Below are 57671 nucleotides of genomic sequence, written 5' to 3'. Positions count from 1 at the left end.
CAGTGATAACTGGGTAGGAAAACATCCGGGGAACGGCTTCCTTGGCGTAGTAGATGCAGATCAGCAAGTATTAAAATGGAGTGACGGTTCCATTGCCGCCACAGGGTTCCAAGTACATGATGCAGCATTCTCTTTGAATCCAAGTACGAAGCTGAATATAGATTATACAGCAACAACGGGCTTAACTTTGCAAGATCGCTACATTCGCCCGGCTCGTACATTTAGTGATAAAAAGAACTATGTGAATCCAAACAACCCAGATGCAGGACGCGATGTACCGACATATGGGTTATCCTTTAAAGTCGTTGGACAAAGTAAGGATCGTTCTGTTGGAAAGGTGTTAATTTCGAAAAGTAACTAAATAGAAAGCCGGATTCTACCATTGAATCCGGCTTTTTGATATGTGAGAAAAGGGTTGTGAGGGCACGATTGTTTTTTAAATCGAATGTCTGTTCTTTTTTATTTTGATATCCGAATGAAACCATTATATAATAGACACTGGAAGGTTTTTCTTTCAACCATGATTCTTTTTAGCTGTTAAAACAAAGGAAAGGATGAGCGTTACCAATGAGTTGTGTCACTGCCAAGCAATTAAAGGTGATTCGAGGGACGATGCAGACTTTTTGCAGCCATTTGGAGTATGCTGGCCACGGTAAGCTTCATATCAATACCATCATGGCTTTTATTAAAAAGGAATTCGGCGTGAGAAAAATGAAAGACATTCCACAAAGTCGCTTTACAGAAGCGCTAGAATTGATACAAGACTTTGATTTATACACGGACAAAATAGAGATTCGTGAACGTCTACCAGAAAGGAATTAACTAAATTGAATATTTTAGCAATGATTTTAGTAGGAGTTGTCGCTTTAGAACACATTGTCATCATGTTATTAGAAATGTTTTTTATGGAATCAAAGATGGCGAAGCGGTCTTTTAAGCTGCCAGAACACTTGCAAAAAGATCCAAATGTCAAAGTGATGTTTGCCAATCAGGGGCTTTATAACGGGTTTTTAGCTGCAGGACTCATTTGGGGGCTCATTCTTGGATCGAATACCGTTGGATATATGATTCAGCTGTTTTTCATTCTTTGTGTGCTCATCGCAGCAGTATTTGGCGGTGTAACATCCAATAAATCAATTATCATCAAACAAGGAGTACCAGCACTGCTTGCACTCATTGCACTGATGCTGGCGATCTAATCTTAAATAAAGCCGCCCCTAGTGAGGGCGGCTTTTATCTTTTTCGAAGACCCATCAAACGAATAATGGATGTTAGACAAAGGGCTACGGCAACGGCCAAAATGATTTTTCCGTACATGACCCCCGTTAGGTTCATCAAAAAGACGGCCAATATAATACAGAGCGTGATGATGATCATCACAATCGAATAGGTTTTCATCTCTTTTCCACTCCTTTAAAAATCCCTCATGTGACGAGAGAACTGTCAATCTTTCCTCATATTATATCACTCAATGACAATTTTACATGAAATTCCCTACCAATAGAATGTGACATATTGATTAGATTTGGAGTCATACCATATTTTTTAGAAAATCGGGTATAACATAATAATCTGGCCTAAAGTCATATTGCTTGATATTTAATTGTGCGAAATATAAAATAGCCACAGGATAAATCGAAAGGATGATCAAGATGAGTAAGAAAGTGTTATTAGTATCGACAAGCAGCCCGGAAATGAATGGACATCCAACAGGTTTATGGCTAGAAGAGTTAGCAGAGCCATTTCATATTTTTAAAGAAAATGAACTAGAAGTACAAATTGTTTCTATTCAAGGTGGCACTGTACCAATTGACAAAAATTCAATTCCTGAAGGTGTCCCAGCGCAATATCAAGATGTATATGAATTACTTCAAGACACAAAGGCGCTTACAGATGTGAATCCCGCTGATTATGACGGAATTTTCTTTGCTGGAGGGCACGGGCCTATGATCGACTTTGCGTCTAATCAACTGGTAGCGGATGCGATCTTAGCGGTATCAGATAAAAATGGTGCGATCGGAGCCGTTTGTCATGGTGTTTCAGCATTCGTTGATGTGAAGGACCAAAATGGCAAATCATTTATCGAAGGCAAAAAAATCACAGGTTTCACAAACGAAGAAGAGGAAGCCGTGCAGCTGACATCAAAAGTTCCATTTTTATTGGAAACAAAACTTCGTGAGCAGGGGGCAGCGTTTGAAAAAGGAGATGCCTTTGCGCCATTTGCTGTCGTCGACGGACAAATCATCACTGGACAAAACCCCGGATCAAGTGCAGAAACAGCACGCTTGTTTGTCAAAACCATTGCATAAAACGATCAAAAACCAGTCGTGACTCATACGGCTGGTTTTTTTGTTATAAAAATGTCCCAAAAAAAGACCAAAACAATAAATAGAATAATGGTAAAATAATCACAGGGTAAAAAACCCAAATGAGGAAAAAGGGGATGTTCCTGTGAGAGCATTTTATGTCAAAATCACCGCAGCTTTACTGTCTGTTTTACTCGTCGCAACAGGTTTGTTTTCACCAGCATTAAAAGCCGAAGAAGCACCGAAATCAGAAGGGAAAATATCACCACTGACGGAAAAAGCGATTCAGCAAGTGCAAGAATCGTTTTTGAAGCAGGATGAAGGAACCGCTATTCAACAGAAGCAAGTGAAAAAATCATTTAAAGTGAATAAGAAGAAAGGAATCAGTATCAAACGAAAAGCTGCTAAAGAAGGCAAAATGCGCACGTCTGCCGTTCGCTCCATTGATGGACTAGCTATTAATCAATCGGCTGTCTTAACAGAGGACGACCCAGTTGATTTATGGTTTTTAAGCACATCTTCACCTCAGGCACTCATCAGCCGGATTACCTCTTCAAACCCTGATTATTTTGTTCAATTATTTGTTGTTGATTATGAAACAGGACAAGCCTACCCGACAGATTTAATTCAACCGGCAGGCAGCCTGCTTGGATTGACCAATTTACCAGCAGGTGATTATGCATTCGGTATTACAAGCGGCGGAGAATTTGGAGACTCCTACACGATACAAGTGAATGCAAAAAACCCGCCCAATTTCACGGGGGCTGTATCCCTTTCGTCCACCTTGCAATATTTTGTAGCTGAGTATGCAAACGGTGATGTTTTCGCAAATGGTACAAAAGTATACAATAAGCAAACAAAGACCGCCGATTATAAATGGGAGCGTGTGTTTTACTTCTCATATGATGGAAAATATGAACAGAGAACTCATTCTGTTGACAGTGTGAAAGTGAAAAGTATTTCGGCACCAGTGTCGTACTCCGCTCCATATGCAAGTTCCTCTGAGGCCATTCTCGTCTACTTAGATGTGGAGACTTTATTTATGTATCATGAATCATCGTTTGCTAGCGGGCAGTACTACCATAGTAGCTTTGTTGATACACTCGGGAAGACAACACCAAGACGCTTAGATATTGATGATATGACAAATTACGGTGATCATATTTTAGCTGTAGATTTAAAAACAGGAAAGCCGATTGATTTCTTCAGTGTGCTGAATTTCTACTATGCTGCAGGGATCGAGAAGCTGCCAACAATCAGAACGTTGAATTAAGAAAGGCGGTTGACATCAAATCGCCACATGTGTAGAGTAAAGATAATTAAATGACAAAAGTCCACTAGGGGAGTCATGTATGACTGAGACAAGAGAAAATCTTGGACCCTTTGAACCTGATCTAGTTCGTACTAGCGGAGGGAAGTGGAGCTGGACCTTGTCTTATTCATGATTGAATCGATAAGAAGGCCGCTCCATTTGGGGTGGCTTTTTCATTTATTCAACTGAAGAAGAGGAGGCTTTTTTTATGACATTTTCTACGCAATTAAGGAAAGAAGCAGAACCGTTATTTGAAGCCATTTATCAGCATCCGTTCGTCAGAGGCCTGGCAGCAGGAAAGCTGGAAAAGGAACAGATCATTCATTACGTCAAACAAGATGCAGAATACTTACAAGCATTCATTAAAATTTATGCAGCAGCGCTCAGCAGATGTACAGACAGAGAGGATATTGCGTTTTTCCATCAGCAGATTGCGTTTGTACTAGATAGTGAGACGCACCCTCATCAAAATCTTTGCCGAGTGGCAGGAGTCGCATATGATGAGCTCCAAGGTGCTTCTTTGGCTCCGAGTGCTCACCACTATATTCATCACATGCTGCAAGTTGCGCAAGAAGGTACGCTTGGTGAAATCATCGCTGTCCTGCTTCCATGTCCTTGGACATATTGGGAAATAGGGAAACGAATGCTCACAGATGTGCAGCCAGACCCGTCACATCCATTTTATGAGTGGATCACGTTTTATGGAGGATTAACCGATTCTGTTACAGGTGAGCTTTGCAAGCGGCTCGATCAGTTGGCGGAAGCAGCAAGTGAGAAGGAAAAGGAAAAAATGAAACAGCACTTTATCTTAAGCTGCCAGCTCGAGTACAAGTTTTGGGAAATGGCCTTCACTGTTGAAGAGTGGCCAGTTCAACTGGAGGTGCATTCATCATGACATGGAAGATGAAAGAAGTCGTCCTTGCGGTGATTTTATCCGTTGCGTGCGGTGTGATCTATTTAGGATGGTCCACGCTATACTTACCGATTACAGCACTTGTTGGCCCAGCAGGAGGCAACATCATGTTTGGAATATGGGTCATTGCAAGTCCAATCGTTGCATATATCATTCAAAAGCCGGGGGCTGCTCTGATTGCGGAAACAGCCGCCGCGGCTGTGGAATTATTGACAGGCAGCCACTTCGGACTTTCAGCTCTGCTAATTGGTGTATGCCAAGGGCTTGGGGCAGAAATCGCCTTCGCTCTTTTTGGTTATAAACGATATCGCATGTGGACACTGATGCTCTCTGGTGCCTTTGCCGCTATCGGAGCGATGGCGTACAGTCTCGTGGCAAATGGCTTTGGTTATTACACGCCTCAAGTTTTACTTATGACCCTTGTGACTCAAATTATCAGTGGAATGATACTTGGCGGCTGCCTTGCGAAAGTGGTGGTAGACGCACTATCCAAAACAGGTGTACTGAATCAATATGCCATCATGAAAGAAAAACGAAACAAAGGTGAACAGCATGAATTCATTTCTCGCGTGCAATGAACTCTCTGTCCGTTTTTATGAACAGCCTAAACCCGTTTTGCATCAAATCTCCCTTACGATTCAAAAAGGGGAAAAGGTGCTTATTTTAGGACCGAGCGGAAGCGGGAAATCCACGCTCATTTCGGTTCTGGCTGGAATCATTCCAGAGCATGTGGAAGCAGACATGCAGGGGGAAGTGGTGCTGCAAAGACATACAGGCGTCATGTTTCAAGATCCAGACTCTCAGTTTTGTATGCACCGCGTCAATGAAGAAATTGCCTTTAGCTTAGAGAACCGTTCCGTCCCTCGTGAAGAGATGGATGACATCATTCAGCAGCTCATGCAAAAAGTCCAACTGGATGTCGATCCGCATACAGAGATTCACACTTTATCTGGCGGCATGAAGCAGCGATTGGCACTTGCTTGTTTACTCGCATTACAGCCGGATGTTCTATTCTTTGATGAACCAACCGCACAGCTTGATCCGGCAGGTAGAATGGACATATTTCAACTGCTGCAGCAGCTTGCAGCCGATCAGCAGCAGACCATGATTTTTGTAGAGCATGTGCTTGACGGTGTCATCGAATGGATGGACCGGGTGATTTTATTAGATGATCAAGGCAGCATTTTAGCAGATGGAGCTCCAAAAGATGTGCTCACGGCATATGAGGAAGAAATGAAAGAGGCTGGAATTTGGCGGCCCAAATTATTTCCCGAGAAATGGTCCACGATCATTCAAGATCCATTTCATCCACTGAGTCAAACCTTTATGCAAACCTTTAAAGCGCGAAAAGAGCAGCATGAAAAGGTGCCATCAATCGAACGAAAGACAATGATTCGTACAGAAAATCTTCAATTAAGCTACGGGAAAAAAAGGATTATGAGTGATCTCCAGCTTGATATCAAATCAGGGGATTGGGTGGCGATCATTGGGGAAAATGGAAGTGGAAAAAGCACACTTCTCAAACATTTGGTTCGTTTAGAGCCAACGAAAAAAGGCCACATTTTCTTAAAAGATACACTCCTAAAAAAGTGGTCAGACCGAGAACTATATGAAAAAGCAGGCTTTGTGTTTCAAAATCCGGAGCTTCAATTTATACAAGGCACAGTATTCGATGAAATTGCCTTTGGCGGCAGACAGCGAAACTGGCCAGAATCAGTCGTACAAGAAAAAACGGTTCAGCTGCTGAAAGAGTTCGGTTTAGAGAAGCATGCAAAAGCACATCCCTTCACCTTAAGTTTAGGGCAAAAAAGAAGGTTAAGTGTTGCCACGATGCTCCTTTTTGATCAAGATGTATTGCTGTTAGATGAGCCGACTTTCGGGCAGGATGAAAAAACGGCGAAGGAATTGATGAGGCGTTTAAAAGAGCGTCAGCGCCAAGGCACTACCATTGTGATGGTCACACATGATATGGAGCTTGTCGATGAGTGTGCCGATCAAGTGCTTCTGTTTCATCAAGGGAAGCATGTGTATGATGGCACCCCTTATGATTTATTTTCAAATCAAGAACTTGTCGATGCTTATCAGCTAAGAGCTCCTTTACATTATCGCTATGTGGCAGAAAGAAAGGACGTGCTGACGATTGCAAAGTAATCACTCCTTTCTTTCTACTGTGAATCCAGTCATGAAATTACTCGCTCATCTGCTTGCGATGGGCTGTCTCATGGCGATTTCTGACCCTAAAACTACCTTTATCATTTGGCTGTTTGCTCTCAGCATTGGAGTTGTTTTAGGTGGATGGAATATGAAGTATCTCGTTACAAGGCTTGTCCCTTATCTGCTCTTTTTTATTCTCGTGTTCTGGATGATGGCGGCCTTCGGCAAGGGGGATCATTCCGTTTGGAAGTGGGCGTGGTTTCATATCACAGAGGAGAGTTTAAGAAATGGGCTCACCATCGCTTTTAGAATGCTGGGATTTGTGACATTTGGTCTCCTTTTTACGTCCACAACAGATTTGACGGCATTTATGATGAGTCTGATTCATCAATGCCGAATGTCCCCAAAATGGGCGTATGGCATGCTTGCCGGCTTCCGGTTTATTCCGTTATTTCAAAGTGAATTAAAACAAATGAAAGCTGCACATAAAATCAGAGGCTACAAGCAAAAAAACAGCTGGAAAGCCTTTATGCGTTATGCATTGCCCCTTTTTACGCAGGGCGTACGAAAATCAGAACGCTTAGCGATTGCAATGGAAGCCAGGGGCTTCACAGGGGCGAGAGAGCGAACGTATTATCATATCATCAGCACCACATGGATTGACTACATGTATCTTTTTCTCATCGGTATCAGTGTCTTCATGTGCATTTACTTTGTTTAAAAAACACCCACATTCTCTTGATAGAATGTGGGCTTTTTATATGTCTTAGGTCATTTGATTGATATTAGTACACATTACAGGCTGTAATAGATCATATAACGAACCGATAAAGAAGGTGTACTGAGAAAAAGAGAGGATGAACGTAAGCGAATGTCAGAGAGAATTGATAACATAATAGACGCTTTACCAATCATTGGACTTGCTATGAGAGAGCAGCTAACCTTTTCTGTCTTAGGGAAAGAGAAGGTTCTTTATTATCAGCAGCATGGGAATATTGATTTAGGATTTAAAGCTGGTGATACAGTAGATGCTGGATTCCAAAACTTTGCCATGCTGAAAAATGGAAGAGAACCATCGTTTATCCAAATTCCGAAAGAAGTATACGGGATTCCAATGGATATCGTAGCCGTTCCAATTAAAGATGAATCAGGTCAAGTGGTTGCTGCCTTCTGTGTGGCATATGACCAAACGAATCAACAACGATTAGATCACATCATGACGGAGAGCAACGAAGCTTCCGAAAAACTAGTCGCAATGGTACAGCAGGTTGCCGCACATTCAGAGGAACTACAAGCGACAAGTGAACAAATTCTACAAAATACGAAAACCACTGTCGAAAATTCCTCTAAAATCAATCAAGTGTCCAATCTCATCAAAGGTATTTCTGATCAAACGAACTTACTTGGACTCAACGCTTCAATAGAAGCTGCAAGAGTAGGGGAAGCAGGAGCAGGCTTTGGAGTGGTCGCAACAGAAGTGAGAAAGCTGTCAACTCACGCGAAACAGGCGACGACTGATATTGAAACAGCCCTAAAAGATGTGCAGGGATCGATCAAAGGAATGGAAGAAGAAATTGCGCAAATTGTCGCTTCCTCTGAGCATCAAGCAGAGCTAGTAGGCACTTTTACAAAAATTATTGAAGGTCTTCACGAAACAAACGAAACGATGAAAGCATTAGCAAACGACTTAGTAAACTATCAAGTGAAATAAAAGAACGACAAAACCTCCAGCTGAATCGGAGGTTTTTTTATCATTTCAAGGTGAGAAACTTGTTAGGATTATGACCGTTTTATCGCTGACAGGCAGGATACACTTCTGTATGATAGAAAAAGAGAGACTAGTTTTGTCATTAGACCTATTCATAAGGAGGAAGATCATCGTGACACAATCAGCGAAGCTGAAAGAAATACTTGCACCCTACCGTCCGTTGTTAGATGAAACGGAAAAACCAATGATTCAATTGCAGATGAAACAAGGAAAAACAGGACCATACGACAGCAAAATAGCTGGTGATCCTTATTTTCCAAAAAACGACGAATATCCAGTTGACGGCGAAGGACAACCTATGAAACTTTTGGCACAAATTAATTTCGGCCAGCTGCCCAAGGTGAAGGATTATCCAGAAACAGGACTTTTGCAAGTTTTTATTTCTGTGCATGATGATCTTTATGGGATGAATATTGACCATAAAACAGAGCAAAAAGATTTTCGCATCAAATTTATTGAGGAACCTTTCTTGGCAGAAGAAGAGTTAATGACTGATTTTTCTTTTGTGAAAATTCCAGACGATTTTTATTTTCCTGTGACGAAGGAAGGCGCAATTACAGGTGAATTATCAAGCGAAACGATCAGTGTAGGAGATTTCCGCTTTGAAAAAGTCACAGGAAAGAACAGCTGGGATCTATTCGAAGATGCAGATGGTGTTAATGGCGATGAAGCAGATGCCCTGCTGGATGAATTTTATGAAACAGCGAGTGGCTTTGGTCACAAATTGGGCGGGTATCCGGGGTTTACACAAGAAGATCCGCGTACCTATGTAGATCAAGAACATACCGTTCTGTTATTACAAATTGACTCAGATGATGAAGTAGATTTGATGTGGGGAGATTGCGGTATTGCCAACTTCTTTATCAAACCAGAAGACCTTAAACGAAAAAATTTCGAGAATGTCGTCTATAATTGGGATTGCTCCTGATTTTGTAAAAAACACACTTTAAACACTCTTTATAGAGTGTTTTTGTGTATGTTTTTAGACTTTTTTGCCCCTATTTCGTCATTTTTGAGAGGTAATATGTCATTCTTTCTAGTTGACCGGATCAAAAAAAAATGTAAAATCATCTTAAAGTCCTCTTTTTTGAAAATAATAATAACATGACATATGAATCAACGATAAAATGCTCGAAAAAGCGGAATGTACTGGGGGGTATCAATTGATCATTTCTAAAGTAATCAATAATAATGTTGTCAGTGCGTATGATGACGAGCAGCATGAGCTGGTCATTATGGGCAGAGGGATCGCGTTTCAAAAGAAAAGCGGAGACCCGATTGACGAAGAACGAATCGAAAAAGTATTTTCTATTCAAAATAAAGATATATCAGAAAAATTCAAAACCCTGCTTTATGATATTCCAATCGAGTATATGCAAGTGTGTGAGGCGATTATTGAGCATGCGAGAACAACCCTTAACAAAAATTTAAATGACAGCATCTATGTGACGCTGACGGATCATATCACCTTTGCCATTGAACGTCATCAAAAAGGAATGGACATCAAAAATGCCTTGCTCTGGGAAATCAAACGGCTGTATAAAGATGAGTTCAGATGCGGTTTAGAAGCTATTCGGATCATTGAGGACAAGCTGAGCATCCATCTTCCTGAGGATGAAGCAGGCTTTATTGCCATGCATATTGTCAATGCAGAGCTCAATGAAGAAATGCCAAACGTGATTCAAATCACCAAACTCATTCAAGACATTTTAAACATCGTTAAGTATCACTTTCAAATTGATTTGGACGAAGAATCATTAAATTATTTCCGTTTTGTGACGCATTTGAAGTTTTTTGGTCAGCGTCTGTTTAACGAAACACAAATGGAAAATCAAAATGAGTTTCTGTATGAAGTGGTAAAAGAGAAAAACACCGCAGCTTTTCAATGCGCAGAAAAAATTAACGAGTATGTTCAAAAAGAATACAACCGAAGTCTCATAGAAGATGAAATGCTATATTTAACTTTGCATATAGACAGAGTAATAAAAAGAAAATAAATTCAAAAAGAAAGCGTTGACATCACAAAATTAACATGATAATTTATAACTATAAACTAAATAACCCACAATCTTTTAGGATTGTTACTGGTCAAGCAGGCAAAACCTAAATCATTGTCCCTATCTTTGATAAGGCGTGATTTAGGTTTTTTTATATCTAAAGACTTATAAAAATTAAATAACGATCAATCGCTATGAAGGATTGTTACTGGTTAAGCAGGCAAAACCTAAATATCGATTAATGTCTGAATCTCTATTTCTCGGACATTAATGGATGTTTAGGTTTTTTCTATATCAAGATGAAATCAACGATTGGAGGGTAACACAATGAACCACAAACAAACAGCAAAAGAAGTGCTAGAACTTGTCGGCGGTGAAAAGAATGTTAAACACGTCACGCATTGTATGACAAGACTTCGCTTCAACTTATACGATGAAAGCAAGGCAGATAAAGAGAAGCTGCAATCAACAGACGGCGTCATGGGCGTGAATCAAAGCGGAGGCCAATATCATGTCATTATCGGCAATGATGTCTCAAATGTCTATCAAGCGATGGTCGCTGATTCAGGTCTATCATCTGATGTAAAGTCAGGCGGTACAGAAGAAGCGTCAAAACAAAATGTGATATCAAAGCTTTTCGATTTTATCTCTGGTGTCTTCACACCGATTCTTCCAGCCATCGCTGGGGCCGGTATGATCAAAGGGATTTTGGCACTGATGCTCACATTCCAGTGGATATCAGATAAAAGCAGTACGTATGCGATTTTAACAGCCATCGGAGATGGAGCCTTTTACTTCTTACCGATTTTGCTTGCTGTAAGCGTAGCCAAAAAAATTGGCACAAATCAGTATATCGCGGCTGCCATTGCAGCAGCAGCACTGCACCCGCAGTTAACCGCTTTACTGGGCGCGGGAAATACAGAATTTCTAGGCTTGCCAGTGGTTGCCGTTGTGTACTCTTCATCGGTGATTCCAATTCTACTCACCATCTGGCTTGGTTCATATGTTGAAAGATTCGCAGAAAAATATAGTCCGAAATCATTAAAGATCATCCTTGTTCCAACAGTCACACTTCTAGTCGTTGTACCAGTTATGCTCATCGCGGTTGGACCGCTTGGCGGGATTATCGGAAGTGGCCTTTCAGGTGGAATTGATTTATTGTTCAAACATGCAGGTCTTTTGGCAGGACTCTTGATCGGCGGATTCATGTCACCATTGATCATTACGGGCATGCACTATGCACTGCTTCCAATCATGATCAACAACATTACGTTAAACGGTTTTGACTACATTCTTCCAATGATGTTTGTAGCGAATATGGCACAAGCAGGCGCAGCATTCGGTGTCTTCTTAAGATCAAAAAACAAAACATTCAAATCATTGGCGATGTCTACAAGTATCACAGCCTTAATGGGTATTACTGAACCTGCTATGTATGGTGTGAACATGCGATTGAAAAAACCGTTCCTTGCAGCCCTTATTGGTGCAGCAGCAGGCGGCGTGTTCATGTCAATCTTTAAAGTAAAATCATATGTGATATCTGGATCAGCAGGCCTTCCAGGTCTCCCAACATTCATTGGACCAACATTTGTCTACTCAATCATCGGTTTAGTCATCGGATTTGTTGTAGCAACGATCATGACACTTGTTCTAGGATTCAAAGATGTACCAGTGAAAGATGATACAAAAGCAGACAAACCAGAAGAAAAGAAAGATACAGCAGCACTTCAAAATGAAGTGGTACAAAGCCCGCTTGAAGGTCAACTAAAGCCACTCAATCAAGTAAATGATGCAACATTTTCTAATGAAATTATGGGTAAAGGTGCAGCCATTGTACCAACAGCTGGGCGTGTTGTAGCACCGTTCAACGGCAAGGTTGAAACCATTTTCCACACAAAACACGCCATTGGCTTGAAGAGTGAACAAGGTACAGAACTTCTCATTCATGTCGGGATTGACACGGTAAAACTTGGCGGAAAGTATTTCACAAGTCATGTGCAGTCAGGTGATCTGATTCAAGCAGGAGATGTACTCATTGATTTTGATATCGAGGGCATTCAGCAAGAAGGCTATGATGTCACCACACCTGTTATTGTCACCAACACAAACGATTTTGCACAAGTTGATGCGAAAACAGATGGAACGATTACAGTGAAAGAGACACTGCTTACAGTCAGTGTAGAAGAAAAAGAGGAGGGTATTCAACATGAACAAGTTAGAAAAAACATTTCCTAAAGGTTTCTTATGGGGCGGCGCTGTTGCAGCCAACCAAGTTGAAGGCGCATATAATCAAGATGGAAAAGGCTTATCGACAGCTGATGTATCACCAAATGGTATTATGCACCCATTCGATGAATCAATGAAAGACTTGAACTTATATCATGATGCAATCGATTTCTACCATCGCTATAAAGAAGATATTGCACTCTTTGCAGAAATGGGATTCAAGTGCTTCAGACTATCCATTTCTTGGCCGCGTATCTTCCCAAATGGCGACGATGCGGAACCGAATGAAGCAGGCCTTGCTTTTTATGAAAAAGTATTTGATGAACTGCATAAGCACGGAATTGAGCCAGTTGTCACCATCTCTCACTATGAAATGCCGCTCGCACTTGTGAAAAACTACGGCGGATGGAGAAACCGTAAGCTTGTCGATCTTTATGAAACATACGCGAAAACATTGTTCACTCGCTTTAAAGACAAAGTGAAATATTGGATGACATTCAATGAAATCAACGTTGTATTACATGCGCCTTTCACTGGCGGCGGACTTGTATTTGAAGAGGGTGATGACGAGAAAAGCATTCAATATCAAGCAGCGCATCACCAATTTGTTGCAAGTGCTTTGGCTGTCAAAGCAGGACACGAAATCATTCCTGATGCGAAAATCGGCTGTATGATTGCAGCGATGACAACTTATCCGTACAGCTCAAGACCAGAAGATATGTTTGCTGCAATTGAGCAAGACCGTAAAACATTGTTCTTCTCAGATGTACAGGCAAGAGGTTATTACCCAGGTTACATGAAACGTTATTTCCTTGAAAATGACATCAACATCGAGTTCCAAGATGGCGATGAAGACATCTTAAGAAACCATACAGTGGACTATATTGGCTTCAGCTATTATATGAGCTTTGTGACAAGTACAGATCCAAAGATCCTTGAACAAGTGACTGGCGGTAACTTATTTGAAGGTGTGAAAAACCCTTATCTAGAAGCAAGTGATTGGGGCTGGCAAATTGATCCGAAAGGACTTCGTACAACACTGAATCAGCTGTATGACCGCTACCAAAAGCCATTGTTTATCGTAGAAAATGGATTGGGTGCTGTCGATCAAGTAGAAGAAGACGGATCCATTCAAGACGATTACCGAATTGATTACCTCAGAAGCCATTTGCTAGAGGCGAGAGAAGCGATCGCAGACGGAGTTGACCTGATCGGTTATACAAGCTGGGGCCCAATTGACCTTGTCAGCGCATCAACGGCTGAAATGAAAAAACGCTACGGCTTCATTTATGTTGACCGTGATAATGAAGGAAACGGTACATTAGATCGAAAGAAAAAGAAAAGCTTCGATTGGTATAAACAAGTGATTGCGACAAATGGTGAACATTTGGATGCATAAAAAAGAAAAACCACTCATGCCTTGAGTGGTTTTTCTTTTTTGGTTGAATTTAACAATTATGCTGAAAAGTATGATATTTTTGTGAAAATTGTCGTAATATGTCGACTAGTAATGGTTGATATGAATTTGGAAATATAGGATAATTATCCCTGTTGTGGAATAACTGTATCGAGAAATCGGGGGAAAATATGTCTAAAATTAAATTTTTATATGTAGCTATTATTTTTGTAGTTGCATCATCATTATTTTATGTTCAAGATGCTCAAGCTTATAGAGCAGTGAAAACTATTTCTAAGGTAACGGCTAAAGCGGATTTACCATATTGGTCTGATTTTAAAGGTTGCGGTAAATTTAAAGCCCAAAGTCAGACAACACGTACAGGCTTTAAGAAGCTTCACCATGATGTCAGTTTCTATACTGTTGGTGGAAGTGTTTCTGCTCCAGGAACGGGAGCTTCAGGAAGTGCTTCAAGTAAGTCTTATAGTAAGTCAACGAAAGGTAAAATCTACACTACTTCAGGGAACGTTTGTGCAGGTGGATTAGCTATTTATCTAGGTATGTATACGACAACTGAAGTAGATCAAAATAGCAGCAGAACTTATACAGCTACAGCTAAAATCTAAATCTAAAAGTTTATTCGATTCAGTTATTCCGCATTTATTTTAATATTAGGAGAATACATCATGTATAGAATACTAATATTTATCGTCTCAATTATATTGATTGTAACGGGGTGTAGTCAAAAAGAGAATATGTCTATGCAAAGAAAGATATATAACAAAGACTTTGTACGTACCATCCACTCCTATATGAAGAGTGAGTCAGGAGGTCAAGTCTTTGAGGTCAACAGCCAACAACAACAACCATCTGAACTAATTCATAACACACTAGCACTTTATCAAAAAACTCACGGGCACAATAGTAAACCAGTAGAATGTAGGGAAGAAAAAAATCAATTTTTCTGTAAGGTGGCACTTTCTCAAAATGTGAATAAAAGTAAATTTTCCGAGAAAGATATCACCGGTATGGATTCCTATTTAAATTTATTCTTATTATATGATACTTTTACTAAAATAAAGGATTCTAGCGGTGTTAAACTAGTCAAAGAAACCTTCTCCAAATTGGATAAGCCGTCTCCGCAAGATAAAATAGAGTACGATTATTTTCTAATCTTGACATCATATTTTGATCATAAGATACCTTCATTTTTAGAAAAAGAAATTCAATCTGATTTGGAACAATATACAAGTCTTTCTCTATTTGATTATGACGAACCTATCATTCTTTATGCATCTCTTATATTGGCGAATATGGTAGAGATAGAACCTAATGTCAAACATTTAACGAATATTTATTTTAATGAAGATAACCAAAAAACCATTTTGTTTAGAGATGAAATTACATATTGGTTTCATTTTCAAATCATTCAGTTATTACAGGATATGAATCATAAAAAAAAGAATGAGCTTACTTTTAACATTCCTTCAAATTATAAGCCTTTTCCTTCATTATTTTACTCATTAGATTCTTTAAGGAATCTTTATCTAATGTCAAACATTTTTTCTAGTGCTGATCTTGATCAAGCAGAAGAATTTAGGAAAATTCTAACTAATCGATATGAAGGGTTACTAGAAGAAAAAGACCAAATAAGCAGTTATCAAAATCAGTTCTTTGCAAAACAAATCACGAACGAATTAGGCTTATCGTTTGACGAAACATTGATTCCTAGTGGTACATGTCAAAACATAGAGAACAGTAGTGAAATGTACTATTGCTTTAAGCTTAAAGGAGAAAAAGCTGATAAAAGTACTGTGCAGTGGAGCGATTCAGATGATTTATTAACAACACTTATGAAATATGATATTGTAGATATAACTCAAGAAGATAAGAATAAATTGGTAGATATGTTTAATGAAGTTATTTCTTATCAAGGAAATAACTATCACATTATTCTCAATCTATATACAGATCTTTTATTACGCTATAATCTGGATGTGCCAAAAGTTCAAATTAAGAAAAAAGTTAAAGCCTCGCAATGTGGCTTAGGTTATTGCACATCTAAAGGAAGTTACGATTTTGAATTAGGTGTTTATGGAAATCACACACTTAATTTATTAGAGGGGATTGAGATGGCTAGTGAACTTAGATAATAAGGGAGATACGTCGATTTTAAAAGTCGACAATCTCGGCTTTCAATATGGGAATGCAACCATCTTGAAAAATTTGTCTTTACATATTGAAGGCCCTGGCCTTTATGCCCTACATGGAGAAAGTGGTAGTGGGAAGACGACATTTATTAACATTATTGCATTGATTCAAAAACCGAGTGCCGGGAAGATGACTTTGTTCAATCAGTCCATTGATTTTACAAATCAAGAACAGATTGATAAATACCGTAAGAAAATTGCCTATTTCTTTCAAGATTTGAACTTAATAGAGTCTTTAACTGTCAGAGAAAATCTACATGTCATCTCTTTAATTAATGAACAAGAAATCTCAAATGAAAGATTAACAGAACAAGCTAAGAAACTTAAAATGAGCGAAAAACTTGATGTCATCGTGAGTAATCTATCAGGTGGAGAAAGGCAGCGCGCTGCTTTTTTGAAAATCATGCTGTTTAATTATTCATTGATTCTACTAGATGAACCAACAAATAACCTTGATAAAGATAATATTCAGATGATGCTTGGTATGTTATCTGAATTGAAGAAAACGAAGACCATTTTAGTCGTTACACATTCTGATACCGTTGTGCAACATGCTGATGTTGTCCTTCGTTTTGAAGACTTGAATAAAAAGGACCCATCCATATGAAAACATCATTCGTCTTTGAGTATTTAAAAAAGAAACATCGATCGACCCTGAGAAAATTAGCTGTTTTGAATTTTGTTTTACTGATGTTAATCTTTTTCTCTATATTTACTATCCTGATCTCAGCTGATAATATTTATAAAAACGTATTGACTAATGATCGTCTATCAATGGTTTTAATTAATGGATATTCGAAAACTGGTGAGTATCAGTACGATACAGATAAAATTAAGCGTATGCCGAATGTCAAAGACATTGTCTATGAATATGACGTCTCGTTATCTATTGAAGCAAATGGAGAAACGGATATATTGTCGGCTTTATCATTCAATCCGACAACAAAAGAGGCTGTGAGTTATGAAGGAGATCTAAAAGAAAACACTATCCTGCTTCCAGAAAGATTTAAAGGTAAAAAAGTAAAAGTTTATGATGGTGAAGTAGAACCATTAAAAGCGAATATTGAGTACTACAAAGGAGAAGGGAACTATTTCTTAAAAGATTACAGTTACCTATCACGTGATCTGTATAAAAAGCTGAGTAATCAAATTAAGATTGGTGAGAACTACGATGGTGTTAGAACACTCATTGTTAATTTAAATAAAACCGAGGATATTTATGAATTTGTGAACCAGTTCGATCGGATGTTTGATGAAGAGGATGTTTTTGTATACTACCAAGCACAAGGGTTAGAAAAGCTAGTTGCTAATTCAAAATTGTCATTTTTGCTGCTTGTCGTATTTCAGATCATTTTATTTGTGGTGATTGCATTTATTTATCGAGGTCAGATGCATACACTGATTAGTATTTTGAATCGAGATTTGTTGTCCTTGTATTTAAATGGGATGTCACCAAAGGATATTATCAAGCAATTCTACCGTAGTATAGATAAAATGAACCTAAAAGTGTATATTATTGCGTTGTTATTCATTGCTGTCTTGGGAGCTTTCCTGCTTGGACAATTACCGGGAGAGATCATTCTATGGATTGGCGGAACAGCAGTTGGACTTCTAATTGTCTTGGTTCTATTAAATAAATGGTTTGTGCGATACATTATCACAAAACGTATGAAGAAAGAACTATCACAAGAAAATATCGTATCTAGATTACGTAACTAAAAAAGAACTGCATTGGCAGTTCTTTTTTTAACCCCTAAGCTTAGAGAGCTTAGAACAAGATGTTTTATTTCCACACTTGATCAGCAATCTCAATCACATGACGCAGCTTTTCCCATTGCTGCTCTTCTGTTAACAGGTTGCCTTCCTCTGTTGAGGCGAATCCGCATTGTGGACTCAAACAAATTTGGTTAATGTCTACATATTGAGCCGCTTCCTCAATGCGTTTTTTAATATGTTCAACTGGCTCAAGCTCTCCGTATTTTGAAGTGACAAGGCCTAGTACGATTTGAAGGTTTGGGTTCTTCACATATCGAAGGGGCTCAAATCCGCCAGAACGATCGTCGTCAAACTCTAAAAAGAAACCATCAAGATCTAAGCCGGCGAAAATAGTTTCTGCTGCTGCTTCGTAACCACCTTCAGCTGCCCAAGTTGATTTAAAGTTACCGCGGCAAATGTGCATCGTAATCACCAAATCCTCTGGGCGGTCGGCAACAGCTTCATTGATTGTCTTCGCAAACGATTCACGAAGTTCATCTTCTTCACGGCCAAAGGCTTTGACTTGTTCATGGCCTTTTTCAGAAAAGAACACTGCCCATGCCGTATCATCCAGCTGCAAGTAGCGGCAGCCTGCATCATAAAAAGCACGGATGGCTTTCTTATACGCTTGTGCCACATCATGGTGGAATTCCTCTAAGCTGTCATACACTCCTTCTTCAAGCTTTCCACGGAAAAAGAGCATATTCGGACTTGGAATCGTCATTTTAGCCGTATGATCACCAGCGATGCTGTGAAGGAAACGATAATCCTCCAGCATTGGATGGTCTGTAAAATCGATCTTGCCTGTTACCTTGATCCCTCTAGCTTTTGTCGTTGTGTTATGGAATTGAATGCCTTGATCTGCTTCAAATCCTTCAACTCCATCGAGTCCTTCAAGAAAGTCAAAATGCCACCATGCACGTCGGAACTCACCATCTGTGACAACCTCTAACCCAATTTCTTTTTGCTTCTCTACTATACGTGTAATTTCTTCGTTTTCAATTTGTCGGAGCTGCTCTGCTGTCAGCGTACCGTCTGCTTTTTGCTTGCGTGCTTCCTTGATGCGCTCTGAACGAAGTAAACTTCCTACTTGATCTGCGCGGAATGGCGGTTTCGTTGTTTTCTTTCCAATGGTTTGTACTTGTGTCATGCTGAATCCCTTCTTTCTTCAGGTTAAAAAATCAAATAAAAAAGCTCTTCCTTAGATAAGGAAGAGCATCATATACTGTGAGAACTCTGCCTTATCTTCAAACAAGCATTTGCTTGCTTAAGGAATTAGCACCATTCTGTTCCTAGGAACAGCGGTTGCCGGGTTTCACAGGGCCAGTCCCTCCACCACTCTTAATAAGGTTACCTTTTGATTCAATTTTCTTAATAAACACAATTATTCAACCTTTTCAGGGAAAAGTCAATGGTTTTTACAATTTAATTTCCTACATGAACAAATCAGCGACAAGAACACCAGCTAGTCCGACAAGTGAAAGCACGGTGACCATCAATGTCCACGTTTTAAAAGTTTGAGCCATTGATAGGTTAAAGTATTCTTTATAAATCCAGAAACCCGCATCATTCACATGAGAGAACGTGATACTGCCGGCACCTGTTGCGATCACCATTAATTCAGGGCTGACACCCGTCAGGCCAATCAGTGGTGCAGAAATGCCAGCCGCCGTGAGACCGGCGACAGTGGCTGATCCTAAAGAGACACGAAGGACAGCAGCAATGAGCCAAGTCAGAAGCAGGGGAGAAAGTGTGCTTCCTTGCATGATTCCTGCAATATATTGATCGACGCCGCTATCAATGAGCACTTGTTTAAAGGCGCCGCCGCCTGCAATAATTAATAGAATCATAGCAATAGAGCCGATAGAATCCGTGATGGACTTCATCACATCCTGCATGCTCTTTCCTCTTCCAAGCCCAAACGTGTAGATGGCAAGCAGCACTGAGATTAATAGTGCAATCGCCGGTTCGCCTAAAAACTCAGCGGTTGGCAGCAATGGGGAGGATGGGAAGAAAATTTCTAGAAATGCTCTGAATGTCATAAGTAATACAGGCAAAACAGCAGTGAAAATGCTAATGCCGAAGCTAGGCATTTCTTCTTCTGTGAATTCCTTTGGATTAAATAAGTTCTTTGGGATATGTGCGTGCAACTGATCTTTTTTAAATAGTTTCGTAAACAGAAGTCCGCCTACTAAAACAGCAGGAATCGCTAAAATAATCCCAACCAATAAGGTTTGTCCCATGTTTGCCTGAAAGACATTCGCAATGGCAGTCGGTCCTGGGTGAGGAGGGAGGAAGCCATGTGATGAGTGCAGCGACGAGCGGCATACCCACATACAGCACAGGAAGTCTTGTAGCTTGAGCGATTGTAAAGACTAATGGAATTAAGATAATGAATCCGGTTTCATAAAATAGAGCAATTCCAATCACAAACCCAGTCAGCATCGTCGCCCATTGGATTTTTCCGATGCCAAATCGGTCAATAAGTGTCATCGCGATCCGCTGAGCTCCGCCAGAATCAGCCATCAATTTCCCAAGCATCGCTCCAAAACCGAGAACGAGTGCCAGATGTCCGAGCGTACTGCCAAGTCCTTTTTCGACTGAAGCGATCGCTTCTAGTGGTGTCATCCCTTCTAACACAGCAACAATTAAAGAGACAATAATCAAAGAAATGAAAGCGTTTAACTTAAAGACAACCATGAGTAACAGCAATAACAAAACGCCAAGTCCAATAAACACTAATGACATGATCTTTCCTCCTTTGTGGTGCATAAGGGGGCGCAAACACCCCCTATGCCTTATCCTTCAAGTATGTCTACAGCTTCTTTTAACGTATCCTTTGCCCCAACATTTCCCGGGAAAATCACATAAGACATGAAAGGGAATTTACTTTCTTCTCCTGTTTGCCAAACAGGGATCCCTGGTTTGATTTGACCTGCCACGGTCGCACGTTTCACGCTAAGTCCTCTTGTCCCAATATCGCTGGAAGTAATTCCACCTTTGGCAATAAGATACTTAGGACGAATGGTGAGACGCTGGACAATACTTGTCACAGCATCACTAATCTGTACAGAGAGTTTTAGTTCTTCCTCTTGGCGATCATCCCCAAGATCAAGCCGTTCTCTTCTTGTATAAACAGCCACAGATTGACCAGCTGCCAACAGTGCTTCAGTTTGCTGAATGACGCGGTTAATTTCTTCGCGAAAGGCATCAGGCTCTAACACGAGGTGGGTATTAAATTCAATAAAAGCCATCTTTTTATTTTGTTGCAGCGCTTTTAATTGTTCTGTTGTTTTTTTCACATGAGAACCGATCATAATGAGACCACCATGCGGGCTTTCTTCTTGTATCAAGGCATCTCTTGTTAATAAGGCTTGATCCCCTATACCGCCAAGTACTTTTGTGAGCGCCGCCGCACTTCTGAACATCAGCTGCTGTCCTGCTTGAATGGCTTCAATGAGAGCGGTGACAAAGACTTTGACATCGTCATAGTCCACCGCGTTTACAACCACCTTTTTGAAATCCTTGACACTCATGAGCTGATGTTTGATTTGATCAATGCGTAAAGCCCTCAGATCAGCTAACGAAATGTAGGTAGTGTTCTCTTTTGTGAACATTCCTTCTGACTTTTCTTCAATCCATTCTCCAAGATGAGATGATTGAAAGCCGAATGTACGGTCTCTTGCAAATTCTGTGTCACCAGCAGGAATTAATTCATGTCCTTCCTGTACGTAATGAATATTGTCGATCGTAAAGCGTCCACCTTCTTGGAAAAAAGGAAGAAGGATTTCACCATCGAACTGGCGGGAGCTTTGCTGTTCAATGGTCGTTTTGAGTACTTCAGTTTCAAGCGGAAAGTGTCCACGAAGAGTAGAATCCCCTCTGCTGACAATGACGAAGTCCTGATTAAGCCGTTTAGCCACCTTTACAATGGTTGCTGCGATTGTTTTGTGCGCAGCGGCAGTTTCTTTCTCTGTCATACTGCGAGAATTGGTCAAAATAAAGAACATGCGGCTGTCTTCAAGAAAACCAGCCTCAATGCTTTCTTCTGACCAATCGGTGAAAACAGAGACGCCATGTACGGTTTGAATCCCTGTTGGATCATCGTCTAATACAATGACTTTATGCTGAAAGCTGCTCAGTGCTTGTTCGTATGCTGATTGAATGACCTTTGAATCTGCTTTCGGAATGGCATTCAGTATGTCAGTGCTTTGTTTCATGACCATCTCATCCTTTCTTTACTTCGACATGAGCCATTTTTTCGTAATATTGAACGATGCCGCCATGATCAAGCCCGGATTTTCCGTCCGCTTTGAGGGCGTGGAAGATTTCGAGCAGCTGACTAGAAAGCGGAAGAGGAACACCTATATCATGAGCAGTTTCCATGACATTGGTTAAATCCTTCAAGTTGATGTCGATGCGTCCGCCAGGTTCAAAATTTCGTTCTAAGATGAGAGGGACCTTTGCATCGAGCACGGCACTTCCTGCCAGTCCGCCGCGGATGGCTTCATACATCTTATCAATGGCAATGCCTGATTTAGCAGCTAGAACGAGCGCCTCGGACATGGCCGCAATATTTAAGTTGACGATGATTTGATTGGCAAGCTTCGCTGTCGTCCCGCTGCCATTTGCCCCAACTAATACGACCTCAGTGCCCATTGCAAGCAGGACATCCTTCACTTGCTCAAAGATGGATTCTTCGCCGCCAGCCATGATGGCAAGTGTTCCGTCTATTGCCTTCGGTTCTCCGCCGCTGACAGGTGCATCGATAAATTCCACCTGATGCTGTTGGGCAAGAGCAGCTAAAGCCCTGGAGGTGACAGGAGAAATTGAGCTCATATCTACGATGACAGTGCCAGGTGCAGCTGTCGTTAAAATGCCTTGATCACCTGAAACGACTGCCTCTACATGCTCTCCTTTAGGAAGCATTGTGATGATGATATCGCTTTCAGAAGCTGCCTCAGCTGCTGAAACAGCACCTTTTGCTCCGGCTTTTTGTAACGATCGAATCGCTTCCTCATTTAGGTCAAAAACTGTCAAAGTATGACCAGCTTTTAATAGATTGAGTGCCATAGGTTTTCCCATAATACCTAGTCCAATGAATCCAATCTTCTTTGTCACGTTGTCCGCCTCCTATATAGAAAACCCTTACAAAAAGCGCTTTCTTTTCATTATGTTAGTATATATACTATCTTTTAAATTTAATAGTAGGAAATAAACTATTGTTCATTTAATGTACATGACGTGATAGGAACGTGTCAACGGAAAATATGAAAAAAGTCACAAAAAAAGACCGGAATCAGCTCCGGTCTTTTGTGTTTATGTTTTATTTTTAGCTACGGCTAATCGAGATCGTTTCACGTTTTCAATGGCATTTGATCCTAGCTCTAAAACAGCGGTGACGTATAGTACATCAATGATCACAAGCTGGTTGATACGGGAGATCATGGAGTCTGATCGATAGGTTGTCTCTCTTGAAGAACTAAGCAGATGAAAGTCAGACCGCTTTGCGAGCTCAGATTTCGGATAGCTGGTGATAGAAGCAACCTTTGCCCCTTTTTCTTTTGCAAACTGTACGGCGTCAAGAATTTCTCTGCTCTCTCCTGAATGGGAGATTGCGACGATAAAATCGTGTTCCGTGGCGTGTGTTGCAATCATATTCATCATGTGCGGATCACTGCATAGGCTTACTTCAAAACCAAGCTGCAGGAACTTATGATAAGCATCCCCAGCAATAAAGCTGGACGCGCCTGCTCCAAAAAAGACGGTTTTATGTGCCTGTTTCATGTGTTCAATGAATTGTGTGACGGCATGATCTTCTAAAATATGCTTCATATCTTGTATAGAGTTTGTTGTTAACTCTATGACCTTATGTTTAATGTCAGCTACACTATCGGTTGCCTCGATCTCACCGTATATGGATTGAGGTGTATTGGTCGCGATATCCTGTGCGACATGGACACGAAACACTTGATACGATTCATAGCCAATTTTTCTTAGAAACCGAAAGATCGTCGTTTCACTTGTGCTGCATTCAGCAGCGAGTGCACTTATAGAATGAAGCACAACTTTCTGAGGGTTTTGTAAAATGTAATTGGCAATCTTTTTCTGGGTTGGGGACAAACTATGAAACGTTGTCCGAATGTGACTAAAAATATTCTCTTCTATGATAAACACCACACTTCATCTAGCATTCTACATTAAGCATACAGGAACTTATGAAAACGGTAAACAAACCCGATGTGGAAAAATGAAGAATAATATGGAAAAAATACTTCTTTTGGTTCTTTTGTCATGGTATACTCATTTGGTAATAGACAAAAATGGGGGTTTTTACTATGACAATGAAAAAAGGCCTAACGATCAGCCTGCTCATTTTCTCACTGATTGTTTCCTTGTTTGCGCCAGTTGGATCTGCTGATGCCAAACAAGCAAAAAAAGCAAAAGTAAGTACACACTATTATAAGAAGAAAAAAACATTCAAATATGCACAGGTGAAAAATCTAAGCAAGACGCATATGAAAACCATCAATCGTGATTTAAAAGAAGATATCGCCTTTTCTTATTCTACTTACTTGTACTTAAAGGACGAAGCGAAAAAAGAAGGCTACGGGAAGGTCACGTATGAGAGAACGTATAAAACGAAATTTAACAATGGTAAGAAACTGAGTATCTTAAACTATGATTACATGTATAACGGTGGAGCGCACGGAGACACGATGGTTTCCAGCATGAACTATGTGTTAACAAAGAAAAAAACAAAGCAGCTGTTCTTGACAGACGTTGTGAAAACAAAGAAAAAGCGTACGAAAGTAAGAGATTATATTTATAACTACACAAAGAAACATAAAAGCAAATTCTACGCGAACCTGAAAAAAAGCGACATTGAAATCAACTACAATACGCAGTATTACTTCACGAAAAAGGGAATTGCTGTTGTCTTCCAGCCATATGAAATTTCACCTTATTATGTTGGAATTCCTATGATTCAAGTGCCTGCGAAGGTATATAAATAAAAAGAAAAACGACCAGATTCAGTGGTCGTTTTTTGCTGTTTATTCAACAAAAGAGCCCCCTCATGAGGCTCTTTTATTTGGATCTATACTTGTTTAGGTGCATCGTTTAGTGGGTGACGGCGTTTTCCGTTGTAGTGGCGGCGCATACGAAAGATTTCAAACTCCGAAAGCTCTGCGCTTTTTCTTTTTTGGGTGCGGTTATCTTTTTTGAAAGAGAATAGTAAGTAGCAGCAAAGTGAAGCGATAATCAATAAAATCATCATATGACATTCCTCCAATTCATCCTATTCTTTAAGTGTAGACAGGGTGAGTGATGTTTATAACTGAAAATAAGCAGCAGACTTGGTTTAGTTCTTAAGGTTCATTCAATCTGCTATTTTAGGTCTAAAATACTGGTTGTTTTTAACTATTATATTTCCAGTTATTTCACTCGTCAAGAAGAATTTTTTCTGGGGTTGTCTCTATTAGTACGAATAAGTGTCATAAAAGTTTCAGAAAATTGTAAACTTTTATTAAAAAACCGTTCCCGAACAGGAACGGTTGTAAACATGTCTATGCTTTTTCTTCAAATAAACGGGCAATTTCAACGATAACTTCGGTTGCTTTCACCATGTTTTCAACGGAAATAAATTCATATTTACCGTGGAAATTTTCCCCGCCAGTAAAGATGTTTGGCGTTGGTAGACCTTTATATGAAAGCTGGGAGCCATCTGTGCCGCCGCGGATTGGTTCAATGACCGGTGTTACTGAGCGATTTTCCATGGCTTCATGAGCAATGTCCACAATATGTTTCACCGGCTCAATTTTTTCTCTCATATTATAATATTGATCCTGAATGCTGAGGGTGATGCTGTTTTCTCCGTACGTGGCTTTTAAGTCATTTGCTATTTTTTCAAACAGTGCCTTGCGATTGTTGAATTTCTGTTTATCAAAATCACGGATAATATATTGCAGCTCAGCTTCTTCTACTTCCCCTACAAATTTCGTTAGGTGGAAAAAGCCTTCGTAGCCTTCTGTATATTCTGGAGATTCTTCAGAAGGAAGTTTATTGTGAAAGAGCATCCCAATTTTCGCAGCGCTGACCATTTTGTCCTTTGCTGTTCCTGGGTGGACGTTGTTTCCTTTAATGGATACTTTCGCGCCTGCTGCGTTGAAGCTTTCATATTGCAGCTCGCCAAGCGGTCCGCCGTCAATTGTGTACGCATAGGAAGCGCCAAAGGCATCAACATCAAACTTGTGAGGCCCTCTGCCAATCTCTTCATCTGGCGTAAAAGCGACGCGGATTTTCCCATGCTTGATTTCTGGGTGTTCGATGAGGTAATGCATAGCTGTCATAATTTCTGCGATACCAGCTTTGTTATCTGCACCAAGCAGGGTTGTGCCATCTGTTGTAATCAGCGTATGTCCTTGGTACTTTTGTAAATTTGGAAACTGTTGTGGAGATAAAACGATATGTAGATCTTCATTTAAGGTAATGTCGCCGCCTTGATAGTTCTTATGAAGCTGCGGTTTTACATTTTTTCCGGTGAAGTCAGTGGCTGTGTCGATATGAGCCAGAAAGCCAATGGTCGGCACGTCTTTGTCTGTGTTAGATGGGATTGTCCCCATGACATAGCCGTTTTCATCCATAGTCACTTCTTGAATCCCGATGGATTTCATCTCTTCAACAAGCTGTCTCGCCAGGTTCAATTGTCCTTCAGTAGATGGGCAGCTTTCCTTTTCTGCATCTGACTGCGTATCTACCTTCACATAACTTGTGAAACGCTGAATCATTTCCTCTTTCATCTATACGTCACTCCTTTTGTAGAATACGTCCATTTTATCACGTCTTGAATGCGCTTCATAACAAGAAAGGCTTTCTCTGGCAATTAGAGAGGAAAAAGGCCTACTTTCATTAGGTAATGTGCTGAATGGTTCTTTAGGGTGATTTTTTTGGGTGTCTTTTTATTTATAATGAGGACATATAAAATCATCCATTTGTACGTTAAATTGGGAGAAAGGGGTGCGAAAGTTGGATTCTAGTCAAACGCTGGCACTCGCTCAAAAGTTTCAGGAAGCGGCTGATGAGATTCGGCAGTCCAAGCAGCTGCTGGAAAATCGGCTGAAGGCAGTAGGATCAGGCTGGCAGGGAGAAGCAAGGGATAAATTTGATCAAAGCTTTGAAGAAACAACGGCACGCTACGATCAATTTGAAAAAGATTTGCTTGAAACAAGTCAGGAACTGCGGGATGCAGCAGTCAAAATTGAGGAGCGTAAAGCTGAAATTGCCAGAATGGAAGAGCTTGAGCGAAAGAGACGAGAAGAACGGAGAGAAAGAAACCGAGAAGGGAGATGATGTGATGGCACGTGACATTGTGGTTGATCCAGATCAGCTGACTGGGCTGGCGAATGATTTTGTAGGTGAGCTGTCAGCCATTGAAACGAAGCACCGCGATTTACATAGTGAACTGGACGGGCTGATTTTAGGTTGCGATCCTCGGTATAGAAGCTGTTTTTCTGGTGTCGGGGATGCATGGGGAGCAGGACAGGCATTAATCAGCAAATTGAGCAGTGATGATATTGCCATTCGTCATGCAACCGATAAAATGGTCGAAGCAGATGATATATTGCGGAAATTGTACAGTATCTATGATCAATATGGTACACTCACGAGCTTAGCTGGTATCGTGATGATGCAGGCGAAATATTACGGGCTTGGGATGACGACTTTCATTAAAGAGAATGGCCGATATGCAGCGCAGCATTCAAAGCTGCTGCTTGATCTGACCAGCCGGGTAGAAGGAACGAGATTTGACCGGTTAGCAAGGATTTGGCTGAGTAAAAAAGAATTATTAAAAAGATCGAACTGGCCGATGGCTGACTTGGTCCATAAGAAATTCACAAAATTTTATCCTGACGATACAGTTGCGTTCACAAACAGTGTCCGTGATTTTACAAAAGGAAGTATTAATTGGAAGGACACGGCTGCGATTAAGTCTGTTCTGAAAAATGGTGCAAGATTTGCGAAAGGAAATGCCATCATTGCAACAGTTGTCACTGGTGCAACAGAAACGGTTGGCTGTGGATTGAAAATTGCCGAGAACTATGCAGAATTCGGTGATCAGCCAGAAGTTCTTAAGCGTGAAAATGCAAAGGCTGTTGGAAATGCAGTGAACAATACGGTCTTTATCGCTGGCGGTTCTGTCGCAGGTGCCGTTGTCGGCGGTGCTCTTGGCAGCTTTGCAGGTCCGATTGGAACCGTTGTTGGGGGAGCCATTGGTTCAGCAGTAGGTGGATTTATTGGAGAAAAAGTCGCCAAGCTGACATCCGGTTTTGCTGAACAGATGGCAGTGAAATTAAAGGACCCGATTCATGCAGTCGTGGATAAAGGGAAAAAAGCATTCGAACTGGCGGGTCAAGGTGTGAAAGCAGTGAATGATACCATTGATCAGGCAAATCAGGTGATACATAAAGGGATAGAAAAAACAAAAGAAACCGCAGATTCGCTCATAAAGGGTGCAGGCGATTTCTTTAAGGGTGCATTTTCTTTTGGATAAGGAGAGATCAAGTTGGATGAGCTAAGTCTAAGTATTGAGGAACTCATCTTTAGTTTTTACAGTGAAGGCTATTTTGAACAAGGGATGTCCTTAAAGGAGGCCTATTATCCTGAAGTAGAGGACGAGCGCTTGGGGTTTTTATTTGAAATTGCGTGCCGCTCTTTGCTTGCAAAAGGTGTACTGGAATTTCGAAACAGACAATACCGTTATAAAGCGGAATACCGTCATTTCATCCAGGCGATGAATGATGCCTCTCACACGATCAAGGCATCTAAATTTGGAGACACAGATGAAGAAGTCAGTACCTCCTTTCACACAACACAGGCGGGAGTATATGCGCATCATACGCTTTATGATCAACAAGTGCATCAGATTCGCAAACTAGGCAGCGATCAGCAGGCAGAGGAGCAAGTGACAGCCTTTTTCAACATACAGATGAATGATCACCCTGAACCTGTCATCAGCCTGCAGGCAGAGGAATTTGAAATGCTGTTAGAACAGGCAAGCGAAGCGAAAAATGAGTGGCCATCCTTCCTGAATAAAGCGGAGAATCAAGAACTCGTAAAGGCATTTGTTTCTGATGTACAGACGAGAAAAGGAAAGTTGGACTCTCTCATGAAGGTCGTCTATGACAAAAATAATACGCCTGATGTGGAGTCCATGATATTTGTGATTCCAGGTGAGAACCAATCGTGGCTTGTATCAGGAATAAAAGAAAATCAATTTCGCATTGAGACGGCTCATCAAGACGGGTTACGTTCTATATTCTAATGGAGAAAAGGAGAATGACGCTTGAATCCAAGTGAAGTAATAGAAGTAAGGAGCAGACCTTTTTTAAGAGTATGGGCATTCTTAGCAACGGGCGGCTTCGGTATCATCGGTATTTGGTTATTTTCGGAAGCTCTTACATTTGAATCGAACTATACATTGTTTTTATTTTTAGGCGGACTATTAGGTATTGTCTATGGCTGGATCTCCTTTTTGATGATTTTGCCTGCTTTTACGAAGAGGGGAAATGTGATTTTTCGCATTCAGCGCGGAGAGAATGGCGCTGTGCTGCACCGGGAGCGAACGATCTCTTTTCAAGATATTCAATCAATTGACATGCGCAGGCATCGTTACAGTATAAGAGGATTTCTTTTCATGGATGTGCTCATTCGGAAAGTAGATGGGAAATTGATCAAAATTCCGGCGTACAGCATTTTAGATGAAGAAGTATTTGAGCAGAGCGTCAAACAGGAGATCTATCCATATTTACATCAGACAGCCCAAGAAAATTGGAGACAGCAGCATGGCCAAGGAGAAGAAAAGACCGACTAAGCTGTTTTTGTCAGAATTCTATAGGATGAGGCGCCACTTTTTCGAAGAAATCGTGTATGATGTCAGTAAAGACTGAACACTCGAAAGAGGTGATGAGAGATGGATAAAGAGATGGTAATCGACCTCGTCACAGAACAAATGGCACGGATTCGAAAAGAAAAGGATTATACGCAGGATCGTATGGCGGAGGTACTTGGTCTATCGAAACGGCATCTACAGCAGGTTGAAAAAAACAGGCTGCGTCTCAACTGGACGCAATCCGCGGCCGTATGTGCATTATTCAGAGATAGTGACATTTTGAAAGGGACCCTAGGGGATGACCCGCTCGAGATTTTGGAAGTTGTGGCACATGATGAATTACATCTATCAGTAGAGCGTACGATTGGCGGCAAGGTTTGGTGGAGGACGTCTGTCAAAAAAGGCACGTTTCGCCTTCAGCAAAATGTACTTAGTCAGCATTACCGCATCTTAGATGAGGAGAATTATCGCTATTATAGTTCGTTTAATAAAGAAGAAGCGAAGCGGCGGCTAGAGGAATTAAGCCAGCTGTCTTCTCCATATTGAGATTGAAAAGGAAAGAGAGGCACCTGTATATAAGGTGCCTCTCTTTTCTGTGTTTATACTTTTAGAGTGTTTTTCGCCCGAATAAAGGCAACAAGCTGTTTGATTTCTTCATCATTTAGGGGAACGCCGTCTACATAAATGGTTCCTTCTTTTGCTTCCGTCAGTTCAATTTTGATATCAGAGATTTTGCGTTGTATCTCTGGCTCGTCCGTTCTACCAAGTAAAAAATCAATGGACGTATCATACAAATCAGCCATCAGCTTCACTGCTTCAAGCGAAGGTCGTCGGTACCCAGATTCGTAACCGGCATAGGTGCTTTTGGCGATACCTAGGCGATCTGCCGTATGCTGGAGAGACCATTTTTTCTTTTTTCTAAGGGTGGTTAAACGATCGAGTATCATACATGAACGCTCCTTTATTTACAACAACAGTATATCATATTTTGACATAGAATGTACGCGTTATGCGTAACAATTTCTTGATTAATTCGCGTTATGTGACTATAATGGCAATAAAGGTACGCGTAAAGCGTATATTATAGAATAGCACAAGCTAGCTTATAATATGTGTGACAAACGAAGTAATTTTACGAAAGAGGTGGACCTGTTGAAGAAATTATTGCTTTTAACGACTGGTGGGACGATTGCATCTGTAGAGAGTGAAAATGGTTTAGCTCCAGGTGTTAAAGCTGAGGATCTTTTGAGCTATTTAAACGAAATTAATGCAGAATATACAATGGACACAAAGTCCCTAATGAGTATAGATAGTACAAATATGCAGCCTGAATACTGGGTTGATATCGCAACAGCCATTTATGAGAATTATGATCAGTATGACGGATTTGTCGTTACTCACGGAACCGATACAATGGCCTATACATCAGCAGCGCTGTCTTATATGCTGCAAAATCCTGATAAGCCGATCGTGATTACAGGTTCACAAATTCCGATTACTTTTAAGAAAACAGATGCGAAGAAAAACATCACAGATGCAATTCGCTTTGCATGTGACGGTGTTGGCGGCGTGTATGTCGTGTTTGATGGCAGGGTCATCCAAGGAACACGTGCGATCAAACTAAGAACGAAAAGCTACGATGCATTTGAAAGCATTAACTACCCATATATTGCATCGATTGAAAACCATCAAATTGAATACAATAGCAAAGTAAAAAGATCGTCAATGAAACCGCTTAAATTAGACGCATCCTTAAACACCGACGTTTGTCTTTTGAAATTGCATCCAGGTCTAAAGCCTGAATTCTTAGATGCAATCAAAGGTGTATACAAAGGAGTCGTCATCGAAAGCTACGGCAGCGGCGGAATTCCTTTCGAAGGAAGAAACCTTTTAGAAAAGATCAACGAATTGCTGGAAGAAGGCATTTCTGTTGTCATCACCACTCAGTGTCTTGAAGAAGGAGAAGACATGAGTGTGTATGAGGTAGGACGCAAGATCAATCAAGAATTGGTGGCACGTTCAAGAAATATGAATACAGAAGCTATCGTGCCGAAACTGATGTGGGCACTAGGCAAAACAACAGATCCAAGAGAAGTCAAAAAGATTATGGAAACGCCAATCGCAGAAGATTTAGTGATTTAACTATTCTATAGAAAGCAGGTCATAAGAGATGGTTCAAGCAACTTATCGCTATGAGAAGGATTTTCTTGGTGAAAAAGAAATTCCAGCAGACGTGTATTATGGGGTTCAAACCCTTCGTGCAAAAGAGAATTTCCCGATTACAGGATATCGGATGCACGAGGAACTAATCAGAGCCTTTGCCATCGTGAAAAAAGCAGCAGCTCAAGCTAATATGGAAGTTGGACGTTTATATGAGGGAATTGGAAATGCCATCGTTCAAGCGTCTGACGAAGTCATTGAAGGCAAGCTTCACGAGTACTTTATTGTCGATCCAATTCAAGGCGGCGCAGGAACGTCCATGAATATGAATGCCAATGAAGTGATTGGAAACAGAGCACTAGAAATCATGGGACATCAAAAGGGAGAATACATTCATTTAAGCCCAAACACACATGTGAACATGTCGCAATCAACGAATGATTCATTCCCAACGGCAATCCACATTGCTGTGCTCAAGCAGTTAGACATTCTGCTTGAAACGATGCAAGTCATGCAGGACGTCTTTCAAAAGAAAGCGAAAGAATTCGATCATGTGATCAAAATGGGACGTACGCACCTTCAGGATGCTGTTCCAATCCGTTTGGGACAGGAATTTGAAGCTTACAGCCGTGTGCTGAGCCGTGATATTAAGCGGATCAACCAATCAAAACAGCATTTATATGAAGTCAATATGGGTGCAACAGCTGTTGGGACAGGCTTAAACGCAGATCCTCGTTATATTGAAATCGTGGTGAAGAAGCTCGCTGATATATCTGGTCTTCCTCTTGTAGGTGCAGAGCATCTCGTGGATGCAACGCAAAATACAGATGCTTACACAGAAGTATCCGCCGCTTTAAAAGTATGCATGATGAACATGTCTAAGATTGCCAATGACCTTCGCTTAATGGCATCTGGTCCGCGCGCAGGTCTTGCTGAAATCGCATTGCCAGCCCGCCAGCCTGGATCATCCATCATGCCTGGGAAAGTCAATCCAGTCATGGCAGAGCTCATTAACCAAATCGCATTCCAAGTCATTGGGAACGACCACACGATCTGTCTTGCTTCTGAAGCAGGCCAGCTTGAGTTAAATGTGATGGAACCTGTTCTGGTCTTTAATTTGCTTCAATCTATTAGTATAATGAATAACGGATTCCGCTCATTCACAGATCATTGCTTAGCGGACATTGAAGCAAATGAAATACGTTTGAAAGAATATGTAGAAAAAAGTGCAGGCGTGATCACTGCCGTGAACCCTCACTTAGGCTATGAAGCAGCCGCTAGAATTGCAAGAGAAGCCATTTTAACAGGACAATCGATCAGAGATCTTTGCTTGCAGTACGATGTTTTAACGGAAGAAGAACTTGATATTATCTTAAATCCATTTGAGATGACAAAGCCTGGCATTGCGGGTGCAGAGCTCCTAGAGCGATAATAATATCAAAAATTTTATTTTATTAATATGTGGAATTGCCTGTGAAAAAGAGAAAAACAGGCAATTCACTTTCTTTCGAATTGACACACTTTTTTCACAATATTTTGAAAACGCTTAACGCACGCACAAAGGGAGGAAACACAATGAAATCACCACGTCTACCATCTATTTTAGAAGTCGTAGCTGTACTTGGCTTGTTTTTAGCGATTGTTTTATCATTTACTCTTTACTTCAAATTAGATATTCAGCTAGCATTGTTTATCTCATGGTTTATGGTTATTGCTTTAGGTATTCGATTGGGGCATTCATACAAAGATCTTCAAAACGCCATTACAAAAGGGATATCGAATGGTTTAGAGGCTGTTTTGATTTTAATTGCTGTAGGTGCACTTGTTGGAACATGGATTGCCGGCGGAGTGGTACCCACATTAATTTATTATGGACTGGAATTTATTCATCCTAATATTTTCTTACTAGCTACACTTGTCATCTGTGCAATCATGTCCGTTGCAACAGGAACTTCTTGGGGTACAGTTGGAACGGCAGGGATTGCGATGATCGCAATTGGTGAAGGTCTTGGTATTCCACTTCCGATCGTAGCAGGGGCCGTCTTATCTGGTGCTTATTTTGGAGATAAATTATCCCCATTATCAGATAGTACAGTGCTCGCTTCCTCACTTTCAAAAGTGGACGTGCTGGCGCATGTTCGAGCAATGATGGTTTTATCCATACCAGCCTTTGTGATTACGGCGATTATGTTTACGGTTACAGGCTTTATGTATGGCGGACGCAACATTGATCAAGATAAAGTAGAATTTTTGAAAAATGCCCTTCATGATACATTCACAATCAACATTTGGATGGTCATCCCAGCAGTAGTGGTTGTATTACTGCTCGTATTTAAGAAACCTTCAATGCCTGTTATAGCCATTGGTGCTCTTTTAGGATCTATTTGGGCGATGGCTTTCCAAGGAATGAATCCAGCTGATGCGATTGGTTCAGCATACAATGGCTTCTCTATTAATTCAGATGTAGATTTCTTAAATACGCTGTTAAATCGCGGCGGTATTGTGAATATGCTTGGATCTCTAGTAGTCATTATTCTCGGACTTGGTTTTGGTGGAGTACTTGAATATCTCGGCGTCTTAAAAGTGATTGTCGCTACTTTCGAGAAGAAATTATATAATGCAGGGAATGTAACCCTATCTACACTTGTTGTTGCATTCTTCGCAAATATCTTCGGCTGTGCAATGTACGTTTCATTAATTCTTACACCGAAAATTATGGAAAAAAGCTATGATAAATTAAAAATAGACAGACGCGTTCTATCTAGAAACGCTGAGGTCGGGGGAACAATGACCTCTGGTATGGTTCCATGGTCAGATAACGGGATTTACATGGCAGGAATTCTTGGCGTATCGACATTCTCTTATTTACCATTTATGTGGTTGAGCTTTGTCGCCATTGGTCTTGCGATCATTTACGGATATACGGGTAAATTCATTTGGTACGTGAAAGATCAACAAGAAAGCGAAGAATCGGCCTCATAAGCCGTTTGCAAAAGCCGCTCCTGAACGGGGCGGCTTTGTTTGTCCTAGGACCGTGAGACTATATGTGACATATAGCAAACGAACAGGAGTTTAGACCTCCTGTAAATGAGGTCGAAAGGGGTAGTGTGAAGCAGAATGAAAGCATATTTATCCCATAAAAAGGGCACAAATCCCTATTCAAACATGAGTCTTTGAACCTTATAATAACAATATTGGAAAAAGTGCTAATCACCTTACGCTCGTTTAGAGAGACTCTAAGCAGCGTTTTTATTTTTTGACAGGAGGAGGAACCCATATGAGCTTATCGGATATGCTGTCTGCCCTTAACGGTGGCATTTCAAATAAAAAAGCAGAAATTGAAGAGAAAATCGCTCGACTCAAAAAGGCGAAAAGCAAGGTTGAACGTGAACAAGATGCGGCAGAAACAGATTTAAAGCAAATCAAGCAGCCAAAGCTTGGGACCTCTTGGAAAGGTGAGCGAAGCCAAGATTTCAAAACAGACCGAAATGAAGCACATGATGCGCTGCAAACGATCGTGAACGATCAATACCCACGCTACGTGAGCCGTATCGAATTCAAAATCAGTACATTAGAAGCAGAACAAGCTGCGTTATCCTTTGCCAGTTCCTTAGCTGGAGACGCCGCACGTCTTGCTGAAAAAGGAGAAGACGCAGTAGAGGACGCAAAACGCTTGATCTCAAAAGCATGGAGCAGCTTGTAAACGAGTTTCATGCTGAACAAATCTGGAGGATATCACAATGGGACAAATTAAGTTAAACTACCAAACAGTTATGGATAAACTAGATGAAGTCTCCCAAGCCGTCGAAGCTTTAGCGATGAAAAAAGCAGCAGATAAAGCGGGTGAAAACAGCCTTGAATTTGTAACCAAGTGGACGGCACGTGAAGCAGAAGTGAGCGAAATGGTCTCAAGCTTTAAAGAAGCCTTAATTAAAAATGTTCAGGATACACGTTCTAACGTGAAAACATTAAAAGAACAAGACGAAGCGATTGCTGCAAAATAATCAGCACAATCGCTTTTATTTATGGGTACCATTGACATAATGTGAGTGTGGTATTAAAGTCTCATATTAAATTCAGGGTGTAAGACCTTGTATTATTCCGTTTTTCTTCCAAACGCGTCGCTAAAAGGACACCTTTTCCCTATTTAAGCCTGAGGCTTTTCGCCTTATACTATACTTAATGAAAGCAGAACGATAGAAATGTCAGGATTGGAAAAATCAAGTGAGTCGATGGTTTCCAAAGGCGCTCACGCCGTGCTTTCGTATGAGGTCAGATAGAGGTGGATGACATGAGTTTATCCGAGATGCTGCACCATCTGCATATGGGAATTGAGAACAAACGTGCAGAATTTGACGAAATGATCTCTCGGTTAAAGACAGCCAAAAGTAATATTCGAACAGAACAAGATCTTGCCCAGTCAGATATCAAAGAAATTAAGAAGCCTGCACTAGATTCGTCATGGAAAGGCGAGAGAGGAACCGACTTTCATCGCCACCGGAAAGATGCTTACAGCGTGATGCACGACGTCGTCAACAATGAATATGAAAAATATATAACAGAGATTGATCAAAAAATCTTACACTTTGAATTGAAAAAAATGGAGCTGGCTGTTGCCAGTAACTTTGCAGGAAGAGCTCAGGACGTGATGGAAAAGGGCGAGGATTTTGCAAAGGATGTTAAACATTTGATTGAACGGGGCTGGAAAGCTCTTTAAAACCATAAACGAAACAGCCGTCTCTTAAAAGGCGGCTGTTTTTTTGTTTAGTCACATCCACCACCGCCGCTGTCACCTGAATCACTCCCACAGGAGGCTTCAGAAGCGTGATGGGTATACGAATCAGTATAAGTGCTCGTCGTTGAGCTATGATGTGCAGAACGCTTAGCAGATGCACGTTTATCATTTGATGCGAACAAGCTGGCAATGATGGCTCCTAAAAAAGCTAATATGATAATGACAACAAACATAAAAGCATCCCTCCTCTAGTTTCATATTCATACGAATGAGCCATATCAAGGTTCCCGATTTGAAAGAAATACTGGGCAAAGAGTTCTATTTTCGTTTATGATGATAGGCAAAAGTAAATGCCAAGGGAGGAGAGCCTATGCTATCTCTACGTCAGGAGGAGCTTCTGAAACGATTGATGCAAGCGGAGCAGGAACTGACAAGTGAAGAAATCGCCCGTGTGATCGGAGTCACATCAAGAACCATCCGCACAGATATGAAAGCGCTTAAAGTGATCTTAGAAGAACATGGTGCCGCACTGCATATTAAACGCGGGGCAGGGTATACATTGAGCGTTGAAGATTATGGAGCATTTCGTACATTTTTGAAAACCTCACTGAGAGAAAGGAATGAGAAAAAGGAACCGTCCATTCCCAATCAGCCTGAGGACCGTGTGGCTTATCTATTAAAAAGGCTGCTTCTGTCAGAAGACTATATCAAATTAGAGGGGTTGGCAGAGGAATTATTTGTGAGTGAATCTACAGTGAAAAATGATTTGAAAGCTGTCAGGCACTTGTTTTCATTGCATGGACTTTCTATATCGCACCGGCCTAAATATGGCCTTCGTCTGACAGGCGATGAAATGAAATTAAGATATTGTATGGCTGAGCATTTGTTTCAGCAGGAGCATGCGAATGCTGCACTGTTACCTGAAGAAACGTATCAATTGATTCAGGACATCGTGCGTTCACGTACAAAAGCCACTGGACTTCATCTATCAGAAATCGGTTTAAGTAATTTAGTGACCCACATTGCCATCGCATGCAAACGAATTGAAGAAAAAAAGCTGGTTAAGATGCCAGAAGCGGAATTGAGAGAAATTCAAGTGCAGCCAGTTTTTCAGGTAGCTCAACAAATGGCAGAAGATATTCGCCGCGTATTAGCGATTGATTTTCCATTATCTGAAATGGCGTACATTGCGATTCACTTAATGGGAGCAAAGATGATGGCTTATGGAGAGGCTGGCCATACGCTATTTCATCTGCTGGACGAAGACCATTTTCGTTTCACTCACCAATTGCTTGCTTATGTAGAGGAGCACATGTCACTTGATATTCAGTTTGATAAGGAGCTGATCGTTGGTTTAAGTCTTCATTTGCGTTCTGCCATTCATCGTTTTAAATACGATATGAACATCCGAAATCCTTATTTACCAGACATTAAAAGGCATTATCCCATTGCGTTTGAGGCGGGTGTTTATATGGGCAGATGGCTGAAGGAAAAAGAGGGTGTTGAGATTCCTGAGGATGAAATCGGATATTTGGCACTTCATATTGGGGCTGCAATCGAGCGGACAAAATCACAGCATGTAAGAAAGACATGTCTTATTGTGTGTGCGACGGGTGTCGCCAGCAGCCAGCTTCTTCTTCATAAACTCACGGCAGCTTTTAACGGAAGGCTGGAGATCGCTGGAACTGCAAGTGTCGGGGAACTTCCTTCGTATGATTTAAGAAGCATTGATTTTATTATTAGTACCATTCCGCTTCAAAATACATTGCCGGTGCCAGTCATTGATGTACATACGATTCTAAGTGACGATGATATTGTGCGGCTGAAACGATTTGTGCAGAATTCACAGGATACAGGAGTTTTGCGGTATGTGAGTCCGGCGCTGACATTTTTTCAGCAAGATCTCCAATCAAGGGAAGAGGTTCTTCAATTTTTTGTGAACGTGCTAAAGGAGCAGCATCGAATCCCAGACGAGTTTGAACAATTATTGTTAGAAAGAGAGCAAGTATCACCCACATCTTTCGGTCATTTGGTTGCGATTCCTCATCCTATTAAACCGGCAACAGATGACACGTTTTGTGCGATCTGTACGTTGAAAAAGCCGGTGCTGTGGGGAGAAGATCGAGTACAAGTCGTATGCTTGTTAAGCATCCAGAAGACGTATCAAAAAGAATTACAGTCGCTTTATCAATTTCTTGTGCGGCTGACAGAACGGAAGGAAGTGGTGGAACAGCTCATCAAAGCCGCTTCATTTGAAGAACTGACAGCTGCGCTTCAAGTATTGGAGTATCCAAATGAAAAAACGCGGCACCCATTTCCGCATCTGTGAGGAAAAAGATTAGATGTTAATGAAAGCGCTTTTAAAATAACATCAAAAAGGAGGATGATCACGAGTTTTTGCAAAGGGGGAGACGGATCATGAGCTTCAAGGAGAAAGCGGCAGATGTTATGGGGCATGTGGCTTATCGCATCACCAACCAGAAATATATTATGGCGATTAAACAGGCATTTGTCACACTGATGCCGATCATCATTACAGGAGCTTTTGCTGTACTGGTGGCGAATATGATCATGAGCCCGGAGACAGGGCTTGCTCATTTTGAGATATTCAGGTTTTTAGCAGAGCTTCAGCCTATTATGAAGGCAATCAATTATGCCACGCTGAACTTTTTAACCATTGGGGCTGTGTTCCTCATTGGGATTGAGCTTGGGAAAATCAACGGTCACAAGTCTCTGTTCCCAGGATTGATGGCATTGATTTCATTTATATCTGTTATTCCAACGACACTTCTTCTTGAAGTCGATGGATCGATGCGTGAGGTTGTTGACGTGTTGGCAAGACAATTTTCTGATCCAAAAAGCTTATTTTTAGGGATGATCATTGCGATCGTATCTGTGGAGATTTTTTGTAAGCTGACCGAGGTGAAATGGCTCCAAATCAAGATGCCGGATTCGGTTCCGTCGAATGTGGCAACATCTTTTTCGTCACTTTTCCCATCCATCATTACAATTACAATCATTAGTTCATTCGGCTTTGCATTTCATCGTGTGACAGGCATTTATTTGCATGAAGCAGTGTATAACGTGGTGCAGCGTCCGTTAGAAAGTGTTGTACAGGGGCTGCCTGGGATTTTAACGTTGATGTTTGTGGCGCAATTCTTCTGGGTGATCGGCATCCATGGCAACCAGATGATTAAGCCGATCCGGGAGCCGCTCTTATTAGGATCGATTGCAGTGAATATGACAGCATTTCAAGAGGGAAAAGAGATACCGAATATCATCACGATGCCGTTTTGGGATGTGTATATGAGCATCGGTGGTTCAGGTGTGACCATTGGTCTTTTGGTTGCGATTTTTATTGCTGGGAGAAGGGAAGAGATGCGAAGTATTGCCAAGCTCTCATCAGGACCCGGACTGTTCAACATCAATGAACCCGTTATTTTTGGATTACCTGTCATGCTAAACCCTGTGATGGCGATTCCATTTATCGTCACACCGCTTGTGACAGGTACGATTGGTTATATTGCGACGGCTACAGGATTCGCTGGAAAAGCGGTCGTGATGGTGCCATGGACGACACCGCCGCTTGTGAATGCATGGCTGTCCACCGCTGGCAGTATGGGCGCTGTCATTACACAGCTTATCTGTATTGTGGTGGCTGTTTTCATCTATTTACCGTTTGTACTCTTGTCTAACCGCAAGCCAGAAGCGGCACCAGATTCAGAATAAACATTCAGACGAAGAAAAGGGAGGCGGCGACATGAACAGAATTGAGATTCCAAGTGATTTTATCCTAGGTGCTGCGGCTTCTGCTTGGCAGACCGAGGGATGGAAGGGAAAGCGGGCGCATCAGGACTCGTACATCGACTTATGGTATAAGGAAGGATATCATGTGTGGCACGAAGGCTATGGTCCTGCTGGTGCGACAAACTTTTACGAGCGCTACCCTGAAGATGTAGCCTTAATGAAAGAGATTGGGCTGACACATTACAGGACATCGATCAACTGGTCGAGGTTTCTCATAGATTACGAGAATGGGATAGTGGATGAGGCATATGCTCGTTACATTGATGATCTGATCAATGAATTAATCGCAGCAGGTGTAGAACCAATGTTTTGCTTAGAGCACTATGAACTTCCTGCCGTTTTGTTTGAGAAGTACGGCGGATGGTCATCAAAGCATGTTGTCGAGCTGTTTGTACTTTATGCAGAAAAGGTGTTTGAGCGCTACGGAGACCGGGTCAAGCATTGGTTTAGTTTTAATGAACCGATTGTTGTTCAGACACGTGTTTATCTAGATGCGATCCGATATCCGTTTGAGCAAAATACGAAGAAATGGATGCAGTGGAACTATCATAAAGCTCTGGCAACAGCAAAAGTGGTGAAGCTGTTTCAGGAGATGGGGTTGAAGGAATCGGCAGGAGCCAAAATCGGCGTGATTCTCAATCCAGAAGTGACGTATGCAAGATCGTCTGCCCCGCATGACCAAGAAGCGGCACGTATGTATGACTTGTTTTTTAATCGAGTGTTCTTAGATCCTTCCATCAAAGGGGAGTATCCAGAGGAACTGATCGATGTGTTGAAAAAGCATGATATTCTTTTCGATTCCACAGAGGAAGAGCTTCAGATCATCAAGAATCATACGGTGGATGTCGTTGGGCTTAACTTGTACTATCCGCATCGTGTCAAGGCACCGAGTAAGGCTTGGAACGAAGGAACACCTTTTCATCCATCCTATTATTACGATATGTTTGAGCTTCCAGGGAGAAAAATGAATCCTTTCAGAGGCTGGGAAATCTACCCGAAGATTGTCTATGATATGGGGATGAGAATAAAAGAAGAATACGGAAATATTGAGTGGTTTGTGGCAGAAAATGGCATGGGTGTCGAAAAGGAAGAACGGTTTAAAACAGAAGACGGTATCATTGATGATCAGTATCGCATTTCATTTATCAGCCAGCATTTGAAGCGGGCACTTCAAGCGAAAGCAGAAGGATCAAATTGCACAGGCTATATGCTTTGGGCATTTACAGACAATGTCTCACCGATGAATGCCTTTAAAAACCGCTACGGATTAGTCGAAATCCAGCTGGAGAATGAACGAAATCGTCAGCTGAAAGCATCTGCGTATTGGTACCAGACATTAATCAAAACAAGGGAACTGCAGGTTGAAACAGAAGTCATTTATCAATAGGAGTGATGGGATATGAAACGAATCATTCTCGCTTGTGCAGCAGGAATGTCAACGTCCATTGTGGTGTCCAAAATGAAGGCTGCCGCAGAAGCTAAAGGGCTGGATTACTATATTTATGCTATACCTGAAGGAGCCATTGCGGATGAACTAGAAGAGCATGGAGAGGATGTACTGGCGATTTTACTTGGACCGCAAGTTAGTTTTATGAAAAAAGCAGCAGAAAAAACAGCGGCACCTTATCGAATCCCTGTCGATGTCGTCAATGTGAGATTATACGGAACAGCAAACGGAGAAAAAATTCTAGAGCATGCACTGAAACTAGCAAATGAATCTTAAGTAATTGGAGGAGAAGCAGATGACGGTATTAGAGGAAATGCAGGGAGCAGCCTTTCAAATCATTGCCCATGCAGGCGAGGCAAGAAGTCATTATGTAGAAGCGATTCGTCTAGCAAGAGCTGATGATTTTGAAAAAGCGCAGCAGTTGATCGAAAAAGGGGAGGAAGCGTTTCGAAGCATCCACAACCTGCATCTGTCGCTGATTCAAAAAGAGGCGGCAGGTGAACAGCTTCCGTTTTCTTTACTGCTGATACATGCAGAAGATCAAATGCTCACAACAGAGACCATCCATCTGCTCGCCATCGAAATGATCGAAATGTGTAAAAAAATGAATACCCTGTCAAAATAGTTGTCAATGAATAACCAATTTCTGTTATAATCATTCGGTAGATAAAGAGAAAGCAGGATTGGTGAATGAAAAAAACATGTATGCTGATGACGATTGGTCTTATACTGCTGCTCATTTCGGGCTGTATGGGAATAAAGGAGCAGGCGGAAGGAAGCCAGCAAGTCGTCAAAGAGGAAAAGGGTTTATTACAAACAAAAGAGATACAGCAGAAAAAAGAAACGGCAGTGATAGAGACAAAAACCTGGATGAAGCAAAAGGAGCCGGTCGAGCTTCCGATTTTGATGTATCATAGTATCTCAAGCGGCAACTCGTTACGTGTGCCTAAGAGCGAATTTGCATCTCATATGAAATGGCTGAAGGACAATGACTATGTCACGCTGTCGCCAGAAGAGGCGTACCGCGTTTTCACAACAAATTCGATGCCAAGTAAGAAGAGTGTCCTCATTACATTTGATGATGGATATACGGATAACTATACAAAGGCATTTCCAATTTTAAAGCAGTATGGAATGAAAGCAACGATTTTCATGATTGAGCAATCCATTGGCCGTCCAAATCACTTAACGGATGAGCAAATGGATGAGATGATGGCACATGGGATATCGATTGAGAGTCATACGATTCATCATTTAGAGCTCAACCGATTATCAAAGCAGCAGCAGGAAGAGGAATTAAAAGGATCAAAGGCATTCTTCGATCAGCGATTTTCTCAGCGTACGAGAATGGTCAGCTATCCTGTCGGGCGCTATAATGAAGAGACGTTGAAGCTGGCGAAGGAAGCTGGATATCAAATGGCTGTCACCACTGAACCAGGACATGCGAAGAAGGAACAAGGCATGATGTCCTTGCACCGCGTCCGCATTTCACCGGGACTTTCACCAGAAAGCTTTGGCAGGCTGGTCGAAGGGAAGTAACGATCAATGTTTCACATGAAACATTTTACGACAAGTTTCGCCAAAATGAATCACCGCCCATACACCTTGACATGATATGTCTTGGTTTCAACTGTTATTATAAGAGAGACTTAGATGGACAGAACTTTCATGACCAGGGGAGTTCTGTTTTTTAAAATTGTCATTCAAACCCTACATCGTAAGAAACACCTCAATGAAAGACTCAAAGTATCAAGCCCGCCAATGAAGTAACAATCAAATATTGCTCAGCATCGCAAAAACTTAAGAAACCCTACATAGAAAAACCAATTGAGAAAAGAAAGGGAGAGGGGAATATGTCAAACTTTTTTGGAATCGACCATGTTCAACTAGCTGCTCCAAAAGGCAGTGAAGAGAAAGCTCGTTTGTTTTTTGGCGAAATTTTAGGGATGAAAGAAATACCTAAGCCTAGTAATCTAGCTAAACGCGGAGGTGTCTGGTTCCAATGCGGTCATCATCAGCTTCACATTGGCATTCAGGAACATTTTCAAGCTGCAAAGAAAGCTCATCCAGCTTTTCTTGTAAAGAGCCTATCGGAATTAAAAGAGGTATTATTGAAGCATCAGATTAGTATAAAAGAAGATGAGCCATTGGAGGGAGCCAATCGGTTTTATGTAGAAGATCCTTTTGGGAATCGAATTGAGTTTTTAGAGAGAAGAGACTAGAAGACAACAAGAAGGCTGTCGAGATTTTCTCGACAGCCTTCTTGTTATTGATAAACGGGATAGCCCGTCATTTTGATATCTTTTCCAAGTGGTTCCACGGTGAGTTGATCCAGTTCAATGGCATCACTCATGAGGCGTATGCCTTCGCCTCCGAAAAAGGAAGGGGAAAGTCGTCCGCCAATGAGCTTAGGCGCCATATAGATGACCAATTTATCTACAAGCTGCTGTTCTAAGAACGAGGCGTTAATCTGGCCGCCGCCTTCAATCATGAGAGAGGAGATATTTTTTTCTCCCAGCACTTGAAGCACTTCCTGCAGGGGCACCCGCGTGTCGCTGTCAGTCATGAAGACACGGACGCCAGCTGCTTCTAAGGCCGCTCGTTTTTCCTCATCGGCTTGCTTTGTTGTAAAAATCCATGTAGGTGCCATCTGATCGGTGACGATCTTTGCTGTCAGTGGTGTTGACAGCTTTGAGTCTAAGACAATTCGAATCGGATTGTTTCCATTTGGAATCCGCGCAGTTAATGAAGGGTCATCGTGAATGACGGTTTGAGCACCGACCAAAATGGCATCATTGATACTGCGGATATGGTGAGCATCATAACGGGATGTCTCAGATGTAATCCACTTGCTGTCAGACGTGGCAGAGGCGATTTTTCCATCTAAGGTAATGCCTGCTTTGAGCGTCACAAAAGGTGTTTTTTTCGTAATAAAGTGATTAAATACTTCATTCATCAGAATGGATTCCTGTTCAAGTACGCCCGTGATGACTTGTATGCCTGCGTCTTGTAATATGGCAATCCCGCGGCCAGCGACAAGCGGGTTTGGATCAAGTGCCGCCACGACAACGGTTTCGACGCCGGCTTTTACAAGTGCTTTCGCACAAGGGCCTGTACGTCCATGATGGGAGCAAGGCTCAAGGGTCACATAAATCGTGGCTCCTTTTGCCTTGTCCCCGGCCATGTTAAGTGCATGAATTTCAGCATGCGGTTCACCGGCTTTCATATGAGCGCCGACTCCTACAATTTCATTCTCTCGCACAATCACAGCCCCGACGAGCGGATTCGGAGATGTCTGACCTTTCATTGCCCGTGCATTATCAAGGGCTAGCTTCATATATCGCTCATGATGTGGCAATCGTACGCACCTCTTGCTCCGCCTTCATGTGACCTGAGCGGTTGATTTTAGTCTGCAAGTATTTTTCGTTAAATTCAGAGACATCTCCCCAAAGCGGAATGCGTCCAGAAAGTGATAAACCTGCATGGCTGATCGCATCTGTCTTTTTCGGGTTATTGGTAATGAGTCTGACCGGCTTTGTACGAAGTGTTTGAAGAACGGCAATGGCTTCTTCGTATTGACGTGTGTCATCTTCAAAACCAAGTGCTTCGTTCGCTTCTACTGTATCGTAGCCGTTTTCTTGAAGAATATAAGCCATGGCTTTACTGAAAAGACCAATGCCGCGGCCTTCATGATTGGCTAAGTAAAACAGGGCTCCCGCTCCATTGTCCTCAATCATTCGCATAGACTGCTTCAATTGGAATCCGCAGTCGCAGCGCTTGCTTCCGAAAATATCGCCAGTGTGGCAAATGGAATGCATGCGGATAAGAGCTTCGTCAGCGTGCTCAAAATCCCCATATACAAGAACGCTTGACTGCTGATGATCAGCAAGCTGGCGGGACGAGAGGCTTTCAATTAAAGCTTCATCCGACAATGGCTCTTTTCCATCATCTTTTAACCATGAATACCAGTTAAACATGACGGTTCTGCCGTCTAAATTCACTGGCAGTTTAATGGGTCCAGTGATATATATATACCCGTCTTCTTGCTGTACTCGTTTGATTTTATCTTTTAATATGGCTGTTTTAAGCTCTGTGTGTTTGTCCATATTCTGCACCTTCTTTTTAGTCTGTTTCTTCAATCTGTAAACGAACGAGAACGCCAAATGGATCAACAAATTCGCTGCTTTTTCCTGTCGTGTTGACTTGAGTGCCTGCTTTTGTCAGGCGTTCGATGACGGATTGTCTGTCTGCTTCTTCTGGGAAAACCAGTGTATAGCTTCTAATTCCTGAGAAACGTGGATCAATGGCGCCTTTTCGTCCTCGTCCCCATGCATTAAAGGCAAGGTGGTGGTGGTACACACCAGCGGCGATAAATAGGCTTGCTGGTGGAGCCATTCGGATATGAAAACCGAGCGTATGGACATAAAAGGAATCTGCTTCTTCTGGGTTGAGATGGAAATGCAAGTGTCCCATCACTGTGCCCGCAGGGAGTCCTTCCCATGTGGTATCAGCGGCTTCCTGCAGGAGTCCATCTCCATCAAGCGGTGCATTTCCGCCACCTTTCAGTTCTCCATGCTCACCTACCCAAATGTTCTGAGGACGGTCAGCATAAATTTCTACGCCAATGCCGTCAGGATCACTTAAATAAATGGCTTCACTGAAAAAGTGATCGCTTGCTCCAATTAAAGGATAGCCTTTTTTGATCACATGTGCCAGCCATGTGCCCAGGTTTTTTCTGGTAGGTAATAAAACAGCAAAATGATAAAGTCCTGGCTCATGATCAGGCTTTTCTTTGAGCTGTGCATCTTCTTTTAACAAAAGAATCGGTTCCTTTGCATTGCTGCCAAGTGTCACCGTGGAATCGGTCTTTTCTAATATAGTAAATCCTAAAATGTCTGTATAAAAAGGTAAAGAACGATCAAAGCTGGACACATGTAATTCTGTCACACCCAACCTTAGCTGCTCAATTGTCTTCAAGCTCGGTCATCTCCTTCATGATATATGCATCGGCATGTTCAAATGTTTTTGAAAATCTATAAAAAATGAATACCTTGTTACTTTTAGTAACTAAACTATATAATAGTTAGTGACTTATTTCAAGTAATTAATTATGTTATAATGAAAAAAAGAGAAAAAATCAGGAGGGAGTAAGATATGGCTCAAGTAGATGGCTGCCCAATTACAGATGCCATGGAGATTCTAGGCAAGAAGTGGGTCATTCTCATCATCAATCAGCTTCTGACAGGGCCTAAGCGTTTTTGTCAGCTTGAAAATGAAATGAACATCAGCGGAAGATTACTATCAGAAAGGCTGAAGGATTTAGAAGCTGAGGGACTTGTTGAGAAAAAAGTATATCCCGACATTCCAGTGCGGATTGAATACGAATTAACGGTGCAAGGGAAGAAAATTGAACCGATTATTCGTGAAATGTATGCTTGGTCTTTAGAGCGTAAAAACAGCAAAATGGAGGAACATGTTCCTTCTTAATCCATTTCGATCAGTGTGTCTGATCGAAATTTTTTTGTGTGATTTTCCAGAAAACTAAGACAATAGTATGAAAAATGATATTGACAATTATTTCACCCATTATATAATATCAAGGAGAAGAGGGTTCTTTTCCCTGTAATGGAATGGAGGTTATGCCATGGTATTATGAATGGGACAGATTGCCTAAAACTCTTATCAATCCATCATTTAGAAGCAGACATCTTTGACTTTAGGAAGCAAAGATTTATTTTTTCAACTCAATTGATAATGATTATCATAATCATCTATAAGTGTGTTCCAGCACTTATGAAGGTTATTTTTTTTATTGTCTATTGAGAATAATTATCAATATCATTTAGGAGGGCTCACATGAAAGTCATTCGTTCAACATCACCCGTATTATTATTCCTTAGTTTTGTTTTATTATTTGCTCTAGCTCCTGTTAGCTCAGCCTCAGCAGCTGGCTTAGCAGATGGTCAATATTCAGCGCAATATGTGGTTTGGAAGGCTGATAGCGATTCGACTTCAACAGCGAATACGTATTTCGAAAAACCAGCCAAGCTTGTCGTCAAGGATGGAAAAATCAAAGCACAAGTCACGTTAACGAATAGCTCTTGGATCACAAGCTTTAAGACGCTCGATCAAGGTGTTTACAAAGATGCGAAGGTGATTAGTACAAATACAGCTGCGAATAAGAGGACAGTAGAATTCAATGTGAACAGCCTGACTGAGGTCGTACCAGCAAAAGTGAGTGTGACTGTACCGGCTATCGGATATACAGGCAATTACGACATTCGTCTCAAGTTTGATGCGGCATCTGTTCAATAGAAAGGGAGGAAATTCGCTTGATGAAAATAAGAATGAGGCTGTCAGTCTTCATGGCGGTTTTTTTACTGGCACTTATGCTGCCTTTTTCAAACGCACAGGCTGCCGCATTAAAGGATGGTACATACTCCGTCAATTATACAGTGCTGAAAGCTGAAGGAAATGCGGTCTCAATGGCAAATGATTACTGGCTGAAACCAGCAAAAGTGATAGTGAAAAATGGGAACCTGACAGTGCAAATGACGATTAAAAATAGCAGCTGGGTAACGGAATTTAAAGTACCAGGAAATGGCGGCTATGTCGATACAACCGTTCTCTCAACAAATAAAAAAGCCAATACAAGGCTCGTTCAGTTCCAGGCTCAAAGCTTGTCTAAACCAATCACGTCAAAAATTCATGTCACTGTGAAATCTGCTGATTATGATCATGATTACACCATTCAGCTGAAATTTGATGAAAGCAGCATCAAGTCACTTTCGTCTAACAGTGCAAATCAATCAGCGGGTGCAGCAGAAAGTCAGCATCCATCAAAAGAATCAACGAACAAAGCTGATTCATCCACAACGAAACAAGAAGAAAATCCTCAAACTGGTGATACAAGCCAAACAGGGTGGCTCCTTGTGCTTGTCTTATGTTCAGGCGGGTTTTTAGCAAGAAAGTGGATCATCAAGCATTAACGGAAGGAAGTGTCACCATTTGAAACGTCTTTTTCATCTAAAGGCAGCCATTCTGCTCGTTTTATTCAGTTTGTTGACTGCGTTTCAGATTCCTCAAGGAACAGCTCAAGCGGCATCATTCGTTGATGGTGAATACACAGTCGGATTCACCATTTTAAAAAATGGCAGCACAGAAGCGTCCATGATGGATACCTATACAGAAAAGCCAGCTAAGCTGATTGTGGAAAATGGCAAGAAAACAGCCTATGTCACACTGAAGCAAAGCAAAGAAATAACAGATTTCAAGGTCGAACAAAATGGTGCTCTCGTTACCACTGAAACGGTCAGTGAGGACGAAACAGCCAATACACGTGTGATCAAATTTAATGTCGACGACTTATCAGCGAAATTAAACGGCTGGGTGAAAATTTACTGGGATTTAGGCGGCTTTATTTATGACGAAGCATATGACGTACAGCTTGCATTTGATCAAAGCAGCCTAACACTCGTTACGCCTGCAAAACCAGACGATAATGAAACAAAGCCAGATGATAACGAAACAAAACCAGATGACCAAAACGGTACAAAACCAGACGATCAATCGACAACACCAGGCAATAACAATGGCACAAAACCAGATGATTCTGCGCAAAATCAATTAAAAGATGGCGTATATCGTATTAATTACAGTGTGCTAAAAGGGGATACGGATGAGGCATCTCGAATGAGTGATTACTTCTCACACCCTGCATCCTTAACTGTCAAAAATGGAAAGCAAACCATTTCCTTTACGGTGAAGGACCATAAGTCTGTCGCTTCTTTAAAAACAGAGAAAAACGGTTCTTATCAAGAAGCCAAAACAGTCAGCAAGGATGAAGCAAAGAATACAAGAGTGGTTTCATTTGATGTAGATGATTTGAAAAACGAGGTCAAAGGAAAAGTACACATTGTAGTAGCAGCCGCTAACTATGACCAAACCTACGATATTCGTTTTCAATTTGATTCAAAGAGTATCGCTCCAGTGAAGGACGGGCAGGTGGTAGAGGAAGAAAAACCAGCTGCACCAGAAACACCAAAACCAAACACACCAACAACAGAAACAAATAACGGCGGAGCAAATCAAGAGACGGCTCAGCTAAAAGATGGTGTATACAAGCTTCCTTTCTCAATGAAGAAAGCAGATAAGGATGAGCTTTCTCGCATGAACGATTACGTTGTGAGTCCTGCGACACTGGTTGTAAAAAATGGCCGCCATTTCGTTTCATATACAGTGAAGAACAGCTCAGCCATCACGTCATTCCAAGTAGGAACAGGCGGAAAGTTTGAAGAGACACTTGTCGCGAAAACAGATCAAAAAGCAGATACACGTGTCATTCAATATGAAGCAAAAAGTTTAAGTGGAGCTCAGGCTGCACGCGTAAAGATTGATATTCCAGCTGCAAACTACCATGAGCAGTACGATGTCAAACTTGTCTATAATACAAAAGGAATCGCTCCTGGTGAGGGAAGCGGAATTTCAACAGTCATTGGAGACGATGAGAGCATCGGCTTTGTCAAAAATCCAAATGATCACGATTCTCAAACAAATCAACTTGAGAATGCAGCACCTGAGGAAACGGGTGCGGAGCAGATGACATTTACGCCATCAGATGATCAAACCAAATCTGAGTCTGGACAGCTGAATCCGAAAACGGGAGATACCTCTCTTCTTTGGGTGTATATTCTTTTATTCGGCGCTTCGTTATTCGTACTCGTTAGAAAATATCAAACACGGACAAGATAGTTCGTTTTATTTTAAGTGAGATGCGCCTTTTACCTCGGCGCATCCACTCTCTTTTTTCGAAAGGGGGCTTCTGTTTTTGAAGTATCGAATATTATGTACCTTGATCGCTGCCTTCACCTTCAGTGTGTGCATGATCTTATCGGGCTGCTCACAGTCAGCTGAAAGCTCAGCAAAAGGCAAAAAAAGTGCTGAATCAAGTGAGCGCATTGTGGCAACGACTGTAGCTGCTGCGGAGATCATGGATGCTTTAGAGGTGGATCTTGTCGGGGTGCCAACAAGTCAAAAATCCTTGCCAGCTCGTTACAAAGGACTGCCGGAAGTCGGCAACCCAATGAGCCCGGACATGGAAATCATCCAATCACTTCAACCGACAGATGTCCTGTCTGTCACAACCCTTCAATATGATTTAGAGACACCCTTTCAGCAAGCAGGTGTCCCTGCTACATACTTAAATCTTGAGAGCATGTCCAACATGGAGAAGGCCATCACGAAGCTTGGAGATCAGTATGACAGAAAGAAGCAGGCTGAACGCATTGTGTCTGAGTTTGAGCAAAAAAAGAAAGACATTCAAGAGAGGACGAAAGGAAAACGCAAGCCGTCCGTTCTGATTTTGCTTGGTGTGCCAGGCAGTTATTTGGTGGCGACAGAGAATTCATATATTGGTGATCTTGTGCGTATCGCAGGAGGAAAGAACATTGTGGAAGGCGAGAAAATGGAGTATTTGGCATCCAATACGGAATATTTACAAAAAGCCAATCCAGATATCATTCTCCGGGCCGCACATGGGATGCCAGACGAAGTCGTCCAAATGTTTGATGAAGAATTCAAAACAAATGACATCTGGAAACATTTCAATGCGGTCAAACAAGACCGGGTGTATGACCTCGAAGAAAGCTTATTCGGGACAACAGGCAATTTAAAGGCAGCAGAAGCATTAGATGAATTGACTCGTATGTTGTATCCGTCATAAGCGGCGAATCTTAATGATAAAAGGACGTTCAAGATGAAAAAAACAGGGATTTTATTTCTGATAGTCAGTCTCTTACTGGTCTGCGTGTTTATTTATTCAGCCATTACTGGGAGCATTCATGTCACCCCAATTGAATTATTAGAAGGGCTCATCACCGGTCAACATGCACAGGTAGAAATCATTAAAGATTTGAGAATTCCCCGCATGCTTATCGCGATGTTTACAGGGGCCGCCTTATCTGTCTCCGGTGTACTGCTGCAGTCGGTCATGAGGAATCCGTTAGCTGATGCCGGCGTCATTGGCATTTCATCAGGAGCCAGCTTCTTTTCATTAATGGCGATTACAGCGCTTCCTCAATTTTATTTCTACTCTCCTTTATTTTCGGTATTAGGCGGAGCTATTGCATGTTTCCTCGTGTATGTTCTGTCTTGGAAGGGTGGTTTAAGCCCGATCCGCATGATCTTGGTTGGGATCGCCATCAATGCCATGTTTACTGGAATGGCTGAAGCATTTGTGACCATTTGCAGCTATTTCAATATCACGATTAATCAGTCGGGACAGTCGAATCTCACGATGAAAACGTGGGGAGATGTCCGTTTAATCGGTGTCTATGGTGTCGCCGGCCTTGTCGTTGCACTCTTCTTCAGCAGGTGGTGCAACCTCCTGGCTCTTCAGGACAAGACAGCGAAAAATTTAGGATTGCGTGTGACCAGAATGCGCCTTTTGATTTCCATCACAGCCGTTTTACTTGCGGCGGTGACAGCTGCAGTAGCGGGCGTGATCGCCTTTGTCGGCTTGCTCATTCCGCACATTTCAAGAAGGCTTGTCGGCTCGGATCATCGGGTACTGATTCCATTTTCTGCGTTAAGCGGGGCTTTGCTTATTTTGACGGCTGATACGCTTGGCAGGACGCTTGTGGCGCCAAATGAGATTCCTGCTTCTACGATCATGGCCGTGATTGGCGGGCCGTTTCTAATCTTTTTATTAAGAAGGGGGGACCGTCTCCATGGACATTCGTGAGGTGTCATTCTCATATGACCAGCAGAAGGACATCGTTCAATCAGTCACAACAAAGATTGAAAAGGGGAAAATCACAACCATTATCGGTCCAAATGGCTCGGGAAAATCGACGCTGCTTTCCTTAATGGCGAATAATCATTGTCCAAATAAAGGGCAAATTCACTTAGACGGGCAAACGCTGAATACATTCAAGCCAAAGGAGCTGGCAAAAAAGCTCGCTGTCGTCCATCAGCAAAATGAAGCGCCGCTTGATTTAACGATCGAACGGGTCGTGGCATTCGGCAGAACGCCGTACCAGACGATGCGCGGAGGAGACAAGGAAGAGGATGAGAGAGCGATAGAGTGGGCGCTGTCCAGTACAAAGCTAACGGACAAACGAAAGGTGCCGCTCGCCTCACTGTCAGGTGGAGAGCGGCAGCGTGTATGGATTGCGATGGCACTTGCGCAAAAAACACCGATCCTTTTCTTAGATGAACCGACAACTTATTTGGATATTTACTATCAATTTGACATTCTTGAGCTGATCCGTGAACTGAATGCCGAGCATGGATTAACGATTGTCATGGTGCTGCACGACATGAATCAGGCTGTCCGCTACAGCGATATCATCATAGCGATGAAGGATGGACAGGTTATCAGTGAGGGACAGCCAAACGATGTGTTAACAGAGGAAAACGTGCGTCACATTTATGATGTGTCCGTCACGATTAGACAGGATGCAGAAACAGGGATGTACATCGTGCCTGTTGGTATATAAGCTGGGCAAAAAGCAGGTGAGACAGTGTGAAACGAGGAAAACGGCTTTGGCAGCGGATGCTGACGATCGTTTGTTTAGGCGTATTGATTTATAGCGGGACAGCTATCGGCTTCGAACTTTTCGGTTATTATCAAAATCGCCAGGTGCTTGCAAAGGCCCAGACGATGTATGGACATGAAGAAATGAATGAAAAACGGGAGACGGGAAAGATCCGTTCGTCATTTGATGAGCTGCGGAAGGTGAATGAGGACATTGTCGGCTGGATCAATATGGAGGATACGATGATTCAGTATCCGATCGTTCAATCTCACGATAATGCGTTCTACTTAACTCGTAATTATTTAAAAAACGACACCCGGGCAGGCAGTATCTTTATGGATTATCGTAATGACGTCCTGCATGAAAGCCCCAATACAGTGGTGTACGGCCATCGGATGAGGGATGGATCCATGTTTGCTGGACTAACAAACTATCTAAAAAAAGATTTCTTCCAAGAGCACCGGACATTTCAGTACGATACGCTGTATCAAAGCTATGAAGCGGAGATTTTTGCTGTGTATGAAACGACGGTTGACTTCGACTATATTCAAACCGATTTTCAAGATCTTGGCGAATATGCGCACTACTTGCAAGCTGTGCGGAAGAAATCAATCTATCAAACGAAGACAGACGTGTCCACAGATGACCTCATCCTCACCTTATCGACCTGTGATCATGTGCTTGCACCTAAAAGCGGGCGTCTCGTGGTACAGGCAAAGCTAAAGAAAGTTTACTAGAAAAGGAGAGACAGACGGTTGAAATTTTCACATGTGATCTTGGCGGGACTCGTCTTGATGCTTCTCCTCGGCGGATGCAGTCAGGCAGCACCTGTAGAGAAAGGAAGCGGGCAAGGAGCGCTGAAAATAAAGGATTTTACCGGAAGAACGCTGTCGTTTGATGAATCCCCTCAGCGTATTGTCGCCTTGTCGACCGGGGACATGAGTATTCTGTATGCTTTAGGCGGTAAGGCGGTCGGCCGGCCAACTGCTGAGTTACCAGACAGCTTACAAAAGGCAAAGTCCGTACAAACGATTGGCACAACGCATCAATTTGATGTAGAGCTGATTACAAGCTTAAAGCCTGATGTGGTGCTTGGAAATGAACAGTTAAACAGCAAGGACATCTCTACAATAGAAGGAATTGATTCACAGCTTCTTTTGACAAGTGCCAATTCAGTGAAGGACATCCAGCGCCAAATCTCATTATTTGGGGAGTTGCTCGGAAAGCAGCAAAAGGCTAAAGCACTCAATGATCAAATTGATGAGCGAAAAAAGCAGATCAAGCAGCCTAAGAAAAAAGTGAAAACACTCGTTGTGTACGGTGCACCTGGCACATATATGGCGGCACTTCCTCAATCCTTAAGCGGAGATTTGCTGCACATCGCCGGGGGCGCAAACATTGCTGAGAATGAACCGGCACTCGAAAAATTTCCTCAATACGCCCAAATTAATGCAGAAAAGGTGATCGAAGCCGATCCCGATCTCATTCTGCTCATGACACACAGCAATCCTGACGATGTGAAAGCGGGCTTTATGAGTGAAATGAAACAGAATGCAGCATGGCACGACGTATCAGCTGTCAAGAATGGCCGCGTGGAGATTCTGCCTAGTGATTTATTCGGGACGAACCCAGGCGCAGACGTCATCAAGGCGATTGATGAACTAGAGAAGAGATTGAAGCGATTGTCATCATGAAGGTGAATGCAGAGTTAGATTTTCAAAAAAGACAGTCGAGACGAAGATGGCTGATACCGGGACTGCTTTTCTCGCTAGGTGTGGGCATATGTCTAGGGCTTGCATTAGGTTCTGTTCAATTATCGCTGCCAGATTTGATCGCTGGTTTGACGGGATCAGGCCAGCCAGTCCATGAAAAAATCGTCATGGATTTACGTCTGCCTCGCGTTCTCATAGGTTTCATCGTCGGAGCCTGTCTTGCAGCATCAGGGGCCATTTTACAAGGAGTCGTCCGAAATCCACTCGCTGACCCCGGGATCATCGGTGTGACTGCTGGCGGTGGGTTAGCAGCTGTACTCAGCATGATTGTGTTTCCTCAATTCACATATCTGCTTCCAGCGGCTGCCTTCCTTGGCGCTTTATTAGCGGCACTTGTTGTGTATATTTTGTCTTTTGATCAAGGGGTTTCACCGCTGAAATTGATTCTGGCGGGTGTGGCAGTCAATGCCCTGCTTGGTGCGGTCATGAATGGGCTGATGGTGCTTTATAGTGAGCGTGTGCAGGCTGTTCTGCCTTTTTTATCAGGAGGATTAAATGGACGGAGCTGGCATCACCTGAGCTTTGTGTCACCCTATGCGCTTGCTGGATTGTGTCTTTGTTTTTTTGCGATCAAGCCGGCAAATCTTCTATTGCTAGGTGATGAGTCAGCGCAGCTGCTAGGCCTTAGAGTCGAGCGAACCCGATTTTTCTTAATTGCACTGGCGGCGCTTTTGGCGGGTGCAGCTGTAAGCGTGAGCGGTTTAATTGGATTTGTCGGTCTTGTCGTCCCTCATTTTATCCGCCTTTTAATTGGAGATGACTACCGTTACCTGCTGCCGATCTCAATGCTTGGCGGCGGCGTACTTGTGGTCTTTGCTGATACAGCAGCACGGGTATGGTTTACACCGGTTGAACTGCCTGTTGGTATTCTGCTTGCTTGTATTGGTGCACCTTTCTTCCTCTATTTATTAAAAAAGAAAGGGAGGGGTTAAGTTGGATGTGATTGCGATGGATGACGTGAGCCTCAGTCAAGGAGGCTTTCGATTGTCGTCTATTTCAGCAGCTGTGCCTAAAGGAAGTGTAACAGGAATTATTGGACCGAATGGGTCAGGGAAGTCGACGTTTATTAAAGCGGCCGCACGACTTACGTCGATTGAAAGCGGCATGATTTATATTCACGATATACCGCAAAAAGAAATGACAGCACAGGAGATTGCACAAGAAATCGCCGTTCTGATGCAGACGAGAACGGCCATCCCATCGATGACAGTACGTGAGCTGGTCGCACTTGGACGAAGTCCGCATCGTTCGATCTGGAAAAAGAGCTCGAAGACAGATCAGGAAGCGATAGAGTGGGCGCTTGATGTGACAAATAGCCGCGTGAATGAAAACAGGATGCTGCATACATTGTCAGGCGGAGAGAGGCAGAAAGCGTATATTGCCATGGCACTGGCTCAGAAGACAGAGACGATTATTCTGGATGAGCCTACCACTTACTTAGATATTGCGCATCAGCTTGATTTACTAGAGCTGCTCAAACAGCTGAATGAAACGCATGGGATCACCATTTTAATGGTTCTTCATGACCTGCAGCAGGCAGCAAAATATTGTGACCGCCTGATTGCAATGAAGCGTGGTCAGGTTTACCAAATAGGGACACCAAAGGAAGTATTAACAGAAAACTTTTTCAAAGAGGTCTTTGGGATTCAGGCAGAGGTTCACCTAGATGGAGAGCATCCGCTCATTATCCCAATCGCTTCGATCCAACAACAAAAGGGAGATGAATCAAACATGATCATTGTAAACAACCAGGTTAGAGTAGAAAAAGGCAGTGCAGACCACCTCGTCAAGCGTTTTAACAAGCAGGGACAAGTAGAATTCATGGAAGGATTTTTAGGCATGGAAGTCTGGGTCACACAGCAGACAACCGATTACGATGAAGTGACTATTCATACCCGCTGGAATCGAAAAGAAGACTTTGTGAACTGGACAAAATCTCAGGCATTTGGAGATGCACACGCTCATGGAAAAGCGAAACCTGAAGGCCTATTAAAAAACAAAATTACGTACTATGAAGTACAAGTGACAAGACCTGCTTTACAGAAAAAAGCTTAAAATAGAAACACAGCGCTGCGGCCCACATGCAGCGCTCTTTTTTTGCATTTTTTTATTTTCCGTCACATATTGTTGACAAAGTATTCAAATAACTGACACAATACCAACCAATTTTTAGGTAAAATTTACTTTATTTTTGAAGCGTATGGGTGTAAAGTACAGGTATAAATAACTAACCGAATGAAAATCAAGAGTAAAATTTCACCGAGTGAACCATTTCAAATGGACTTT

At 41.9% G+C, this 57671-nt stretch carries 59 protein-coding genes, 2 pseudogenes and 2 riboswitches (1 of these 63 only partly in view); of the genes and pseudogenes, 48 read left to right on the top strand and 13 right to left on the bottom strand.

Annotation, left to right across the window (positions count from 1 at the left end):
* The 3 genes from NSS76_RS18535 to NSS76_RS18525 form a co-directional block, all read left to right on the top strand.
* Positions 1–361, top strand: the 3' end of a protein-coding gene (locus NSS76_RS18535) for an immune inhibitor A domain-containing protein (RefSeq protein ID WP_341082604.1). The gene continues 2021 nt to the left of window position 1, outside the view; 361 of the gene's 2382 nt are visible here — the last part of the coding sequence; the start codon falls outside the window, past its left edge; the stop codon is at positions 359–361.
* A 206-nt stretch (positions 362–567) separates the two neighbouring features.
* Positions 568–822 carry an ORF6C domain-containing protein gene (locus NSS76_RS18530; RefSeq protein ID WP_024423931.1) on the top strand — a complete coding sequence of 85 codons (255 nt, stop codon included), beginning with the start codon at positions 568–570 and terminating at the stop codon, positions 820–822.
* 5 nt (positions 823–827) lie between these two features.
* Positions 828–1199: a DUF1304 domain-containing protein gene (locus NSS76_RS18525; protein ID WP_024427547.1), complete on the top strand. Its 372-nt coding sequence runs from the start codon at positions 828–830 to the stop codon at positions 1197–1199.
* A gap of 34 nt (positions 1200–1233) precedes the next feature.
* Here NSS76_RS18525 and NSS76_RS18520 read toward each other — a convergent pair whose 3' ends face one another.
* Positions 1234–1398 (bottom strand): hypothetical protein, encoded by a 165-nt coding sequence (locus NSS76_RS18520; protein ID WP_003214630.1) that lies wholly within the window; start codon positions 1396–1398, stop codon positions 1234–1236.
* 254 nt (positions 1399–1652) lie between these two features.
* Between NSS76_RS18520 and NSS76_RS18515 the strand changes: the two genes are divergently transcribed.
* The 15 genes and pseudogenes from NSS76_RS18515 to NSS76_RS18445 all read left to right on the top strand — a co-directional run bounded on the left by NSS76_RS18515 (position 1653) and on the right by NSS76_RS18445 (position 18001).
* Positions 1653–2309 (top strand): type 1 glutamine amidotransferase domain-containing protein, encoded by a 657-nt coding sequence (locus NSS76_RS18515; protein ID WP_024427546.1) that lies wholly within the window; start codon positions 1653–1655, stop codon positions 2307–2309.
* A gap of 142 nt (positions 2310–2451) precedes the next feature.
* On the top strand, positions 2452–3579 hold the full coding sequence (locus NSS76_RS18510; protein ID WP_025093766.1) for a hypothetical protein: 1128 nt from the start codon (positions 2452–2454) through the stop codon (positions 3577–3579).
* A gap of 56 nt (positions 3580–3635) precedes the next feature.
* Positions 3636–3739: riboswitch (TPP riboswitch) on the top strand.
* Between the two features lie 87 nt (positions 3740–3826).
* Positions 3827–4513, top strand: coding sequence for a thiaminase II (gene tenA, locus NSS76_RS18505; protein WP_025093767.1), 687 nt, complete (start codon positions 3827–3829; stop codon positions 4511–4513).
* Positions 4510–5109 (top strand): ECF transporter S component, encoded by a 600-nt coding sequence (locus NSS76_RS18500; protein WP_025093768.1) that lies wholly within the window; start codon positions 4510–4512, stop codon positions 5107–5109. Before tenA ends, NSS76_RS18500 begins: the two co-directional genes overlap by 4 nt.
* Complete coding sequence (locus NSS76_RS18495) at positions 5084–6682, top strand: ABC transporter ATP-binding protein (RefSeq protein ID WP_257802324.1); 1599 nt, start codon at positions 5084–5086, stop codon at positions 6680–6682. The genes NSS76_RS18500 and NSS76_RS18495 overlap by 26 nt, the downstream gene beginning before the upstream one ends.
* Positions 6672–7406, top strand: coding sequence for an energy-coupling factor transporter transmembrane component T family protein (locus tag NSS76_RS18490; protein ID WP_257802325.1), 735 nt, complete (start codon positions 6672–6674; stop codon positions 7404–7406). Before NSS76_RS18495 ends, NSS76_RS18490 begins: the two co-directional genes overlap by 11 nt.
* Before the next feature lie 651 nt (positions 7407–8057).
* A pseudogene (locus NSS76_RS19690) lies at positions 8058–8396 on the top strand (methyl-accepting chemotaxis protein); the annotation flags it as partial.
* Positions 8397–8565: 169 nt separating this feature from the next.
* Positions 8566–9381: a YwqG family protein gene (locus tag NSS76_RS18480; protein WP_341082602.1), complete on the top strand. Its 816-nt coding sequence runs from the start codon at positions 8566–8568 to the stop codon at positions 9379–9381.
* Between the two features lie 235 nt (positions 9382–9616).
* Positions 9617–10450, top strand: a complete 834-nt coding sequence (gene licT / locus NSS76_RS18475; RefSeq protein WP_024423922.1) for a BglG family transcription antiterminator LicT — start codon at positions 9617–9619, stop codon at positions 10448–10450.
* Between the two features lie 327 nt (positions 10451–10777).
* Positions 10778–12685 carry a beta-glucoside-specific PTS transporter subunit IIABC gene (locus NSS76_RS18470; protein ID WP_044334936.1) on the top strand — a complete coding sequence of 636 codons (1908 nt, stop codon included), beginning with the start codon at positions 10778–10780 and terminating at the stop codon, positions 12683–12685.
* Complete coding sequence (locus tag NSS76_RS18465; protein WP_283859735.1) at positions 12657–14075, top strand: glycoside hydrolase family 1 protein; 1419 nt, start codon at positions 12657–12659, stop codon at positions 14073–14075. The genes NSS76_RS18470 and NSS76_RS18465 overlap by 29 nt, the downstream gene beginning before the upstream one ends.
* A 188-nt stretch (positions 14076–14263) precedes the next feature.
* A complete protein-coding gene (locus tag NSS76_RS18460) occupies positions 14264–14698 on the top strand; it encodes a hypothetical protein (protein ID WP_087977903.1) in 435 nt (144 codons plus the stop codon).
* 60 nt (positions 14699–14758) lie between these two features.
* Positions 14759–16225 carry a hypothetical protein gene (locus tag NSS76_RS18455; RefSeq protein WP_151862752.1) on the top strand — a complete coding sequence of 489 codons (1467 nt, stop codon included), beginning with the start codon at positions 14759–14761 and terminating at the stop codon, positions 16223–16225.
* Positions 16212–16889 carry an ATP-binding cassette domain-containing protein gene (locus tag NSS76_RS18450; protein WP_226340797.1) on the top strand — a complete coding sequence of 226 codons (678 nt, stop codon included), beginning with the start codon at positions 16212–16214 and terminating at the stop codon, positions 16887–16889. Before NSS76_RS18455 ends, NSS76_RS18450 begins: the two co-directional genes overlap by 14 nt.
* 167 nt (positions 16890–17056) lie before the next feature.
* A complete protein-coding gene (locus tag NSS76_RS18445) occupies positions 17057–18001 on the top strand; it encodes a hypothetical protein (RefSeq protein ID WP_341082599.1) in 945 nt (314 codons plus the stop codon).
* Between the two features lie 64 nt (positions 18002–18065).
* Here NSS76_RS18445 and NSS76_RS18440 read toward each other — a convergent pair whose 3' ends face one another.
* The 5 genes and pseudogenes from NSS76_RS18440 to NSS76_RS18420 all read right to left on the bottom strand — a co-directional run bounded on the left by NSS76_RS18440 (position 18066) and on the right by NSS76_RS18420 (position 24214).
* Positions 18066–19187 carry a 5-methyltetrahydropteroyltriglutamate--homocysteine S-methyltransferase gene (locus NSS76_RS18440; protein WP_341082597.1) on the bottom strand — a complete coding sequence of 374 codons (1122 nt, stop codon included), beginning with the start codon at positions 19185–19187 and terminating at the stop codon, positions 18066–18068.
* Positions 19188–19275: 88 nt separating this feature from the next.
* A riboswitch (SAM riboswitch) is annotated at positions 19276–19388 on the bottom strand.
* A gap of 82 nt (positions 19389–19470) precedes the next feature.
* A pseudogene (locus NSS76_RS18435) lies at positions 19471–20785 on the bottom strand (gluconate:H+ symporter).
* 50 nt (positions 20786–20835) lie between these two features.
* A complete protein-coding gene (locus NSS76_RS18430) occupies positions 20836–22257 on the bottom strand; it encodes a four-carbon acid sugar kinase family protein (RefSeq protein WP_044334422.1) in 1422 nt (473 codons plus the stop codon).
* Positions 22258–22264: 7 nt separating this feature from the next.
* Positions 22265–23158 (bottom strand): 2-hydroxy-3-oxopropionate reductase, encoded by an 894-nt coding sequence (gene garR, locus NSS76_RS18425; protein WP_341082596.1) that lies wholly within the window; start codon positions 23156–23158, stop codon positions 22265–22267.
* A 198-nt stretch (positions 23159–23356) separates the two neighbouring features.
* A complete protein-coding gene (locus NSS76_RS18420) occupies positions 23357–24214 on the bottom strand; it encodes a MurR/RpiR family transcriptional regulator (protein WP_024427535.1) in 858 nt (285 codons plus the stop codon).
* A gap of 161 nt (positions 24215–24375) precedes the next feature.
* Between NSS76_RS18420 and NSS76_RS18415 the strand changes: the two genes are divergently transcribed.
* Positions 24376–25053: a DUF3298 and DUF4163 domain-containing protein gene (locus NSS76_RS18415; RefSeq protein ID WP_025093777.1), complete on the top strand. Its 678-nt coding sequence runs from the start codon at positions 24376–24378 to the stop codon at positions 25051–25053.
* Positions 25054–25136: 83 nt separating this feature from the next.
* Here the strand turns inward: NSS76_RS18415 and NSS76_RS18410 are convergent, their stop codons facing one another.
* Positions 25137–25316, bottom strand: coding sequence for a hypothetical protein (locus NSS76_RS18410; RefSeq protein ID WP_008345664.1), 180 nt, complete (start codon positions 25314–25316; stop codon positions 25137–25139).
* Between the two features lie 289 nt (positions 25317–25605).
* Complete coding sequence (gene pepT / locus NSS76_RS18405) at positions 25606–26838, bottom strand: peptidase T (RefSeq protein ID WP_044334367.1); 1233 nt, start codon at positions 26836–26838, stop codon at positions 25606–25608.
* 226 nt (positions 26839–27064) lie between these two features.
* Here pepT and NSS76_RS18400 point away from each other — a divergent pair, with 226 nt between their 5' ends.
* From NSS76_RS18400 to NSS76_RS18380, 5 genes are all read left to right on the top strand, one after another.
* Positions 27065–27388 carry a WXG100 family type VII secretion target gene (locus tag NSS76_RS18400; protein WP_024427532.1) on the top strand — a complete coding sequence of 108 codons (324 nt, stop codon included), beginning with the start codon at positions 27065–27067 and terminating at the stop codon, positions 27386–27388.
* Between the two features lie 4 nt (positions 27389–27392).
* Positions 27393–28589, top strand: coding sequence for a DUF6861 domain-containing protein (locus NSS76_RS18395; protein ID WP_024427531.1), 1197 nt, complete (start codon positions 27393–27395; stop codon positions 28587–28589).
* 12 nt (positions 28590–28601) lie between these two features.
* Positions 28602–29360, top strand: a complete 759-nt coding sequence (locus NSS76_RS18390) for a hypothetical protein (RefSeq protein ID WP_341082595.1) — start codon at positions 28602–28604, stop codon at positions 29358–29360.
* 21 nt (positions 29361–29381) lie between these two features.
* A complete protein-coding gene (locus NSS76_RS18385) occupies positions 29382–29909 on the top strand; it encodes a YfjD family protein (RefSeq protein WP_206534215.1) in 528 nt (175 codons plus the stop codon).
* 99 nt (positions 29910–30008) lie between these two features.
* On the top strand, positions 30009–30473 hold the full coding sequence (locus tag NSS76_RS18380) for a helix-turn-helix domain-containing protein (protein ID WP_024423909.1): 465 nt from the start codon (positions 30009–30011) through the stop codon (positions 30471–30473).
* 53 nt (positions 30474–30526) lie between these two features.
* Here the strand turns inward: NSS76_RS18380 and NSS76_RS18375 are convergent, their stop codons facing one another.
* Positions 30527–30874 carry a helix-turn-helix domain-containing protein gene (locus NSS76_RS18375; RefSeq protein ID WP_044334362.1) on the bottom strand — a complete coding sequence of 116 codons (348 nt, stop codon included), beginning with the start codon at positions 30872–30874 and terminating at the stop codon, positions 30527–30529.
* Positions 30875–31079: 205 nt separating this feature from the next.
* Between NSS76_RS18375 and NSS76_RS18370 the strand changes: the two genes are divergently transcribed.
* From NSS76_RS18370 to NSS76_RS18345, 6 genes are all read left to right on the top strand, one after another.
* Positions 31080–32069 (top strand): asparaginase, encoded by a 990-nt coding sequence (locus NSS76_RS18370; protein ID WP_003215391.1) that lies wholly within the window; start codon positions 31080–31082, stop codon positions 32067–32069.
* 28 nt (positions 32070–32097) lie between these two features.
* The gene (gene aspA, locus NSS76_RS18365; protein ID WP_024423908.1) at positions 32098–33519 is read left to right on the top strand and encodes an aspartate ammonia-lyase; all 1422 of its coding nucleotides are present in this window, start codon (positions 32098–32100) and stop codon (positions 33517–33519) included.
* 143 nt (positions 33520–33662) lie between these two features.
* Complete coding sequence (gene nhaC / locus NSS76_RS18360; RefSeq protein WP_024423907.1) at positions 33663–35069, top strand: Na+/H+ antiporter NhaC; 1407 nt, start codon at positions 33663–33665, stop codon at positions 35067–35069.
* Between the two features lie 295 nt (positions 35070–35364).
* A complete protein-coding gene (locus NSS76_RS18355; protein ID WP_024423906.1) occupies positions 35365–35790 on the top strand; it encodes a YwqH-like family protein in 426 nt (141 codons plus the stop codon).
* Positions 35791–35827: 37 nt separating this feature from the next.
* Complete coding sequence (locus NSS76_RS18350; RefSeq protein ID WP_024423905.1) at positions 35828–36091, top strand: YwqI/YxiC family protein; 264 nt, start codon at positions 35828–35830, stop codon at positions 36089–36091.
* 287 nt (positions 36092–36378) lie between these two features.
* On the top strand, positions 36379–36804 hold the full coding sequence (locus NSS76_RS18345) for a YwqH-like family protein (RefSeq protein WP_024423904.1): 426 nt from the start codon (positions 36379–36381) through the stop codon (positions 36802–36804).
* A gap of 47 nt (positions 36805–36851) precedes the next feature.
* Here NSS76_RS18345 and NSS76_RS18340 read toward each other — a convergent pair whose 3' ends face one another.
* Positions 36852–37055, bottom strand: coding sequence for a hypothetical protein (locus NSS76_RS18340; RefSeq protein ID WP_024427523.1), 204 nt, complete (start codon positions 37053–37055; stop codon positions 36852–36854).
* Between the two features lie 137 nt (positions 37056–37192).
* Between NSS76_RS18340 and NSS76_RS18335 the strand changes: the two genes are divergently transcribed.
* The 7 genes from NSS76_RS18335 (at position 37193) to NSS76_RS18305 (ending at position 44298) form a co-directional block, all read left to right on the top strand.
* Positions 37193–39151: a BglG family transcription antiterminator gene (locus tag NSS76_RS18335; RefSeq protein WP_341082593.1), complete on the top strand. Its 1959-nt coding sequence runs from the start codon at positions 37193–37195 to the stop codon at positions 39149–39151.
* 89 nt (positions 39152–39240) lie between these two features.
* Positions 39241–40551 (top strand): PTS sugar transporter subunit IIC, encoded by a 1311-nt coding sequence (locus tag NSS76_RS18330; RefSeq protein ID WP_024423901.1) that lies wholly within the window; start codon positions 39241–39243, stop codon positions 40549–40551.
* A 31-nt stretch (positions 40552–40582) separates the two neighbouring features.
* The gene (locus NSS76_RS18325) at positions 40583–42016 is read left to right on the top strand and encodes a glycoside hydrolase family 1 protein (RefSeq protein ID WP_133744383.1); all 1434 of its coding nucleotides are present in this window, start codon (positions 40583–40585) and stop codon (positions 42014–42016) included.
* Between the two features lie 12 nt (positions 42017–42028).
* Complete coding sequence (locus NSS76_RS18320) at positions 42029–42352, top strand: PTS sugar transporter subunit IIB (protein WP_133744384.1); 324 nt, start codon at positions 42029–42031, stop codon at positions 42350–42352.
* Positions 42353–42371: 19 nt separating this feature from the next.
* A complete protein-coding gene (locus NSS76_RS18315) occupies positions 42372–42701 on the top strand; it encodes a PTS lactose/cellobiose transporter subunit IIA (protein ID WP_024423898.1) in 330 nt (109 codons plus the stop codon).
* A gap of 65 nt (positions 42702–42766) precedes the next feature.
* Positions 42767–43615 (top strand): polysaccharide deacetylase family protein, encoded by an 849-nt coding sequence (locus NSS76_RS18310; RefSeq protein ID WP_133744385.1) that lies wholly within the window; start codon positions 42767–42769, stop codon positions 43613–43615.
* Positions 43616–43929: 314 nt separating this feature from the next.
* Entirely contained in the window at positions 43930–44298 is a 369-nt protein-coding gene (locus tag NSS76_RS18305) for a VOC family protein (RefSeq protein WP_024423896.1), read from the top strand.
* A 44-nt stretch (positions 44299–44342) separates the two neighbouring features.
* Here the strand turns inward: NSS76_RS18305 and ribD are convergent, their stop codons facing one another.
* From ribD to NSS76_RS18290, 3 genes are read right to left on the bottom strand one after another with little or no spacing between them, the layout of a single operon-like run.
* Positions 44343–45434 carry a bifunctional diaminohydroxyphosphoribosylaminopyrimidine deaminase/5-amino-6-(5-phosphoribosylamino)uracil reductase RibD gene (ribD, locus tag NSS76_RS18300; RefSeq protein WP_133744387.1) on the bottom strand — a complete coding sequence of 364 codons (1092 nt, stop codon included), beginning with the start codon at positions 45432–45434 and terminating at the stop codon, positions 44343–44345.
* The gene (locus NSS76_RS18295; RefSeq protein ID WP_024427515.1) at positions 45421–46182 is read right to left on the bottom strand and encodes a GTP cyclohydrolase II; all 762 of its coding nucleotides are present in this window, start codon (positions 46180–46182) and stop codon (positions 45421–45423) included. Before NSS76_RS18295 ends, ribD begins: the two co-directional genes overlap by 14 nt.
* A gap of 16 nt (positions 46183–46198) precedes the next feature.
* Positions 46199–47053 (bottom strand): VOC family protein, encoded by an 855-nt coding sequence (locus tag NSS76_RS18290; RefSeq protein WP_151039650.1) that lies wholly within the window; start codon positions 47051–47053, stop codon positions 46199–46201.
* Between the two features lie 177 nt (positions 47054–47230).
* On the opposite strand from NSS76_RS18290, the gene NSS76_RS18285 reads away from it, so the two are divergent.
* The 11 genes from NSS76_RS18285 (at position 47231) to isdG (ending at position 57440) form a co-directional block, all read left to right on the top strand.
* Positions 47231–47563 (top strand): winged helix-turn-helix transcriptional regulator, encoded by a 333-nt coding sequence (locus NSS76_RS18285; protein ID WP_025093788.1) that lies wholly within the window; start codon positions 47231–47233, stop codon positions 47561–47563.
* A 369-nt stretch (positions 47564–47932) separates the two neighbouring features.
* Positions 47933–48391 carry an NEAT domain-containing protein gene (locus tag NSS76_RS18280; RefSeq protein ID WP_044334343.1) on the top strand — a complete coding sequence of 153 codons (459 nt, stop codon included), beginning with the start codon at positions 47933–47935 and terminating at the stop codon, positions 48389–48391.
* 20 nt (positions 48392–48411) lie between these two features.
* The gene (gene isdC, locus NSS76_RS18275; RefSeq protein WP_034624143.1) at positions 48412–49065 is read left to right on the top strand and encodes a heme uptake protein IsdC; all 654 of its coding nucleotides are present in this window, start codon (positions 48412–48414) and stop codon (positions 49063–49065) included.
* A 19-nt stretch (positions 49066–49084) separates the two neighbouring features.
* The gene (locus NSS76_RS18270; protein ID WP_341082591.1) at positions 49085–50827 is read left to right on the top strand and encodes an NEAT domain-containing protein; all 1743 of its coding nucleotides are present in this window, start codon (positions 49085–49087) and stop codon (positions 50825–50827) included.
* A gap of 76 nt (positions 50828–50903) precedes the next feature.
* A complete protein-coding gene (isdE, locus tag NSS76_RS18265; protein WP_133744390.1) occupies positions 50904–51797 on the top strand; it encodes a heme ABC transporter substrate-binding protein IsdE in 894 nt (297 codons plus the stop codon).
* Between the two features lie 33 nt (positions 51798–51830).
* Positions 51831–52817: a FecCD family ABC transporter permease gene (locus NSS76_RS18260; protein ID WP_024427509.1), complete on the top strand. Its 987-nt coding sequence runs from the start codon at positions 51831–51833 to the stop codon at positions 52815–52817.
* Positions 52804–53574, top strand: coding sequence for an ABC transporter ATP-binding protein (locus NSS76_RS18255; RefSeq protein ID WP_133744391.1), 771 nt, complete (start codon positions 52804–52806; stop codon positions 53572–53574). Before NSS76_RS18260 ends, NSS76_RS18255 begins: the two co-directional genes overlap by 14 nt.
* 26 nt (positions 53575–53600) lie before the next feature.
* Positions 53601–54350, top strand: coding sequence for a class B sortase (gene srtB, locus NSS76_RS18250; protein WP_133744392.1), 750 nt, complete (start codon positions 53601–53603; stop codon positions 54348–54350).
* A gap of 18 nt (positions 54351–54368) precedes the next feature.
* Positions 54369–55307 carry an ABC transporter substrate-binding protein gene (locus NSS76_RS18245; protein WP_133744393.1) on the top strand — a complete coding sequence of 313 codons (939 nt, stop codon included), beginning with the start codon at positions 54369–54371 and terminating at the stop codon, positions 55305–55307.
* A complete protein-coding gene (locus tag NSS76_RS18240; protein WP_133744394.1) occupies positions 55304–56317 on the top strand; it encodes a FecCD family ABC transporter permease in 1014 nt (337 codons plus the stop codon). Before NSS76_RS18245 ends, NSS76_RS18240 begins: the two co-directional genes overlap by 4 nt.
* Positions 56318–56324: 7 nt before the next feature.
* Positions 56325–57440 (top strand): heme oxygenase, encoded by a 1116-nt coding sequence (gene isdG / locus NSS76_RS18235; protein WP_269196480.1) that lies wholly within the window; start codon positions 56325–56327, stop codon positions 57438–57440.
* Positions 57441–57671 lie beyond the last annotated feature (231 nt).

Source organism: Bacillus sp. FSL R5-0654 (assembly GCF_038008745.1).
GTDB classification, from domain to species: Bacteria; Bacillota; Bacilli; order Bacillales; family Bacillaceae; genus Bacillus; species Bacillus safensis.
Note: the sequence above shows the minus strand (reverse complement) of the source record. Positions and strands in the feature narration are given on the sequence as shown.

Coding starts and splice junctions, on each gene's coding strand:
- NSS76_RS18280 (WP_044334343.1), top strand. CDS start 47,933: ATGAAAGTCATTCGTTCAACATCACCCGTATTATTATTCCTTAGTTTT.
- NSS76_RS18285 (WP_025093788.1), top strand. CDS start 47,231: ATGGCTCAAGTAGATGGCTGCCCAATTACAGATGCCATGGAGATTCTA.
- NSS76_RS18440 (WP_341082597.1), bottom strand. CDS start 19,187: ATGACACAAGTACAAACCATTGGAAAGAAAACAACGAAACCGCCATTC.
- NSS76_RS18315 (WP_024423898.1), top strand. CDS start 42,372: ATGACGGTATTAGAGGAAATGCAGGGAGCAGCCTTTCAAATCATTGCC.
- NSS76_RS18500 (WP_025093768.1), top strand. CDS start 4,510: ATGACATGGAAGATGAAAGAAGTCGTCCTTGCGGTGATTTTATCCGTT.
- NSS76_RS18350 (WP_024423905.1), top strand. CDS start 35,828: ATGGGACAAATTAAGTTAAACTACCAAACAGTTATGGATAAACTAGAT.
- NSS76_RS18335 (WP_341082593.1), top strand. CDS start 37,193: ATGCTATCTCTACGTCAGGAGGAGCTTCTGAAACGATTGATGCAAGCG.
- NSS76_RS18355 (WP_024423906.1), top strand. CDS start 35,365: ATGAGCTTATCGGATATGCTGTCTGCCCTTAACGGTGGCATTTCAAAT.
- NSS76_RS18340 (WP_024427523.1), bottom strand. CDS start 37,055: ATGTTTGTTGTCATTATCATATTAGCTTTTTTAGGAGCCATCATTGCC.
- NSS76_RS18325 (WP_133744383.1), top strand. CDS start 40,583: ATGAACAGAATTGAGATTCCAAGTGATTTTATCCTAGGTGCTGCGGCT.
- NSS76_RS18520 (WP_003214630.1), bottom strand. CDS start 1,398: ATGAAAACCTATTCGATTGTGATGATCATCATCACGCTCTGTATTATA.
- NSS76_RS18410 (WP_008345664.1), bottom strand. CDS start 25,316: ATGATGATTTTATTGATTATCGCTTCACTTTGCTGCTACTTACTATTC.
- NSS76_RS18470 (WP_044334936.1), top strand. CDS start 10,778: ATGAACCACAAACAAACAGCAAAAGAAGTGCTAGAACTTGTCGGCGGT.
- NSS76_RS18495 (WP_257802324.1), top strand. CDS start 5,084: ATGAATTCATTTCTCGCGTGCAATGAACTCTCTGTCCGTTTTTATGAA.
- pepT (WP_044334367.1), bottom strand. CDS start 26,838: ATGAAAGAGGAAATGATTCAGCGTTTCACAAGTTATGTGAAGGTAGAT.
- NSS76_RS18465 (WP_283859735.1), top strand. CDS start 12,657: ATGAACAAGTTAGAAAAAACATTTCCTAAAGGTTTCTTATGGGGCGGC.
- aspA (WP_024423908.1), top strand. CDS start 32,098: ATGGTTCAAGCAACTTATCGCTATGAGAAGGATTTTCTTGGTGAAAAA.
- NSS76_RS18460 (WP_087977903.1), top strand. CDS start 14,264: ATGTCTAAAATTAAATTTTTATATGTAGCTATTATTTTTGTAGTTGCA.
- NSS76_RS18295 (WP_024427515.1), bottom strand. CDS start 46,182: ATGGACAAACACACAGAGCTTAAAACAGCCATATTAAAAGATAAAATC.
- NSS76_RS18380 (WP_024423909.1), top strand. CDS start 30,009: ATGGATAAAGAGATGGTAATCGACCTCGTCACAGAACAAATGGCACGG.
- NSS76_RS18455 (WP_151862752.1), top strand. CDS start 14,759: ATGTATAGAATACTAATATTTATCGTCTCAATTATATTGATTGTAACG.
- NSS76_RS18445 (WP_341082599.1), top strand. CDS start 17,057: ATGGTTTTAATTAATGGATATTCGAAAACTGGTGAGTATCAGTACGAT.
- NSS76_RS18395 (WP_024427531.1), top strand. CDS start 27,393: ATGGCACGTGACATTGTGGTTGATCCAGATCAGCTGACTGGGCTGGCG.
- isdC (WP_034624143.1), top strand. CDS start 48,412: ATGAAAATAAGAATGAGGCTGTCAGTCTTCATGGCGGTTTTTTTACTG.
- NSS76_RS18240 (WP_133744394.1), top strand. CDS start 55,304: ATGAAGGTGAATGCAGAGTTAGATTTTCAAAAAAGACAGTCGAGACGA.
- NSS76_RS18345 (WP_024423904.1), top strand. CDS start 36,379: ATGAGTTTATCCGAGATGCTGCACCATCTGCATATGGGAATTGAGAAC.
- NSS76_RS18415 (WP_025093777.1), top strand. CDS start 24,376: ATGACAATGAAAAAAGGCCTAACGATCAGCCTGCTCATTTTCTCACTG.
- NSS76_RS18530 (WP_024423931.1), top strand. CDS start 568: ATGAGTTGTGTCACTGCCAAGCAATTAAAGGTGATTCGAGGGACGATG.
- NSS76_RS18430 (WP_044334422.1), bottom strand. CDS start 22,257: ATGAAACAAAGCACTGACATACTGAATGCCATTCCGAAAGCAGATTCA.
- nhaC (WP_024423907.1), top strand. CDS start 33,663: ATGAAATCACCACGTCTACCATCTATTTTAGAAGTCGTAGCTGTACTT.
- NSS76_RS18330 (WP_024423901.1), top strand. CDS start 39,241: ATGAGCTTCAAGGAGAAAGCGGCAGATGTTATGGGGCATGTGGCTTAT.
- NSS76_RS18255 (WP_133744391.1), top strand. CDS start 52,804: ATGGACATTCGTGAGGTGTCATTCTCATATGACCAGCAGAAGGACATC.
- tenA (WP_025093767.1), top strand. CDS start 3,827: ATGACATTTTCTACGCAATTAAGGAAAGAAGCAGAACCGTTATTTGAA.
- NSS76_RS18515 (WP_024427546.1), top strand. CDS start 1,653: ATGAGTAAGAAAGTGTTATTAGTATCGACAAGCAGCCCGGAAATGAAT.
- NSS76_RS18320 (WP_133744384.1), top strand. CDS start 42,029: ATGAAACGAATCATTCTCGCTTGTGCAGCAGGAATGTCAACGTCCATT.
- NSS76_RS18305 (WP_024423896.1), top strand. CDS start 43,930: ATGTCAAACTTTTTTGGAATCGACCATGTTCAACTAGCTGCTCCAAAA.
- NSS76_RS18375 (WP_044334362.1), bottom strand. CDS start 30,874: ATGATACTCGATCGTTTAACCACCCTTAGAAAAAAGAAAAAATGGTCT.
- NSS76_RS18310 (WP_133744385.1), top strand. CDS start 42,767: ATGAAAAAAACATGTATGCTGATGACGATTGGTCTTATACTGCTGCTC.
- NSS76_RS18260 (WP_024427509.1), top strand. CDS start 51,831: ATGAAAAAAACAGGGATTTTATTTCTGATAGTCAGTCTCTTACTGGTC.